Source organism: Pedobacter sp. UYP24, from assembly GCF_054057295.1.
This window is the reverse complement of sequence record NZ_JBSRZD010000006.1, coordinates 115344-173014: the sequence shown is the minus strand read 5'-3', so window position 1 is coordinate 173014 and position 57671 is coordinate 115344. Positions and strand designations below refer to the sequence as shown.

Sequence of the window (57671 nt, the reverse complement as noted above, 5' to 3'; positions counted from 1 at the left end):
CTTTAATATGGTCTGTGTGTTCGTGTGAAATAAATATTGCTTTGACCTTTTGAATGGAAAGACCTATACGTTGCATGCGGCGCTCCGTTTCCCTACAGGATAGACCAGCGTCTACAAGTATAGCTTCTTCATTGTTGCCAACATAGTAGCAATTTCCATTGCTGCCAGAATTAAGGGAAGCAATATGCAGATTGCTACAAGCCATTTGCTCTTGCTGTAATTTCTGCGATATCCAATACCTCTACGTTCTTTTCCTGATCTTTTAACTTAATTCCATCGCTCAGCATTGTCATGCAAAATGGACATCCCGCTGCAATGATTTGCGGCTGGGTTTCAAGCGCTTCTTCAATGCGCTCTATGTTGATGTCTTTATCCCCTTTTTCAGGCTCTTTAAACATTTGGGCCCCTCCGGCACCGCAGCACAGGCCATTGGATTTGCAGCGCTTCATCTCTACAAGTTGGGCATCAAGTATCTCAAGAGCAGCTCTTGGTGCTTCGTAAATGCCGTTACCGCGACCAAGATAGCAAGGGTCGTGGTAAGTTATTTTTTTTCCTTTAAAACTTTCACCGCCTTCTGCTTTCAACTTTCCTTCATCTATTAGTTGCTGTATCAGCTGTGTGTGGTGAATTACTTCGTATGTTCCGCCTAAGCCAGGATATTCGTTTTTAATGGTATTGAAGCAATGTGGGCATCCAGTAACTATTTTCTTTACATTATACCCATTTAGAACCTCTATGTTGGTCATGGCCTGCATCTGAAAAAGAAATTCATTCCCTGCACGCTTTGCAGGATCTCCGGTACAACTTTCTTCGGTTCCCAATACTGCATATTTTATACCTACATGATGCAGGATCTTGCAGATATCGCGCGTAGTTTTTTGTGCCCTTTCATCATAGCTTCCTGCGCAGCCTACCCAGAATAAAATTTCAGGTTCTTCGCCTTTGGCTATCAGTTCTGCCATTGTTGGCACTTCAAAATTTAATTGCTCGCTCATCTTAACGCTTACTTACGCTCTGAATTTATAGTTGTTGAATTAATTTTTTTCTTTAGCCCAGTTTAACCTGTCTGCCGGAGAATATTTCCATGGGGCCCCGTTGTTCTCAATATTCCCTAACATTGCGCTAATGCTGGCGGGGGATTGTGATTCTTCCATCACAGCGTATCTCCTAAGCTCAGTAATAATTCCCAGGGGATCTATGTTGATAGGGCAGGCCTCTGTGCAGGCATTGCAGCTGGTACAAGCCCAGATCTCTTCTCTGCTGATATACGTGTCGATTAAAGATTTGCCATCGTCAAAGCCATTGCCTGTTTTGTCGATGTTCTTGCCTACCTCTTCCAATCTATCCCTGGTATCCATCATGATCTTTCTGGGCGATAGCAGCTTTCCTGTAATGTTTGCCGGACAAACGGAAGTACACCTTCCACACTCTGTACAAGTATAAGCATTCATTAAATTTACCCATGTCAGGTCATTTACATCTTTTGCTCCAAATCTACCAACTTCGGCCTCCACTGGTGTAAAAGAGGGATCAAGCATTGCTTTTACCTCATTGGTAACACTTGCCATGTTTGTAAACTCCCCTTTAGGCTCCAAGTTGGAAAAATAGGTGTTAGGAAAGGCAAATAGTATATGGAAGTGTTTCGAGTAGGGCAGGTAGTTAAGAAAGGTAAATATCCCGATGATGTGGAACCACCAGCAACTACGCTCTATTTCGATTAAAGATGCCTCTGTATTTGGCAATAAATTATGCAGGTACTGGCTAACAGGAAAAGCACCGGCGGTTATGTAGTGACCGGAAGCTAATGCCTGGAGCTTCGCATCTGCGGCATTCATCAGCAAAAAGGCTGTCATCAGTAGTATTTCTGTAATCAGGATATAGTTTGCATCTGACTTGGGCCAGTTGGTCATTTCTACTCCCGTAAACCTCTTTAACTTAATAATATTTCTTCTAATCAGGAATATAGCACAGGCCAGCCATACGCCGAGGGCAAGGATTTCAAATGAGCCGATAAGCACATTATAAAGGCTGCCAAGGCCACCAAAAACCCTATGGGTGCCAAAAGCCCCATCAATCATGATCTCTAGTACTTCCAGGTTGATGATTACGAAGCCAGCATAAACGACAAGATGGAGCCCTGCGGGAATAGGACGGAAGAACATTTTTGTTTGTCCGAATGCTACTTTAAGCATGGTCATAAACCTTTTTTGGGGTTGGTCAGTTCTATCCGCTTTTTTTCCAATCCGGATATTCCTGATTATTTTTTTGAGGTTATAACTGAACAAGGCTATTGCCAATATCGTTATTGCTATAAATATGATTTGTGACACCATTCTTTAAATATCTCTATAGTGTTGCTAAGTTAAAATAAATACAGCAATTCAAATTATTATGCATGCATATAGTTTAAATTTATATGCGTTTTAAATAAAATAGCCCGATATGTAATTATTTTCAAAAAAGATTTTGCCATTCAAAAAAAGACACTACATTTGCAATCCCAAACGGGAAGTAGGTACGGTAGCTCAGTCGGTAGAGCAATGGACTGAAAATCCATGTGTCGCCGGTTCGATCCCGGCCCATACCACTTCAAAAAGCTTCAGAGAAATCTGGAGCTTTTTTGTTTTACGGTCTTTAAAGGCACTCTTAGTTGATCCATCTCGCGAATTTTGGCTTACGCTCTTACCTTCAAAATATTCAGTATTCTCAGAATTTATTGTAATTGAGGTGTGGTTAACTGAGGCACGCAAACGGCTTTAAACCTTTCTAATTTTAACTGGATTTTCAAAAAACTATATCATAAAAGTCCAACGGAGTAGAAGGGATGCCTAACGTGATAAAATCCTTTATCTTTCAAATGCGCCACGGTCGGGGCCGCCCTTTGGACGTTTTGCTCCGGTGATATCAGTGGCCTGACTGATTTCCAGAGAGCCGCTTCCTAGAGCCTTGCTTTCCTTTCCGGGGATAAAACTACCAATGCCTAATGCAGGATCAATTTTTAAAAACAAAGGATCAGCAATGATCTCGTTAGCCGATTTAAATACTTCCTGTTTAACCGGATACATGTTGTAATCCCAACGGATGTCATTGCCTTTATTGTTATTAGAAGTAACCTTGCCTGCCGGACGCGGAACGATAATGTTGTTCAGGAAAACCACGTCATGGCAAACGTTGGCAAACATTTCAGGATAACCAACAATCTGACCATTCCAGTAGGTAGTGTTGTTTATCACATCAACATGGCTCGTCTTGAACGTATGAATGCCAGAACCGCCATTGAAAGCACTGATATTGTTTGCTACCAACGCCCTTCCAGTCCAGATTGGTCTTGCCGGTTTAGTGGTTACCGAAGCTGCTATAGACTGCTTATCCCCGTCAGGATTTACGGCGACATCTCCATTGGGGTTTTTCGGACCGTCCTCCTGATCGGTAACGTCAAGAATTATCCCATTACCATCGCTCAACCTTCCAATCACATTCCAAGGCACCAGGGTTTTGTTATTCCATACATAATTGCGCTGAATGATCATATGGTAACCTGGCTTGTCATCATAAGCCCAGTTATCGAGTGTTGAAATCCCAGAACCTCCATAGCGCATAAACCAGGCATTCTCCGAGATGCGGCAATCTTCAACCGTGACGTAATCGGCTTCAATAATAGCAATTCCGCCGCCTGGGCATTTATTGACTTCACAGTTCCTAATGATAATGTGATGGGGTTTTGCATCTGACTTCTTATCCCTGCCATTAATGAAAATCCCATTTGAATTAAAATACGGATCCGGCTTTGGCTTTTTGCCATCATTAATTGCTTCCAGTAAAAAGATGGAGTCGTTATACCCGGTTACTGTTAGTCCGTCCAGGATCTGATAGGATCCAGAAATCGATATCCCAGCCCAACCAGTTGGTCTGATTACCGGATGTTGCCCTTTTAAAGCTTTCCAGGTTATCCATGCGTTTGGTGTTCCGGAGCGCGCAATCCATAAAACATGACCACTTTCTGGTGTTCTAGGTGATGTATAAACGCCGTTTCCGATCCATACGATATCTCCGGGCTGAACCAAATCTGCTGCCTTTTGTAACGTAAGAAACGCAAGTTGTAATGAATGTCCATCATTGGAATCGCTTCCACTGCCTGTAACATACCAAGCTTGCTTGCTATAACCGTAGCAATAAAAAACAATAAAAATAAATGTGCAAAATATTCTCTTCATAATCAATTAGCTAGGGTATAAAACAAGTTGTTATTGAAAGGGCGCACTCAAAGTTATAGTTTCCAGTGTATTGCTGCACATGTTATTCTATATTTATAACACTGATCAGGACAATAAGGCACATTATGTAGCGATTATTTTTTAATGGCTGTACGTATGCCCATTTTTACATGACTCGTTTCAGGATATGCTGCTGCTCATCTGAATATGAAATATCCCAGACCTTGCGCACACGATGTTTAAGGGCTTTCTTTATAATTGCTTAGATACATTATCTCCTTTAACCGGAGAATAATCGGTTTTAAGAACTCCATTTACCTTTAGTTTGTCAAAATAACATTTCACTCCAACTGCCTTGTTAAAATCTTCTGCATCCTGGATATGAAAATGTAAGTGTGGCTCTGAAGAATTTCCAGAATTACCGCAAAGACCCAATACCTGACCGATTTTTACCAGATCTCCCTGTTTCACTTTTATAGAGTGCTGTTTAAAGTGTGCAAAAAGAATGTATTCATCGTTTTTAGTTTTAAGGAGAACCGAGTTGCCCGACAAATACATGGGGTTCAATACACCCGGTATATTGTCTTTTACCCCATCCACCGCCAGTACTACTTCTGCATCACATGGTGCTAGCAATTCCTTTCCAAAGGCGTAGTAGTCTTCATTTGTTTTTCCAGTGGTTTTGAAACTCTTGCCTTCTGCATTTTTGATTACAATGTCGAATGCGTTCTTTTGAAATTTAGCCACCACATGGTAATTGACTTCTTTGGTATCGCCACCCCAAAATATGTCCCATTCTCCTTTAAACGGTAAGCTCATCTTGGTAATGTTTCTTTTCAATAATGCTTCTGCAATCTCTTCATAAGGCTTGGCATATAGTCCGGTTATCTCCTCGCTGCTATTAATAGAAATGCTAATTGTTAGCACATCATTTTGGAAGTCCGATTTATACACTCCAAAGCCATTCTCGTACTTCTGAAAAGTCATTTTAGTGATGTTGCCATATTTTCCTTTAAGCTGATTCAGAAAGCTTCTTGTCTTATCATTCGGCAAATTGACTTTGGTACCAGCGGAGAACATCGAAAAAATGCTATCGGGCTGATTGTTGTTGTAATTTTGCTTAAAAGCTGTTATTACATTTTTACTTGCAGGACTTTCATTTTGGCTGTAAGAGATAATGGTGGTTAAGATGAACAGGATAGTTATTAGCAGGATTTTCATAATCAGCGTTTTACATATTAGTAGGGCAAACCTATAAAAACTTACAGTTGTGGTGCAAAATAAAGATCGAGCAATTTTATAACCTGATGCAGATCTTCCGTAATGATGTAAACAGCAGGCGGAGGGATTGAAGGTACTGGCAAAAGCAGCCAATAATTCTTTATACTTCAGCCTTGGCCCAATTAAAGGATGTCAATGAGATAAAGTATGATCTATTGGTACTGGCAAACCTTTCCAGAGTTTTTTCTGTGTCCAATCCGAATTTGGATTAGTCCAAAAAGTATCTTCCGAAGGCAAACCCAAAATCAGGAAAACTTGAGCGCATAGGTACAGGCTGCCGGTAGAAATATATTGCTCACCCAAACCTGGCTGATGACCGTACATACCAATAGTAAGCCAGCCATTTTTATCAAAAGTTCCCGGTGCTTCAATCTGATTTTTTACCATCGTATATAAAGCGCAGCGGACCTGCTCGGGTAAGACACCTTTCGGTAATGCTTTTTGCAAAGCGACTTGTGATAAAAGCTGAAAAGCACCAAAACGATAGCATAATGAACGCCCGATTGGCGGGTAGGTGCCTTCAGGAGAAATAAGTCTTTCCTGAATTTCTGCATATCTGGTAGCTCGGATTAAAAATTTATCATGTAATTCTTGATTAACAAAAGCGATCCGGGAAATATCAAGTAACATAGGTTGGATTACAAAACTATTATAATAGTCCCAATGAAGATCAGGGCCATCGCCATAAGTACCATCACCCAGGTACCAATTCTCATGTGATTTTATGGCATAATCAATCCGCATAAAATCTGCTTCATGATCAAATTTGTAAATAGCAGTTTCTATCATCGCACTAAACAAAAGCCAGTTACTGTAGTAAGGTGTAATTATCCGAGAAGATTTCAACTGATGAATAACGTTAGCTTTTGTTGCTGCATCCAAAGGTTCCCATAATTGTTTGGGTGCTCTTAATAGGGCATGAGCAAAAAAAGCGGCATCTACTACAGGTTGTCCGCCCTTTGAGAAGTTCATGTAATCTAAGGCTGAAGAATCAGTTGCATTGCGGATACATTTACGGACCAGTAAAATATATTTCTGACGTAGTTTTCCTTCTTGAGTTTCATCAGGGCCCAGCTCCAGCCAGGGTGCCATTCCTCCAATTAACCTTCCGAAGGCTTCCAGATAAGTCACCTCACGTCTCCCGACTTCTTGTCCGGGTTGTGCCTCAACAGGCATCCTTACTTTCAATTGATTTTGACTTAAAGCCACTAGTACAGGATTGGCAATTTTCAACATAGTTTCTATTAAAAACTTACGCTGTTCCGGACCTTGTACTTCTTTTTCTTTATCAGATGCGTTGGTGCTAAGACCCATAGCCAGAAATACAGTAAGCGATAACAAGTTTTTCATTTTTTATTCTTTATAGGTTCTTTTTTTCTACTCTTACTACCGCATTTAATGTGTTGACTAGCAGAGCGATTATCGATCAGAATAAATGTAAGATTTTTTTAGATGTTCATTTAACCTGTCTAAGGTATACTATCTCAACATTCCAGAAAAAATGTAATAATAACTTTTATAATTAACAAGTATTTATTTAAGAGCTTGGAAAGATATCAAGACAATAGCTTTCCACGTTAACATAACTTATTAAAAGGTTAACTAGATAGCCAAACTTCATTAAATACTTCATTCCTTTATTGTGCCAAATAATTGTGATTAAACGCTAGATATAGAGAATTTTCAAATATTCAAAATAATCCGCTTTGGCGGCAAAAACGTTTAGCCCTGTAAAAGGACGCTATATTAAACTCCGTACTATGCACAATACGCAGAATAACGATATAGTAGGATATGTTGAAATAGATCTGATGACACGATGAAAATAATAGCCCCCCTTATCTTAATAACATTCCTCACCACAGTGGTGTTTGCCCAACAAAAGCCGGAAGAAAGAGGTCTGAAGGATTACTATAAGAATTATTTCCCAATTGGAGTAGCAGTTACACCAGGGCAACTTAAGGATTCTGCGCAACGTGCCCTTATCTTGAAGAACTTCAATAGTATTACTGCAGAAAATGCCATGAAAATGGGACCTATTCATCCTGAGGAAGACCGCTATAATTGGCGTGATGCAGATTCTATTGTAGCATTTGCAGTGAAAAATGGCCTGAAAGTAAGGGGACACAATTTATGCTGGCATACGCAGGCTCCACGATGGATGTTTAAAGACCAGGCTGGCAATACGGTTACTAAGGAGGTTTTGCTGGAACGCCTAAAAGCACACATATTTGCCGTAGTTGGACGTTATAAGGGTAAAATTTATGCCTGGGATGTAGTTAATGAGGCCATTTCTGACAATCCGAGAGAGCTACTTCGAAACTCACTCTGGTACCAGATCTGCGGAGAGGATTACATTGCCAAAGCATTCGAGTACGCACATCAGGCAGATCCTAATGCCGTGCTGTTTTATAATGATTATAATACGGAATCGCCTGAAAAAAGAGAAAGGGTATTCCAATTGTTAAAAAAGTTGAAATATGCAGGCGTTCCGGTACATGCGGTAGGGCTGCAAGGGCATTGGTCGATTAATAATCCCAGCGAAGCCTCTTTGAATGCAACCATTGAGCGTTTCGCTTCACTAGGAATTAAAGTGCAGGTTACCGAACTTGACATGTCCATTTACACTGATGGCAATATTGCTGAGCAGGCTGGAGATACCGAAACCAGAGGCTTTACACTTGATCGCGAAAATAGGCAGCAAGTGCAGTATGCCAGCGTGTTCCGTATATTAAGAGCTCAAAAAGGATTGATTACCGGAGTCACTTTCTGGAACCTGTCAGACAGGTATAGTTGGCTGGATAATTTCCCTGTGCGTGGTCGCAAAAACTTTCCGCTTTTATTTGATGAGCATTTAATGCCTAAAAAAGCCTATTGGGGCGTAATAAATTTTTAAGTTATGAGACAATCGATGCCAATAGAAACAAAAATGAAGTTTAAATTTTGTTTATCAACCCTACTTTTACTTTGCTACGGCTTGGCTTGCTTGGCTCAGCAGTCAGCCGGCACTGCACCTTCAGGATTTGATACATACATTGATGGTATTCCCCACGGCCGGATCGACACCATCAGCTATGCTTCTAAAACTGTTGGTGCCAACCGAAAAGTGGTCGTGTATTTACCCCCTGGATATAATGTGAAAAAGAAATATCCGGTGCTTTACCTGCTGCACGGAATAGGCGGAGATGAATACGAATGGCTTAACAACGGCAAACCTCAAAATATTCTGGACCAGTTGTATAATCAGAAAAAATTGAAACCTATGATCGTAGTGCTCCCTAATGGAAGGGCAATGAGCGATGACCGAGCCACAGGGAACATCATGGCTGCAGACAAGATTGAAGCATTCAGTCGTTTTGAGCATGACCTGCTGGATGACCTTATCCCATTTGTGGAGCAGAAGTATAGCGCCCTAACCAGTCGTGAAAATAGGGCCATCGCAGGATTATCAATGGGTGGCGGACAGGCATTAAATTTTGGACTTGGCAACCTGGATAAATTTGCATGGATCGGAGGGTTTTCTTCTGCACCGAATACCCACTCACCAGACGGCACATTTTTTACATAGAACCTGGACAGCATGATTTTAAGGTCTGGAAAAATGACCTATATCAATTCGCCCCATTGCTATTTAAATGACAAAAGCAAGCGTTCAAAGCTATCTTCTTTTTGACCGCAAATCCTATAAATATTTCAAAGAACTTCTTCACATGCATCACTGCTTGCTAACTTCGCGTTGTGTACTACAAATTTACCCAAATGCAGTGTACTGAAAAAGGTCATATGACATAAGTTGGTACATCATTTGACCGTTTTTGGTACCTCATTTGACATAAAAAAGGTACAAAGCAAAGATTAACAGTGCCTTGAAAATGTCGCCATTAAAACTCCCATTATAAAGAGATAACTAAACGCAGTTAAACAACTCTAGACGTGACAAACACTAGACAGGTTAGGAACTGCTTCGATACTTCTTCGATACAAAGACTATACTTCTACACTAAAAGTACTTGTTTTGTGTACAAATATGGTACAAGTATGGTCTTTGTATGGTTTTAGTGTAAAGGCTCGTCAAACTGATGAGCTGCCACGAATGGCTTTGAGTCTACAGACAAGCCCGTATCATCATTAATTTTGATTCTTGTACAATTCTTCCAGCTCTTTTAGCCTTTGAATCTGCAAGGGACGCGGATTGATAAAGGTACGTACTTTTTTAACCAGCATAAAAGCATCCTCATAGGTAAGGCCTGTTTTGAGTAGGTATGCAATAGTCATGGTTGGGCCGCGCCCAAGACCCTGTCTACAATGGATATAGACCTTGCCGCCTTTTTTTATTTCTTGGTCTGCAAAATCTGCACCCCGCATCAATACCTTAATGTCAGGGGGAGTGTTATCTACTGTAGGCAAATGCAGGTAATTGAAACCGGCGTACTGGGCTTCGCTGTAGACCGAGTGCTCCCGCATATTAATTATGGCCGTGATGCCCAAAGATTTCATTTTGCGCAAGCCGACCAAGTTGTACTGGCTGCCAAGAAAAAGGTTGGCCGTGATCTGACAGCGTTTTAGGGTAGGCATTCCCATTAGCACCCGGTAAAGATTATCGTATACTTTGTGAAAAAATATTGCGATTAGTGTGAGTATACTTTTAATTTGCGCTAACATATTAATAGACTGATTTGGTTGCCAGGATAAGAATTGAAGCGGGAACGATGGTAATGGTGATCTGGTCTGCGGTCTCTTCATGGTCATCACAAATCAGACTGTGCGCCTGATCCATGCGGATCACTATCTGCTTGCATTGCCAATGAATCAGCGCTTCGGTTTCATTTTGCAGCAATGTGCTTCCGGCTACTTTAAGTACAGACAGCAAGCTGGCATCTTTCATCAGGATAACGTCCAACAGACCATCGGTAATGCTTATTCCAGGTTGCAATGAAAAATCACCAATGCCTACATGACCTGAATTGGTCACGGTTAATGAAACCCCGGTTTCCTCATACACTACTCCATCTATCTCCAAGTGATACTCCACTGGTTCAGCCAGGGCAATAGTTTTGATTGCGGTAATTCCATAAGCAAGCTGGCCAACACTGTTCTTTAGGTTGCGATCGGCGTGCAGCACCATGTCTGCCATAATGCCGATATTCACCCTCAGTAAAAAGGGCTGACCATTAAACAGACCCATGTCAATGGAATGCACTTCTTGGTCATCAGCTATAAGAAGTGCTATTGCATTTTCGGTTTCTAGTGGAATTCCCAACTCTCTGGCCATTATGTTAGCCGTACCCCCGGGAATAATTGCAAGAGGTGTCTTGCTGCCATGGAGTGCGGTTGCAACTTCAGTAACACATCCATCTCCGCCATATACGGCTATCAAGTCCGTCGTTCCGAGGAGTTCAGTAGCAATTTCACCAGCCCCCCTGTTCTTTTTGGTAACGTAAATATCCCAGTCAATACCTGTGCCCTCAAGTGCCTGGTTGATTAGTGAAAGTATAGGTGTCGGTTTGCCCGATGCCGGGTTAACAATAAAACAAATGTGTTTAAACTTCATGATGATTAACAAGTGTTGCTTAGGAGTGTCCGGGTGTATCAACAAGTTTAAGTGTGATAGGTTTATGCTAGAGGGTTAAGCTTTTGTTAAATAATCCGCTAAAGAGAAAGTCGCCTCAAAATTAATTGCGGCGACTTTCATCATCATTTTTTAGTATTTAAAATCCGTATCTCAATCCAAATTGAAATTGATAAGGATTTCCGGAAGGAACAACTATACCGGCATTGTTAACGCGATAATTGAAACTTTTTGCAACTGTATCATAGTTGTCAACTGCTGGAATTGCAGGAGTTGTAGAGGTTGCCTTTACCGCTGCTTTACCATTCAAGGCATATAATGCCTGAGTTCCTAAACTTTCATTCACTCCCCATTTTTTGTTTAGTAAGTTTGCGAAGTTGAAGATATCTCCGGAAAACTCTAACGTGTGAGATTTATACAGTTTGAACTTCTTAGCTACCCTGATATCAACGATTCCAAAAAAATTGTTTATACCACCATTACGCTGTGCAATCTGACCAGAATATTTAGTGATGTAATCTTTCAAACTTTGGCTTGCAGCAGGATTATCAAGAATAGTTTGCAATCCTGTACGCACATTTTGAGGGACACTAGCATTATTTTTATCAAAGATATATGCCAGGTCATTGGTTGCTACAAAATCACCATTGTTATTGGTTCCTGAAATTAAACTATAACGGGTTCCTCCAATTCCTGAGTAACGTACGCCGATGGTAACACCGTAGTACGTAGGAAGTGTACCATAGATTACCACTTTATTTCTGAATTGGTTATCAGAATAGGTCATATGGCTAAGGTCTCTCGGATCATCTCTTACTGGCAGCGACAAGGTAGCAGAGTTGGCTACGTTACCGTTGAAAGAAGTATTGTCCTTCGCATCATTCAAGGTGTAACTTGCAAAAATCTGCCCGTCTTTAAAATAGTTCCACGTTGCATCCAACACTACCGCAAACTGGTTCACTCTACCTTTGCTGTTTAGCTCAAGAACCCTTCCAAAGCTATTGCTGATGCGACCTGTCTTCCAATCTGCAGAACCATTGGCTGGGATCACAGGTACAAAAACGCCACGATTGTCTTCGTTTGGTAAGGTGAAAAATGGATTTGCCGCCATATTCCTGTCTACGTACATGTAGTTATTACGACCTAATGATACGTAACCAGTTATCCCCACTTTAAGCCTGTCTGTCAGGAATTTACTATAGGATAAATTTGCTTTATATACTACCGGAATCTTTGCATCTTCTGCATAGGTGTTGATTGTTGGTAATTGCGAAGCAGCTAATGTAGGAGTTGCCACTGTACCATTTCGGTAACCAGGAAAGTTAGGTGTAGGAACAGTAGCGCCGAAAACGTCTACCGTAGCCAAGTGCTTACCATCGAAAGTTAAGTTGTTAATCGTGACATAATTATTAACATCAGATCCAAATATGCCTGCTCCGAAACGGACAAAATCAGTTCTGTTCTCATTAATATCCCAGTCGAACTGAATTCTTGGCTGGATCAGCAATTGTTTCAAACTATGATCCGTTCTTACTCCCAGCTCATCTACTAGTTTTTGATTAAGTGGTGACTTTGGATATGCACTGTAGTCCAAACGAAGACCTCCTACAAAATCTAAACCCCTACCTAGCTTGGTTTGCATCTGACCATATACTGCTGTATTCCAGATCCCAGCGTTAACTGTCAAATCGTCTACCAACGGTACTTCACGATAGAACCTATTGGCAATAAGGTTGTTGAAATTGGCTAACGATGATCCAGCTGCAGAGTTTGTATATTCAAATCTTCCGTTTACCTCACTGCCGTATAATGATTTGGCATGTGTATACATTACATCCAAGCCAAATGTATACCTGATTTTATCTGTATTGTAATATAAGTTGTCAACCAATTGGAACACATTGTTGGTAAAACCTTCCTGTGCAAAGCGGTGACCACCAATTTGTATCGCAGTTGCTGCCGATGAACCATCTGACAAGATAGATTGAACGTTACCAACAATAGCTCTTGGAATTGAAAAACCAAGTTGGTCATTTTGCGTACTTGCCTGGAAGGTATACAAATGTTGAACTTTTAGCTCATTGGTAACTTTACTGTTAATTGTAGAACGCAAACTTGCAAGCAAGCTATTGTCAACGTTTTTATCATTACCGTAACTTTCATAAAAGTTTATGGCAGTGTTGTCCGCTAAACCAAGCGGATTTCTATCATTCGTATAGTTATCACGAATGGTCAACAAGTGCATGTTGTTAATCTGCCAGTCGATACGTGCGAAGGCTGCATCACTGCCGCGTTTTTTATTAAAGCTGCCATATTGCGGCGTATTGGCTACACCATATTTTGCTCTAGCGATGTTCAGGAATTTCGCTAAGGTGTCATTGGTAATTCTAAACCTGGCTTCATCAGCTGCACCATTAATATCGGCAATGATGAGCGGGCGTGAGTCTTTCTGATGATCGATTCCAACGAAGTAATGGAGCTTATCTTTAATGATCGGGCCGCCTAACGTAAACCCATACTGATAGGTTGAGAAATCGTTATTGCGCTTAATTCCTCTAATGTCATAAGGACTGGCCAACCAGTTGGCTCTGCCATACATGAAAGCGCTACCACTAACTGTATTTGTTCCAGATTTGGTTACTGCTGTGACTGAACCGCCACCAGATCTTCCAAATGTCACATCGTATTGGTTGGTTACAACTTTGAATTCCCGAACAGCCTCAATTGAGATGGAGTAGGGGGCACCACTGCGACTTGTTGTACTTCCTGATGATGTGGGGTTTTTAGCATTCATTCCGTCAATGGTATAATTTGTTGAGGAAGCTAACTGACCTGAGATGCCACTGCCACGGCTCAATGGAGAAAGATCCATTAGATTGGTAAAGTTCCGGCCGTTTACAGGCAACTGGTTCATGGTCTTGGCGCTGATCTCTGTAGAGGCTCCAAAATTTTTAACTTTGTTTTTTAAGCCTGATGCATTGACTTCAACTGCTTCGAGATTTTGAGATGCTTCCTGCATATCAACAGTAACTTTCAACACGTCGCCAAAATTTAGCGTATAGCCATTTCTGGTCTGATCACCATATCCCACAAATGCCACCTTTATTGAATAGGGGCCACCTAATGGAAGTTCTTTAAACAAAAATGTCCCTTTGGAATCTGTTGATGTTCTGGTAGTGAAACCAGTAGAGTTGTTTCTTACCACAACGGAGGCTCCGGGAATAGGTTTCTTTGTTCCATCGGAAACGACTCCAACAATTGATGCTTGTGTAGTCTGTGCGCGCACAGGATTTTTTACACAAAGGCATAATAACATAAATGCGAATAGTAGATTTTTAAGCATAGTATAAGTTTAATTTTATTTTACGAAGGTGTCGTTTTGGTATTAACTGAAATCTATTTGTTCGTTAAGAAACTATTGTTTAAAATGTTTAATTAGCGCCAAATGTTAAGGCAATATGACGGTGGCAGGAGGCGTTTGCCGCGAAATAATTAGATCTGAGAATTAAATTTAATATTGCTTTAACTTTTAGAACAAGCAGGATTGTGTACTTTGTGCTGTGAAAAAGAAACTTATACTGACACTCGTTAACGGAGGACTACTATTACTAAATGTTGCTTACGGGCAACAAAAAATAGATATACAAGGTCACCGCGGTGGCATGGCGCTTATGCCAGAAAATACGATTGCTTCCATGCTTAATGGCGTCAAGCTAGGGGTAAAAACGCTAGAGTTGGACGTAGTTATTTCTGGTGATGGAAAAGTGGTTGTGTCCCATGATGCCTATATGTCTTCAGATTTTATGCGTAAGCCTGATCATACAGATGTTACCAAAGAGGAAGAGCGTGGTTTAGTTTTGTATAAAATGACTTATGATAGTATTAGTCGTTTTGATGCAGGCAGTAAACCACATCCGCGTTTCCCTGATCAGGTAAAGATGAAAATACACAAGCCCCTGCTTAGCGATTTAATTGACAGCGTTGAAGCATACGTAAAGGCAAATAAACTCAATCCTGTTTACTATAATATTGAAACAAAAATATCCCCTGCTGGTGATGGAATTTACAACCCGGCTCCAGATGTATTTGTGAAAATGCTGATGAAAGTAATAAACAGTAAGTCTATTAAGAGTCGTATAATTATTCAGTCATTCGATGTTCGAACGCTTCAAATTCTGCACAAAATTGAACCTAAAATTAAGCTTTCCTTGTTGGCTTTTGGTAAGGAGGAAGTGCTAACTAAATTAAAGACACAGGGGCTAACGGCAGAAGATGAAAAGAAACTAAAACAGTCGCCGCTTTTCAATGGGAAAGGTGGGTTAGATGGCGACTTGCAGAAATTAGGTTTCGTGCCTGATATTTATAGCCCTAATTATATGTCAGTTGATTCAGGCATGGTAGCTAAAGTACACAAGCTTAAAATGCTGATTATGCCATGGACGGTAGATGAGGAAAAAGACATGGATGCACTAGGAAAATTGGGAGTAGATGGTCTTATCACTAATTATCCTGATAAATTAGTGAAAATGTATGGTAGTTTTCAGACCAAGTAAACATTAATTCTTCCATTTTTTCATTCAACAAGAAAACCTGAATCCAAATTTCTTTAATCTTTGTACGTATCACGTAAGTCTGTATGTCGTACAGCATATTGGAATCAATTGAGTGCCCATATTGTTAAGCGTTTGCCATCGTCAAGATTTTTCTCCAACGAAGCTTTAAATGTTTTAAAAAGTGTTTTTTCTAGGTAAAGTGAGATAGGGAAATTGTATCGGCCACTGGGTTAGACGTGCCCTATATCTATTCATATTGTTTATAACAATAATGTGAATGTTTAGTTTCTGAAATTTCTCTACGCTATTTAGACTAATTATTGTTAATTTTACCACTTCAATTTGCATCTGTTTGTTTAATACTACAAAATAGAATAATCCTACATTATGAAAAAACTACTTTTAGCTGTCATATTGTGTTGCTCGGTATCTGCATTTTCGCAAAAGAATATCTTGTTGGATCAAACTTTCTGGCAAACTAAACCCGATACAGAGGCTATAAAAGCTGAAGTAGTAAAAGGAGCAAATCCTTCACAATTGAATGGCTCAAGCTTTGATCCAGTGGTGTTGGCAATTAATGGGGAGGCACCTTTCGATGCCATTATATACCTTATTACCCAACCGGGAAATGATGTGAATAAATTAACGCACGACGGTAGAACTTACTTGCACTGGGCCGCCAGCAAGGGTAATACAGCTTTTGTTGCATATTTAATAAAAAAAGGAGCCAAGGTTGCATTAAAGGATAGCCATGGGTTTAGTCCGATGGGCTTTGCTGCCAATGCTGGTCAGCAAGATACCCGCCTGTACGATCTTTTTCTTGCTAATGGGGTTAATATTAAAACGGATTTGAGCGGTAACGGTGCAAATGCGCTATTGCTGGCTGTTGCTTCAGATAAGGAGCTAAAACTAACCGATTACTTTGTTTCCAAAGGTTTGGATTTGAATAGTAAAGATGAGGATGGGTATAATGCATTTGGTTACGCTGCCCGTTCAGGAAATGTGGAGGCATTAAAAGCATTGCTAAAGAAAGGCGTTATTGTAGATCAAAATGCAATTATTATGGCAGGTGAAGGATCTCGGAAAGGTGGCAATTCGATAGAAGTATTCCAGTACTTGGAAAGCCTTAAAATACAACCTGCTCAAATTAATAAAGAAAAGAAAAACGTGTTACACGCTTTGGTTCGCAGGCCTAAACAAGATGAAGTTATACAGCATTTTTTATCTGAGGGGGTGGATGTAAATCAGGCAGATGTGGATGGCAATACCGTATTTATGTATGCGGCTATGGCTAACCGGGATACTTCAGTATTGGGTTTGCTCTTGCCTAAAGTAAAGAACATTAATCAGGCCAATGAAAAGGGTATAACAGCTTTAGCAATGGCGGTAAACAGCAATTCTTCTGAGGTTGTTCGTTATCTGCTATCAAAAGGAGCAGATGTAAAGGCTACGGATAAGAATGGAAACAGCTTAAGTTTTTACCTTGGTCAGTCTTTTCCTGCTCAGGAAAGGCCGGGAGGCAACGGTCCTTCGGCTGCGGAAGAGTTTGATACAAAGCTAACGTTACTGCAAGAAAAAGGCCTTGATTTAAAAGTCCCACAAAAAGACGGTAGTACCTTATATCATTTGGCCGTAGTTAAAGGAAATATGATGCTATTAAAAAGACTGGAGATCTTAAATATTGATATTAACGCAAAAGACGCGGAAGGATTTACAGCTTTACACAAAGCAGCAATGGTTTCTAAAGACGATGCGATATTAAAATACCTTTTGTCTATGGGTGCCAAAAAAGACGTAAAGACTAATTTTGAGGAGACCGCTTATGATTTAGCGAGTGAAAATGAGTCTTTCACTAAATCCAATGTAAACACCACCTTTTTAAAATAATATGTACAAATTAATAAAGATCGCACTTCTTGTTCTAGTATTGCAAGTAGTTAAACAAGATGCTGTTGTAGCGCAAAGAGCTTCAAAATATAAATGCATGATTCAGATGACCAATTATATGGGCGAAGGAGCTTATATTGTGATATCACTGATTGATAGTAAGGGACAATATGAGAAAACGCTATACATATTGGGTTCGAATAAGAAGTGGTACAAGACATTGAAGGAATGGAATAAGTTGAATGCTAAGAAGCCGGCCAACATAAGTGCGGTTACAGGAGCTTCATTAACGGGTGGAGATAGAAGTGTTTCTGTAATTGAGATTGATAAGTCTAAGATAAATACGGGTTACAAACTTCGTTTTGAAACGGCTGTTGAGGATAAAGAGTATTATGTTAAAGATTTAGAAATCCCCCTCACTACGGATGCGCTTGCCACTAAGAATGAAGGAACAGGATTTATCAGGTATGTCCGTTTTAGTGCTAACTAGTCGATTCTTGTAATGATCAAATCGATATGGAGATATAGCCACCTTACCCTGGCCATATCTTCTTTTCTTTTTCTATTGCTGGCATCTGTTTCAGGGATTGTTCTTTCTTTTGAACCGGTTGTCGCACTTATAAAGCCTTATGCCGGAGCAAACCTTAATGAGCTGACGCTTGCTGAGTCTTTGCCGCTTCTTCATAAAAAATATCCGGATCTAACGGAGCTTTCCATCGAAAGAAACAAATTTGTAAGGATTAGAGGGAATGATTCTACGGGGAAAAAATTGGATGCTTACGTAGACCCAATAACAGGTGGCATATTAGGCAATGCTAAGGATCAGAATGATCTCTTTCGATGGGTAACGGCATTACATAGGTCTCTTTTTCTTCATGGATTGGGTAGGTGGTTTGTTGGCATAACCGCTTTATTACTGATCTTAATTGCGGTTTCCGGAATTGCGCTGACTATCAAGCGGCAGCGCGGGTTTAGGAGATTCTTCTCCAGGATAGCCAAAGATAGTGCTGCACAATATTACCATGTTGTTTTAGGGCGTATTTTGTTGCTGCCAATTTTCCTGGTAGCCATTACCGGTACTTATCTATCGTTGCGTACACTGGAAGTTATAAAGCCAGAAAAGAAGGAGCTCCATGTGGATTTTGATAAGATCAAAGAGATTCCTAAAAAGGATGTTCGAGATTTTAAAGTGTTGAAAGCGATAAAGCTGACTGAAGTGGAGTCTATTGAGTTCCCATTTTCTGAAGATGTAGAAGACTATTACATCATCAAACTTAAGGGCCGGCAATTCGCATTGAACCAGGTTACGGGTGATGTGTTAGCGGAGAACCGCTACCCTATGGCGCATTTGCTTGCCAATCTTAGTTTTGATCTTCACACCGGAAGGAATAGCATCCTTTTGTCTATTTTATTGGGTATTTCATCTTGTAGTATTCTATTCTTCATTTATTCTGGCTTTAACATTACCGTTAAGCGCCTATCTAATCGTGTAAAGAATAAATACAAATCGGCCGACTGTGAGTTTATTCTTTTAGTTGGATCTGAGAACGGGAGTACTCATGCGTACGTAACTGCTGTACATCAGCAACTCTTAAAGCAGGGTCGTAAATCGTACGTAACGAGCTTAAATAACTATACCCTTTTTCCAAAGGCAGAACACTTGTTGGTTTTTACTTCCACCTATGGTTTGGGCGATCCTCCTGCAAATGGAATGAAATTTTTATCGCTCCTGCAACAAAAGCCACAAGTGAAAGAGATCAATTACTCAGTTATAGGTTTTGGTTCTCATGCCTATCCTGATTTTTGCAGATTTGCATTTGATGTTAACAATTACCTGTCACAGCAGAAATGGACTACCCCTTTGGTGGATATTCATACAGTGAATGATCGCTCGCCGGCTGATTTTAAGCTGTGGACAGAAGCCTGGTCTCAGCAAAGTCATGTGCAGATCAATCCATTATCAGTTTTAGCCATTAAAAAGCCAAAGGGACTAAAGAAATTTACTGTTTTGCAGAAGACTGACTCCGGTAGGCCAGATGGTACTTTTCAGCTTACCCTAAAATCATTAGGTAAGCAGTCGATTAGATCTGGAGATCTTTTGGCAATTTATCCTGAAAATGATCACAGGGAAAGGCTTTATTCTATTGGTGTAGTTAACGGTGCAATTCAATTGAGTGTTAGACTTCATCCTGAGGGGCTTGGGTCAACTTATCTTCATCAACTTCAGCCAAATGGGTTACTAAAGGCAAAAGTGGTAGCCAACCCGCACTTTTATTTCCCTCAAAAGGCAGCTAAGGTAATTATGATTTCTAACGGAACAGGTATTGCGCCTTTTCTTGGAATGATTGATCAAAATATTAACCACACTTCTTGTCATTTATATTGTGGATTTAGAGAAGCCGCGTCTTATTTGCCATTTGAACAATTGTTGAATGACAGTCTCCGCACAGATAAAGTAAGTACATTAAACATAGCCTATTCAAGAGAAGGCGAAAAGCAATATGTGAGCGACCTGATAAAAAGAGATGCAGATCTAATTTTTAATACGCTAAAAGAGGGAGGAGTGATCATGATATGTGGCTCACTATCTATGCAAAAGGATGTTTCTATACTACTGGAAGAGATCTGCGATAAAGAAGGTGGGGAGAATTTATCCTTTTACCAGTCCCACGGGCAGGTACTGCTGGATTGTTATTAAACCTTACATACGTTTAATACGGTGTTTCTTCAAATTAATATCCTCACTTGAAGAGATTACACCTTGGTCAGTAATCATAATATAGCTATAGTTAGGGTATTTTTTTAACAGGTTTATTCCGTCTGTTTTTCCCAGTACCATTGTTGATGTGCTAAGCCCATTGGCTACTTCGGCACTGGGGCCAATAACCGTAACGCTGCATAATCCTGTAGCTGGGTATCCCGTGATGGGATTGATAATGTGCGAATAGCGCTTTCCATTAAAGGTTACAAATTTTCTATAACTACCTGAGGTAACCACTGCGCTTTTAGTTAAGGGGATAACTGCAAAAATTTGATCTTCTTTAAGTGGATTTGTTATTCCAATGGTCCAGTATTTTCCATTTGGTTGTTTACCCCATGTACTCATATCTCCCGATGCATTCACGATACCAGCATTAATCCCCTTTGCCAACATCATTTCCCGGCACTTGTCTGCTGCATAGCCCTCGCCCAGCGCACCAAAGCCAAGCTTCATTCCTTTCAATTTTAAGAAAATAGTGGAGGCAGCACTGTCCAGAATGATGTTTTTGTAACCCACTTTTTCAACAGATCTTTTAACAGCTTCCTCGGTTGGCATTGCCGTCATAGACCCATCAAACTTCCAAATCTTATCCATTGCCGCAAAGCTGATGTCAAATGCTCCATTTGTAATCTTAGACAATTGAAGTGCCCGCTTTGTTAATGTAAAAAGCTCTTTATCAACCTTAAACGGGGCGATGCCCGCATTTCTATTCACGTTAGATACCTGTGAATTGGCTTTCCAGTCGGAGATAAGGTTTTCTATCCTGCTGATTTCTTTAATTACAGAATCTATGTTGCTTTCTGCCAAAAGGCTATCTTTTGCCACAATGGTAATGTCAAACCTGCCGCCCATAAGCAAGGTAGTACGCTTGCGCAATACCTGTGCATTTACATGCAAAGCCGACAAGATAAGTATCAGACAAAAAAATCCTTTCATTGGGGGTAAATGATAATATAATAGCTGGCTAAGATACGATCAAATTCAGTAGAAGGACACCAATCAGGCCAATTACTGCGACCAGGGTTTCCATTACAGACCAGGATAAGATGGTTTGTTTAATGGTTAAGTTGAAATATTCTTTAAACATCCAAAAGCCGGGGTCATTTACATGGGAGAACATCAGACTACCTGCTCCAATTGATAGCACCATTAGGCTTGGGTTGCTATGCGATTGCAGAAGTACTGGCGCCATAATTCCTGCTGCTGTAAGGCCGGCAACTGTGGCCGAGCCTACGCTCACTCTAATGAGTGCGGCAATTAACCAGCCCAAAAATAAAGGATCTACGTTTAATGTGTTCAACGATGCTGCAATTTGATTGCTTACCCCACTATCAATAAGGACTTGTTTTAAACCCCCAGATCCTGCAATAATTAATAGGATCATAGCGATATCTTTGACTGCTACACCGTAAATAACCATGATGTCTTTGACGCTTTTACCCATATTAACCCCCAAAGTATACGTAGTAACCAGAAGTGTGATCAGCATTACAATGGTAGGCTCAGAGAGAAAGCCAATTATATCTTTTAAATTTTGATTGGGCTTTGCTAGTCCGTATAGTGTTGCTCCGCCAAGAAGTATAACCGGTAATAATGCAGAAAGAAAACTATTGGTCGCCCCGGGTAATTGGTTGTCCGGTAGGTCTTCTGATTGAAATGCTTTTAAAGGAACGGATACCATATTTTTTAATGTTCTGGCATATATTGGGCCTGCCAATACAATTGCAGGTATCGCTAAAGCTATCCCATAAAATAAGGTGAGGCCCATATTAGCATGAAATTGCAAGACCAATGCAGATGGAGACGGGTGGGGTGGAAGAAATCCATGGGTAACAGATAGTGCCGCCAGCATGGGTAATCCGATATAAACTGCTGGTAATTTATATTTGTAAACCACAGAGAATATCAAGGGCACCATCAATACAAAACCAACATTATAGAATAGAGGTATGCCCACAATAAACCCTGTAAATACCATTCCCCATACGATGTATTTTGTGCCAAAGAGGTTCATCATTACCGCAGCAATCTTTTGGGCCGCACCGCTTTCTGCCACCAACTTACCTAACATGGCACCAAAAACGATGATAGATACCAACGACCCCATGATATCGCCCATGCCTTTCTGTACAGAAGCGGTAACTTCTTTTATTGGAATGCCAAGCAGCAAGCCACAGGTTAAGGAAACAATTAGGAATGCAATAAAAGGATTAAACCGCGCCCAACTTATAAGTAATACCAATAGAATGATGCAGGTTACAATAATTAGTATGGTCATTACACACTATTTTATCATAATTTTCTTTCCTTCTTTAGCAGATAGTCTGGCGGCCTCCAGTATTTTAACCACAATCAAGTTGTTTTCAAGTGACGATAAATCATTTTCCGGCTTAATTTCATTTCTTAAAACTGCGGCCAGATAGTCAAGGTGACTGCTGTAAGATTTTGCTAAGGGCTTCGCTTTTATTAAACTATAGTCAGCACTGTTGGTTGACTTAATCCGAAGTGTGTTTGAGTTTACCGCTTGTATATACCCCGTTTGGCCAAATAGTTCCATGTCCTTTATGTTAAAAGGCCAATTCCAGGAGGCTTCAATTATTCCAGTGGCATTTGCATACTCTACTAAAATAGTAGCATCATCATCTACCTTTGGATAAACTTTTGGCTTAATTCTTTTTGTAATAGCAGTAACAGAAATTGGTGTTGCACCATCCATTAACCATGTCATGAGGTTTGCTCCATAGCAACCAAAATCAACAATTGCACCCCCACCATTTTTTACAGGATCAGTTAGCCAGCTCAAAAATTCTTTACTTACCCCAATCTCCTTTGGTCCTTGGTGGCCGTCATGAAAAATCATTTTTCTTAATTCGCCAATTGCCTTGTCCTGCTTAACCCGGGTATAGGCTTCCTGGTTGCTATCGTACCAGGTGGTTTCATAGTTGGTAAGCAATTTGATTTTGTATTGTTTTGCCAATGCTGCCATTCTTAATGCATGTTTTACAGATACGGCTAAAGGTTTTTCAACCATTACCGATATCCCAAGTGGGGCAGCTACTTCAACAACAGCCAGGTGGTCTTCAATGGCATTAAATGCCAGTACTACATCAGGTTTTTTAACTTTTAGTAAGTCAGTTAAATTATTGAAGAATATAGAGTCAGGCAGCTTTGCCCGATCTTTAAAACGTTTGATCAGGTCTTTGTTGTCTTCTGCAATCCCAATGATGTTCACTTCGCCTTTCACGTAGCTATTCATAATTAGGTTAACATGATCGTGACTCAAACCTGCCAGTGCAACATTTAATTTAGTTTGGGCTGTTGCATTTTCATAAATTCCATGGCTAAGGAACATAAAGATAAATACAGCAGCAATATTTTTAAAGTTGAAGGTTTTAGTCATTTTTTGTATAGTTATATATTTTTGCAAAAGCAATTTAGTGATTAACAGCGACAAAACAAGCTGCTGCATAAATATGTTCTGCCCACTAGCCTAAAGAAAAACATCTTCTGCACCGGGGTTCATAACTGTCTTTTTCGCCCAATAATATCTTAGCTTCACTGGCTACTTTCCGGAAAGAATAAGTTGCAGGAGATCCACATTTAACACAAACAGCATTCACTTTTGTAACTAGTTCTGCTATAGCCATTAATGCGGGTACCGGGCCGAATGGCTTTCCTGAAAAATCCATATCCAGACCGGCAACAATAACACGAATCCCTTTCTGCGCCAACTTGTTACATACATCGGGCAGATCTTCGTCAAAAAATTGAGCCTCATCAATACCAACTACCTGGGTGTCTGCCTTTAACAATAAGATCTCAGACGACGTTTCTACAGGCATGGACTGAATGGAGTTAAAGTCGTGAGACACTACAGCCTTCTCGTCATACCTGGTATCTGTTTTTGGCTTAAAGATCTCTACTTTCAACTTTGCTATTTCAGCGCGCTTTATTCTTCTTAAGAGTTCTTCCGTTTTACCAGAAAACATAGAGCCGCAAATTACTTCTATGCTACCGCAAAACTCTCCTCGCCTATAAATTTGTTCACTGAATAACATGTTTGTTGCCTGGTTATAGGCTGCTAATATCGAAATTTTGTGTTATTTTTGAGAGGCAAGTTACCAACATAAAAGATCAATTTTTTCGTTATAAAGCTATGGTTAACCAAAGTAACATCTTCAAAAAAATAGGGTATATATTAAATGAACTACAGGATCAGTACGAATTTTTGTCGGAAAACCCTGATCAGCTGAGTGAATTGGAGTTAGAGTTGTTTCTGGCAAATGCTAACTTTCTGTCGGATCATGTTCAAATTGTAAAAAAGCTGAATAGTAATCAACCATTAAAGGAACTTCCCCCGCCTGTGGAGCAGAAAATAGCTGCAAAACCTGTAGAAGAAGTTTTTGCAATGCCTTCAGCAACAGTACCAACTCCTGTTGAAGTATTCCCGACACCTGTTGAACCAGTTCCAATACATGTTGAAGCTGTTAAGCCATTTCAAATAGCCTTTTCAGAAGAAACTCATAGCCTGGCTGAAGAAACTCCTGCGGTAGTGGAAGAAGTTCCTGAAATTACGGAACAAGCTAATGAAGAGGCGAAAGAAGCCAATATGGAAAGGGTTAGACCTTCATCAGTAAACGACGACATCTTTAAATTTGATGATACGCCTGCTACCTTTGAATTTATTATAGAAGCTAATAAATTCAAAGCGCCCGTTGAACTGGAAGAAGTTTTAGCGGATAACCACCATGAAGGGGTGGTTGATTACTTTAAGGATAATGAGCAGGAAGCTGATAAGCTTGACGATATCGATATCAACACTGCTGAAGAAATAGTTAGCCCAACTGCAGTGCCTAAAGGCATTATAGAAGATGAAGTAGGACCAGAGCCATTCCTGGTGTCGCCTGCTACGCCTAAACCAACAATAAACGAACTGCTGGCAGGTCATAAGACTGCAAATATTAATGAAGACAATAGTAGTCCGGTGATCACCGATCTTAAAAAAGCTGTAAACTTAAATGAGAAGCTGCTTTATATAAAAGATCTATTCAATGGCTACAACCTGGCTTATTCAGAAGCAATTGACATCCTGAACAAACTTCCTGATTTTAAAGCGGCAGATGCCTTCCTTAAAAATAATTATGCGGTTAAAAACAATTGGGATGCGAAACAGGTAACCGTAGAAAAGTTTTATGATCTTCTAAAACAACGTTTCCCGGGCGATTAAATAAAGCCCATCCGGTTTGAATCAAGCTTCAGAAAGATAAACAGCAACACGGTAAAGCTCCACAAAGAGGAGCCCCCGTAACTGATAAACGGTAGGGGTATGCCAATTACCGGCACTATTCCAATTGCCATTCCTATATTGATAAATACGTGGAAGAATAAAATACAGGCCACACAATAACCGTATACACGGGAAAAAGTGGATCGCTGTCGCTCAGCGAGATTTATCAACCGGATCAAGAGAAAAACATAGAGGCCAATCACTACAAAACAGCCAATAAATCCCCATTCCTCTCCAATCGTTGAAAATATAAAATCAGTACTTTGAGCCGGTACATATCCATATTTTGTCTGCGTACCTTGTAAAAACCCCCTACCTGTAATCTGGCCAGAACCGATTGCTATCTTAGACTGGATCACATTATATCCTTGCCCCTGTGGGTCTATCTTTAAACCCAGAATTAATTCTATACGGTTTCGCTGATGTGGCTTAAGTATCTTTTCGTAAGTGAGTTTAACAAGGAATAAATAAGCGATCGCAATGATCGTAACCAGAATAGCAGAGAACATGATCTTTTGTTTTCTCCTGTTTTGGTAGACAAACAATGAGCCGATTGCCAGAATTACCGGAATGAGTATTTGTATCGGAACCAAAAAATCGGCAATAAAGAGCACGATCATTCCTAGAAAGATGAGCAGAAAGTAGCCAGATAATCCCTCTCTATACATTGGAAACATAAAGGCAAGAAATACAAGCGCTGAGCCAGTGTCTGGTTGCAGCTGTATGAGTAAGAGTGGAAAACCAATGATCAGCCCAGCAAAAAGAATTGATTTAAAATCTCTGAATTTAGGATTGAAAGTACTGACGTACCTCGCCAGCAAAAGCGATGTGCCAAATTTGGCGAATTCTGATGGCTGAAGTTTAAATCCACCGCCAATGGAAATCCAGGCTTGATTTCCGGCGACACTTTTACCTACAATAAGTACCACAACCAGCAGTAAAGCGGTAATGCCATAAATAATAGGGGAGAACACACTGAAGAACTTTGCATCAAGCAACAGGATAGAAAAGCCAATTACCAAAGCGGCAATAATATACAGGAGTTGCTTGCCATAGCTACTGCCAAAATTAAAGGCGGCAGATTCTGATGTATTGAAAACAGAAGCGTAGATGTTAACAAATCCTACCCCGCACAGCGCTATAAAAATCAAGATGCTAATCCAGTCTACGTTAAAAAAGAACCTGCTATTTTGTTGATTGTTCATTTTTTAATATGGGTAATTTGATGGAATCAATTGGCTTAGGTTTTAGCTTTATTTTTGGCTTAATTGGAGGAGGGAGAACTGACTCGTTTTTCATCAGTTCCACTTTTGCCAGCTTATTGGTAGCTATACTGTCTTTTAAATATTTTTCCGTAATATAACTGGCAATAGGTGCGGCATAAGCACTACCATAGCCGGCATTTTCTACAATAACAGCAATGGCTATTTTCGGGTTATCTCTTGGCGCAAATCCAATAAATACAGAGTGATTCTTGCCACGCGGGTTTTGTACAGTACCTGTTTTTCCGCACATGATGATGTTCGCTATTCTTGATTCAACAGCAGTACCCCAGGATGCATTTACGGCATCCTGCATTCCATCAATCACAGGTTCAAAATGCCGTGCATCAATTCCAACGTAATTCTTTTTTACATATTCATTCCTGATTACCCTATCCTTGCCTATTGCTTTTACCAGGTGCGGCTTAATGTAATAACCCCTGTTTGCAATTACAGACATGATATTGGCCATTTGAAGTGGTGTTGCATCCATTTCACCTTGTCCAATAGCCAATGATATCACTGTAGTGTAGCCCCAATATTTACTGTATTTCTTTGAATAATAAGATTCATCATAAAGCCTTCCTGTTCTTTCACCCGGAAGATCTACACCTAAAGTATCACCCAAGCCCCATAGCTTTACCTTTTTCTGCCAATCAGCATAAGCCGCTTGCTGATTCTTATACTTTTTCTGAGTCAGCAATTTCTGAAATACATAACAGGCATAAGTATTACAGGATCTGGCCAGGCCCCTTCTAAGTGCAACATCACCGTCAATATGCTCACATTTTACCCAATGATTACCTGCCCTGAAACCACCGGGACAATTAAAAGTAGTGTTTGGATCAATTACGCCTTCCTGTAAACCAATTAATGCATCCAACGGTTTAAAAGCAGATCCAGGAGAATAGTATCCCTGAATAGGCCTGATGTTAAATGGACGGTATGGCTCCGCTAAAATCTTCATGTAGTTATTGCCAGATTGCCGGCCTACCATGTCATTTGGATTATAACCCGGACTACTCACAAAAGCTAAAATCTCTCCGGTAGCAGGTTCTATGGCTACAATACTGCCTATTTTATTGTGCATTAGTTGCTCGCCCAATTTCTGTAGCCTGATGTCCAGTGAAGAGATCAGCTGCTCGCCTGAAACAGCCGAAGTATCAAATTTTCCTTCAGCATAACTCCCTTTAGGTACGTTATGTGCATCATACAGCATGTTTACCACACCTCTTTCGCCCCGCAATACCTTTTCGTAAGAACGCTCTACACCAGATTTGCCAATATAATCTCCTGATCTGTAATACCCTTCAGATTTCTCTATATCGGTCGGTGTTACTTCCTTTATATAGCCTAAAAACTGACTGGCAATGCTATCCGGGTATTGTCTTATCGTTCTGCTCTGTACAAAAAAGCCTGGAAACTGCGCAAGCTGCTCAGACAAACTCTGGTAAATCTCTATAGAAAGTTGCTTTTCAATCGGCCCTGGCTGATATCGGGAGAGTCGCCTGGCTTTTCTCATGTTCTTGCCAAACTTAGCAGTATCAACCTCTATAATCTTACAAAGGGCAACGGTATCAAATGGTTTAACATCATTAGGGATAGCCATCAAGTCATATACCAATTCGTTTTGAACCAATACATTGTCGTTTCTATCCCTAATAACCCCGCGTGCTGGGTACGTGTAAATCCTTTTTAGCACATTACTTTTTGCAGATATAAAATACTTGTCGCTAAAAACCTGAATGTAAAACAGTGTTCCAAGCAAGATCAATGCAACTACAAGGAAGAGGCCTTGTATAATATACTTTCGGTTAAACAGACTATCCATTACCTCGCCTTCCTGTTGTAAAAGATAAATTCAATTAACAACACAATGAAGAGGGTAAAGACGCTGCTCAATAAACTTCTAACAATGGTATAAGTAATTTCAGTTAGTCTGAATGTTTCTAAAAGGAATAGTATGATGTGATGTGAAAATATACATAGAGATGCATACAGCAGAAACCATTTAAAGCCCATGTTCCCCAAGGTAGGTTCTGGCTCGTCAAAGTTATCTCGATTGACAGAAACTGATATAAAAAGAATCCTTACAAATACCAAAACTACACATGCTGCGGTATGAACGCCATAGGTGTCATAAAAAGCATCAATAGTTAGTCCGGTAATAAAGGCAATAAGGTAAAGTAAGAGATTGGGAGTGCTAAACGGCAGTAATAAAAGAAACAGTACGTAAATAAAAGGATTGGCTAAATTATAGAAGCTCATATTCCTCAACAGAAGAATCTGAAATAAAAGAAGGATAAACCACCTTATCATGTTTATAATTACCAGTCTACTGTTCATCAGGCACTTTAGCTTCTAATACTTGTTTTTCTTTTGCAAACTTATCTTTAATTATATACACATACTGTAATGCACTAAAATCGTTAAATAGGATTACTTCAATCAGTTTAAAGTTGTCTCCTTTAGATATTCCTGTATTGCTAACTTTTCCAACCGGTATGCCAGTAGGGAAAGAAGAGAAATTGGAGGTAATCACGGTATCACCCAGGCTTAGCTTAAAGTGGTTGGGGATATCCTTGATGTAGGCCTTCCTATAATCAAAGTTCCCATCGCCCCAAATTAATGATCCAACTGCCTTATTCTTCTTAATGTTTACACTGATGTAGGTGTCTTTATGAAGCAACGACCTGATGGTAGCAAAGTGTTCTGACACATCTCTTATGTATCCAACTATACCTTTTCCTGGAGAAATGACAGGCATACCGCTCGTAATTCCATCCACCGTACCACGGTTAATGGTTATAATATTGTTGCGTAAGACAATAGAATTCTTAACTACCCTTGCAGATAGGTAAGTATATTGAGGAACACCAGAGGTATCTCTTAAGGTAATGTCTTTAGCCGTATCAATATTCTGTAAAGCGAGTACCTGGGTTTTAAGCAGGGCGTTCTCCCTGGCCAAACTGTCGTTAACAGTACCGAGGTTCAAATACCGATTAACTACGTTTAAATTGGTATAGGCATCGCCAACTATTTTATTGGTGCTGTTTACAGTAACGCTGTGCTGGTAAGCATTGTTCTTAATCGTCAGTACAATACCTATTGTAAAAAAGATGATAAAGAAAAAGAATGCGTTGTATCTGTTTAAAAAAATCCAAAGGTTACGCATCCCGGCTTACAGATTAAGGTGAAATGTTACGATTTGAATACTTTCATGCCTGATGCAAATAGTTACTGCATTAGGAATTTAAAAGTGCCTATGTTTTTTAATGCGATACCAGTTCCACGAACTACAGCACGAAGTGGATCTTCAGCTACATGTACAGGAAGCTTAGTTTTTGCAGCCACACGTTTATCCAATCCTCTTAATAATGCACCACCTCCAGTTAAATAAATGCCAGTTTGATAAATATCTGCAGAAAGTTCTGGTGGAGTGATCTCCAATGCTTTTAAAATAGCTTCTTCAATTTTAGAAATAGACTTATCAAGACAATGCGCTATTTCGGTATAAGAAACAGTAATTTGCTTTGGAACACCTGTCATCAAATCTCTTCCCTGTACTGCAAAATCAGCAGGAGGATCAGCCAGTTCAGGCAAAGCAGCACCCACTTCAATTTTAATCTTTTCAGCGGTACGGTCGCCAATCATAATGTTGTGTTGCCTGCGGATGTAATTCACAATATCAGAATCAAAGTTATCTCCTGCTACGCGAATAGATTGATCGCAAACGATACCAGATAAAGCAATAACAGCAATTTCTGTTGTTCCTCCACCAATATCAATGATCATGTTACCCATCGGCTCTTCTACGTCAATTCCGATACCTACAGCAGCTGCCATAGGCTCATGAATCAAGTACACTTCTTTAGCTCCGGCTATCTCTGCAGAATCCCTAACCGCACGTTTTTCTACCTCTGTAATGCCAGAAGGGATACAAATGACCATTCTAAGTGAAGGGAACATCCATCCTTTACCACCGTTTAGCATGCGTATCATACCTTTTATCATTGCTTCTGCGGCGTTGAAATCAGCAATAACACCATCCTTTAGCGGCCTTACCGTTCGTATATTGTCGTGGGTTTTACCCTCCATTTGCATGGCCTGTCTGCCAATTGCTATAATTTTGTTGGTTTGCCTGTCGAACGCAACAATAGACGGCTCATCAACAACTACTTTATCATTATGTATGATCAGGGTGTTTGCGGTACCTAAGTCAATCGCAACTTCCTGTGTGAACCAATTAAATAAACCCATTTATAGGTGATAATTAAATTTTAAAAATTCTATATACTATAGTAATGTAAAACTACGGCTTTTTATTGTATTTGACTGTAAATAATTAGTGTTTAAAATGTCTGATACCTGTAGTTACCATAGCAATTCCCTTTTCATTTGCCATATTTATAGAATCAGCATCTTTAATAGAGCCACCCGGCTGTAAAACAGCCGTAATACCTGCTTCAGCAGCTATTTCTACACAATCAGGGAATGGGAAAAAAGCATCAGAAGCCATTACTGAACCTTTTAAATCAAATTTAAAAGCATCTGCCTTAACAATTGCCTGCTTTAAAGCATCAACCCTTGAAGTTTGGCCAACCCCACTTGATAAAAGCTGATTGTTTTTCACAAAAACAATGGTGTTGGACTTGGTATGTTTTACAATTTTGTTAGCAAAGTGCAGGTCTTTCAGTTCTTGTGCGGTAGGTGTTTTGGTGGTAACGGCTGTCATTTGATCCGGACCTTCAATAATCAAATCCTTATCCTGTTCTATTACGCCGTTTAACAACGTTTTAAATTGCTTTGTGCTTAGCGCTACCTCATTTCTTTGTAAGATGACCCTGTTCTTTTTACCTCGGAAAAGCTCAACAGCCTCTGCCTGGTAGGATGGAGCAATAAGCACTTCAAAAAACAGTTTATTGATCTCTGTTGCAGTAGCAAGGTCAACTTCCCTGTTCGCAATTAATACTCCGCCAAAAGCAGATACCGGATCGCAGGCAAGGGCAATGTTCCATGCTTCAAGAATCCTTGGGTTAGAGGCTACACCGCAAGCATTGGTATGCTTTAATATCGCAAATGTAGGTTCTTCAAATTCATCAATCAGCGCTACAGCTGCATCTACATCTACCAGGTTGTTGTAAGACAGTTCTTTGCCGTTAAGCTTGGTAAACATTTGATCAAGATCACCATAGAATACGCCTTTTTGATGAGGGTTTTCTCCATATCTTAAAGTTTGAGATTTGCTAATGCTTTGTTTAAATACGGTTAAAGGTTCTTCCGTGTTGAAGTAATTAAAGATAGCCGTATCATAATTGGATGAAGTATGGAAAGCTGTTTTTGCATAAGCTTTACGCTGTTGTAAAGTAGTTTCTCCATTTTGGTTAGCCAGTTGCTCAGCTAAATTCGCGTAATCATCTTTAGAAGCGATAATTACTACGTCATTAAAGTTTTTTGCAGCAGCCCTGATCAGGGATATACCACCAATATCAATCTTTTCTATGATTTCTACTTCAGAACCGCCTGCTCTCAATGTTTCTTCAAAAGGGTATAAATCCACAATAACCAGGTCAATTTCAGGGATTTCGTATTCGGCAATCTGACTTTGATCAGAAGATAATCCTCTGCGGTTTAAAATGCCGCCAAATACTTTAGGGTGTAATGTTTTTACTCTGCCGCCCAATATTGAAGGATATCCGGTAAGGTCTTCCACCGCCGTTACAGGCAAACCCAGGTCTTTGATAAACTGTTCCGTACCTCCGGTAGAGAAAAGCTGCACACCTTGCTGAGCAAGTAAACGAACTAGTGGCTCAAGGCCATCCTTGTAATAAACTGAAATTAAAGCGTTTTTGATCTTAATTGATTGGCTCATCAGAGAAAAATTTTGAGCCGCAAAAGTAGTTATTTTTTTATCTTTTTTATAATGGATTCTACAACACGGGGATAATGAAGATGCTCCAGTTGCTGACCTTTAAATTTAATCATTTCCAGGTTGTCTCCCTTATCAATTTTATATTTAGCCTGATATATAAATTCACCTTCATCATAATTTGCATCCACATAATGAATGGTTATTCCACCTTCGGGTTCATTGGCAGCCATTACTGCTTTGTGGACAAAATCTCCGTACATTCCCTTGCCGCCAAATTTAGGCAATATGGCAGGATGGATGTTGATGATCCGCCCCGGGTATTCATCAATCAGATTTTTTGGGATAAGCCATAAAAATCCAGCAAGAATGATTAGGTCTATATCCAGGTTTTTCAGCAGGTCAATAATATGATCAGTATGATAGAATTCATTCCGGTCGAATATATGTGAAGGAATCTCAAAGTTATCTGCGCGTTGTAATACGTATGCATCAGGATTATTGGTTAACACAAGAGCAACCTCAGCCTCTTTGTCGTGTTTAAAGTGTTCCATCAATTTTTGGGCATTGGAGCCAGAACCCGAAGCAAAAATAGCAATGTGTTTTTTCATATAGTGGTTTTTAACCGTTAAGCTTGTTACCTTTCGGGTATACACTCCTTTGTTAGATGTGGTTCAAAAATAACATTTTAAGCTTTTAAAGAAAGAGTTTGTCTGAAATTTCTCCTCAGCAAGTTACCTGCTTGTCCCTTTTAATGTTTAGTTTTGTGGAGAATTATTGGGTAAAGGCGTCTTAAAGGCAGATCACATGTTACCGCAGGGATAAGTTGATGACCTTATTGCGCTTAATTAAAAAATATTTATTAATGCTTTTGTATTTTAAAAACATTAATTCTATATTTGCAGTCCGAAAAAACAAGAAGCTAATTGGGCTTAGTCCTAACTATAAAATATTATAATAACAAAAAATGGCAAATCATAAATCTTCACTAAAGAGAATTAGAGCAAACGCAACTAAACGTTTACGTAATAGATACCAGGCAAAAACTACTCGTACGTTTATTAAAAGATTGCGTGCGTCAGAAGATAAAAAAACTGGTCTTGAATTACTTCCAAAAGTAATTTCAATGTTAGATCGTTTAGCTAAAAAGAGTGTTATTCACAAAAATAAAGCTGCAAACAATAAATCTAAGCTAACTAAGTTTGTTAATAATTTAAAATAAGTAGAGCTTAGCAAAATATTTAAACGTGATGTGCATTGCACATCACGTTTTTTTATGTCTTAGATTTTCTGTTCAATCTTAAGCCATGGAAAAATATGAACAGAAACTTGGCATTAAGTTCTGGGCGGAAGCAGACAGGCCCCGGGAGAAAATGATGATTAACGGTAGGCGACAGCTTACCGATGCTGAACTGGTTGCTATTTTAATAGGATCAGGCAATAAAGATGAATCAGCCGTAGAGCTGAGTAAAAGAATCCTTGCACATTTTAAGAATGACCTGGATAGCCTCGGCAAAGCTTCAATTAACGACCTTTCCAAATTTAAAGGGATAGGGGAGGCAAAAGCAATCTCAGTTGTCGCCGCACTAGAGCTGGGCAGAAGAAGGAAAGATGTAGTTACGGGAGAATTGCCTAAAGTAAGCTCCTCTAAAGATGCTTACCAAATACTTTTCCCTGTTTTCTCTGATCTAAATCATGAGGAGTTCTGGATACTGCTCTTAAACCGTGCAAATTTTGTACTGGGCAGGCACCTGATCAGCAAAGGCGGGATGGCCGGTACTGTGGCAGATCCAAAGATTATTTTTAAAGCAGCGCTGGATCAGAATGCCGCCAACATTATTCTGGCACACAATCATCCTTCAGGAAATTTAAAACCCAGTCAGGAAGATTTAAGCCTTACAAAGAGAATGGTAGAGTCGGGCAAAATGCTGGATCTTCATGTGTTAGATCATTTGATTTTAGCCAACAATAAATACCTTAGTTTTGGTGATGAAGGACTAATTTAAAGGTTTATTACGCTAGCTTTATTTTATATCTTTGCATTTTATTTTGAAGACACTACATGAAAATTTCTTATAACTGGTTAAAGCAATTCATTAAAACAGATAAAACACCTCAGGAACTCTCTTTAATACTTACTGATATAGGTTTAGAGGTAGAAAGCCTGGAAACTGTTCAGCCTGTTGTTGGTGGCTTAGCAGGATTGATAACCGGCGAAGTATTAACCTGTGTGCAACACCCAAATGCAGATCGATTAAGGGTAACTACTGTAAATGCAGGAACGGGAGCCGTATTGCAAATTGTTTGTGGTGCACCAAATGTTGCGGCAGGACAAAAAGTAATTGTTGCTACTGTTGGTACTACGGTTTTTCCAAATGAAGGGGAACCATTTAAGATCAGTAAATCTAAAATAAGAGGAGAAGAATCTGAAGGGATGATCTGTGCTGAGGATGAAATAGGTCTTGGAAATTCTCATGATGGCATATTGGTGCTTCCGGCAGAAACACCAATCGGCCTATCTGCAAAGGAACACTTTAAGCTGGAAGAAGATTATTTGTACGAGATCGGGTTAACGCCAAATAGAGCCGATGCAGCTTCACATCTTGGGGTTGCAAGGGATTTGGCAGCATACTTCCGCTCGGATATTCAAATGCCCGCCCTAACTCCATTTGTAGCTTCAGAAAAGAATGATGCGCTAACGGTAAATGTTGAGGATACAGCGGCATGCCCAAGATATAGCAGCGTGTCAATAACAGGGGTTTCAGTCAAGCCTTCGCCAGAGTGGCTTCAGGATAAATTGAAAGTAATTGGCATCAGACCAATTAATAATATTGTAGACATTACCAATTATGTATTGCATGATCTTGGTCAGCCTTTGCATGCTTTTGATGCAGATCAGATTAGTGGTGGAAAAATTCTGGTTAAGAAATGTGCAGAGGGAACTCCTTTTATCACACTTGATGATGTTGCCCGTAAACTATCGGCAGATGATCTGATGATTTGCGATGCAGAAAAGCCGCTATGTATAGCTGGTGTTTTTGGTGGTAAAGATTCTGGTGTAACGGAGACGACCACCAAGGTGTTTTTAGAAAGCGCCTACTTTAATGCGGTATCAGTTAGGAAAACAGCTAAACGTCATGGATTAAAGACAGATGCCTCTTTTAGATTTGAAAGGGGGACTGATCCTGAAATGACTGTTTTTGCCCTAAAACGTGCTGCCTTGCTGATACAGGAAGTTGCAGGCGGACAAATTGCTTCGGTTATTTCTGACATTTATCCGCAACCGATAAAGCCTTTTGATGTTACAGTAAGCTATAGTAATATCAATAAGTTAATTGGCGCTGAAATTCCTGATGCAGAAATTAAATACATCATATCTGCCTTAGGTATAGCCGTAGTTAGCGAAACTACTGATGGATTAGAATTGCAGGTGCCTAGTTTTAAGGTAGATGTTACGCGGGAGTGTGACATTACCGAAGAAGTGCTTAGGATATACGGCTACAACAATATTGCGATACCCAATAAAGTAAATGCATCGTTGTCTTATAGTCCTAAACCAAGCAGGGAGCAAACGCAACATGTGGTTGCAGATATGTTAACGGCGAATGGATTTTTAGAGATCTGGTGTAATTCACTGACAAAAGGATCCTATTCAAAAACGCCCGAAGAAGCAGTTCAAATCTTAAACCCCCTAAGCTCTGACCTTAATGTAATGCGCCAGGAGTTGCTGATGCCGGCACTTGAAAGTGTTGCCTATAATTTGAACAGAAAAATTACTGATATTAAGTTCTATGAGTTTGGTAAAACCTACCACCTCATAGCTGAGAAATATATAGAAAGACCAAGGTTGTTGTTGTTAATGTCTGGTGCCAGACAAACTGAACAATGGAACCAAAAGCCTGTTGCCATCAGCTTTTATCATTTAAAGGCTGCTGTTGATTCAGTTATGGGAAGACTGGGGATTAGCAATTACCAATCTGAAGAAATAAGCAATGCGCACTTCGCCTATGGTCTTAAATATTTTAGAGGCGATAAAACCATGGTAAGCTTTGGTGCAGTTACCGATGCAGATAAGAAGACAAGTGATATTGATAATGATGTCTATTATGCAGATTTCGACTGGGCGATGTTGCTTTATGTAGTGAAGAAGAATAAGATCATCAATAAAGAGATTGCTAAATATCCGGCAGTGAGGAGAGATTTATCTATGTTGGTTGATGCGAATGTAACTTTTGATGACCTGAAGACCATTGCTTTTAAAGCGGATAAGAAGTTAATAAAGAATATTCAGGTGTTTGACGTGTATGTTGGGGATAAACTTCCGGAAGGCAAAAAATCTTATGCGTTAAATTTAACCCTTCAGGATGAGGAACAAACGTTGACCGACAAGCAAATTGATGCGGTTATGCAAAAGATTATTTATAACTTAGCACAAACAGCTAAAGCTGAAATAAGAAAATAAATTTATAGCTTAGAGAATAAGTATTTAAAATAAAAATTAACGCATAAAATGTCTTCCGTTTCCGGTCAGTTAGATTCAATCCTCAGTAAAACAGCTCGTTTAATAGAGCTCTGTAATGCATTGCAGGAAGAAAATGACTTGTTGAAGCTTGAAAATGACGCTGTAAAAGTTGCCGTAAATGCAGCAAAGAACAAGACTCAGGATCTGGAAGAAAAGCTAAGGGTGTTAAAACTTGCTAAAAGTATTGACGGGACAAGTGAAAAGTCTCTTGATATAAAGCAAAAAATTAACGAATTTGTGCGTGAAATTGATAAGTGTGTTGTATTACTTAAGAAATAAGGAATACGGTAAAGTGAAACAAAGCTAAGAAATGGGAGAAATCTCGATAAAAATAACTATTTCAGACCGCATCTACCCGTTAAAGGTAAATACGGAAGAAGAAGAAATTGTAAGGCGAGCAGCCAAGATTATTAATGAACGCATAAAGGACTATCAGGAAAACTATGCGGTTAGAGATAAACAGGATTTGCTTTCAATGGCAGTACTGCATTATGCAACTGCTGTCCTTAGGGTTGAAAACAAGGTTCAGAACCAGGATACTGAGGTTTCAGATAAGGTAGAAGAATTGGATAGTTTATTAAGCGATTTTTTCTCCAAATAGGAGCGTTCTTTATATTAGTAACAAAATAAACAAAGATATAGCCGTAGCTAGTTTTTGAGTTTCACTATTTTTAAAACTTAACACTTCAATATTTATAGGATTGAGTGAGTGTATTTCATCTGTATTTATACACCTGAAAATGACTGAAATCCTAATTATAACTAGTTGAGGTTTTTAAAACGTGGGGCTTTTAAAGTTAGTTGCGGCTTTTTTTAATTGAATTTTTTTAAAATAGTGCATATTGCACGAATAGTTTTTACATAAAATAGAAATGGAAATAATAGGAATAATAGGTTCTTTACTGCTCGGTATAGCTATCGGAGTAGTAATCGGCAGATTCTTACTGCGCACCTTGCTAAAAAAGCAGGAGGTAGCAGTGCAGAATAAGGTTAAGAAAATACTTAAGGAGGCAGAAAGTAACGCCGAGATAATGAAGAAAGATCGGATGCTTGAAGCAAAAGAAAAGTTCCTTCAAATGAAATCTGATCATGAGCAAGAGGTAAATTCAAAAAATAACCTGATTAACCAGCGCGAGAACTCTTTGAAACAAAAGGAGCAATCACTCAGCTCAAAGTTAGAGAATGCAACCCGTAAAGATCAGGAACTGGACAATCAACGTAAAAACCTGGAAAAGCAGACAGAGATTGCTTTGAATAAACAGCAAGAGGTGGAACTGATCAAAAGTCAGCATGTGAAACAATTGGAAACTATTGCCGGCCTGAGTGCTGATGAAGCAAAAAACCAATTGATAGAAAACATGAAGCAGGAAGCGCGTACGCAGGCAATGATTCAGGTAAAAGATATTGTTGATGAAGCCAAGCTAACTGCAACCAAGGAGGCTAAAAAAGTAGTTATTCAAACCATTCAACGTACCGCTGTTGAAGCTGCGATTGAAAATACAGTTTCTATATTTCACATTGAAAGTGATGAGATTAAAGGTAGGGTAATTGGTAGGGAAGGCCGTAATATTCGTGCCCTTGAAGCAGCTACTGGTATTGAAATTATTGTTGATGATACCCCTGAGGCGATCATTCTATCTGGTTTTGATCCCGTAAGGAGAGAAATTGCACGTTTGGCTTTACACCGTTTGGTTACAGATGGCAGGATCCACCCGGCACGTATTGAAGAGGTAGTTGCTAAAACTAAAAAGCAGATTGAAGATGAGATCGTTGAGATCGGTGAGCGAACCGTAATTGATCTTGGAATCCATGGCTTACACCCGGAGTTGATTAGAATGGTTGGACGTATGCGGTACCGTTCATCGTACGGACAGAATCTGTTGCACCACTCTCGTGAGGTAGCTAATTTTTGTGCTACAATGGCTGCAGAGCTTGGTCTAAATGCTAAAATGGCTAAGCGTGCAGGTTTATTACATGATATAGGTAAGGTGCCTGATGATAATCCGGAATTGCCTCACGCAATTTTAGGTATGCAGCTGGCCGAAAAATATAAGGAGCATCCAGAAATCTGTAATGCCATTGGTGCCCACCATGATGAAATAGAGATGACTTCAATGATTTCTCCAATAATTCAGGCTTGCGATGCCATATCAGGCGCGCGTCCGGGTGCTAGACGTGAAGTAGTAGAAAGCTACATCAAACGTTTAAAAGAATTGGAAGAACTGGCAATGTCTTACCCTGGGGTAGAGAAAACATTTGCGATTCAGGCAGGTAGGGAGCTTAGGGTAATTGTTGAGAGTGAAAGAATCACTGATCAGCAGGCAGAGCTATTGGCAGCTGATATCTCTAATAGGATTCAAACTGAAATGACTTATCCTGGTCAGATCAAGGTTACAGTAATCAGGGAAACCAGATCAGTGGCATTTGCTAAATAGAATTTTAAAACTAATTGTAGAAAAAGTGACAGAGAACCTGTCGCTTTTTCTATTTAGGGTCAGAATTATTATATTGCAATAATGTAATAAACTCAGACGGGTAAGCGGGAAGACTTATTGGGTTAAGATAAGGTTTAGTATAGGAAAGGTTCGTATTAACTCCAGGTAAAGTCCAGATATAGCCCAGGGTAAGTCCAGGTATTTCAGCAATTAGCTGGAGTAGGCCTAGATTTTAACTGGTAAGTTAGTGGATTTACCATGAGCAAGTCTCAAATGAACACCTATCGTTAACAGAATACAAATTTATTTATATCACAGTAATAAATGGCAAAATTTTCAGGAAATTTTTGGAGAGGTGTAGCAGGCCCTGTTATTTTTAAAGAGCACCGTGGACAACAGATTGTTACGAGTGCCTCAACTTTGACGAAAGACCAAATGACAGTGGCTAGCCTTAAGTCGGCAAATACTTTTGGTGCGGCAAGTTCTTTGAATAGGTACATCAGATCGGCTTTTGATTTTAAATCAGATGGTGATGTGAGTGGCCGGTTAAATGGAGCAGTCAATAGCTGTTTAGATCGGATTAAGAACAAAAAGCTGGATATCTATGAATTTGAAACGGGGAGTTTTAATTCCTTAGCAGGATTTGAGTTTAACCTCATTACGCCTTTTAAGAAGCATTTTTTAGCACAGCCAAAGGTTACTGTCGCCGGTTTGAACCTGCAGGTGGAAATGCCTGAAATTAAAACGGATAAGGAAATTAAATTTCACCCTGATGCTCACCAAGCCAAACTGGCCATTTGTTTAGGGATGTTCGATATTATAAATGGACAATATGACGATGTTTTGGTTCAAAGTTTTGACACACCCATTAAAGGTGATATGGAGGTGATCCCAGCTGCGAGTTTTGATTTCGAGTTAAGTCCGGGTTGTTTATGTATAGTTGCCTTCTCCCTTATTTACATGGAAACTACTTTTGTAGGACAATCTTTTCTGAACAATAAGAATTTTAGTCCTTCGGCTATATTTACTGCGTTTATTGCGGAAGGGGAACCATTGAAAAAGGAGGAATGGCATGATATGAACATTCGGTTCATTACTGAAGTTCCGGCAGAAGAGACGGAACAATCGTAAAGCAGTAGTATATTTTCAATAAATAGATAACTTTGGGCGGATTACATTTAAACATAACCTGATATGGAAGCGATTGAGAAGAAGCAAGTAGATGTGCTTTTTGATAAGTATGCAGAGAGTCACAAAAATCATACTAATGAGACTATCCATTGGATATGCGTTCCACTGATCGTATTTAGTTTGCTAGGGTTGGTTTGGGCTACCCCTTTCCCGCATTTGGAGTTTTTAGGAAAGTACAATGGTTTTTTAAACTGGGCTTCATTTTTAATTGCATTTTCATTGTATTATTATTTTACACTATCTCCGGTGCTTTCTTTTTTAATGCTTTGGATTATTGGATTGATGAGCTATGGCATTGTACAATTGGAATATTGGCACAATGCAGGCGGACCTTCAGTGTGGTTAGTATGCCTAATAATTTTTGTTTTGGCATGGGCTGGGCAATTTATTGGTCATAAAATAGAAGGTAAGAAGCCATCATTTCTGGATGATGTTAAGTTCTTGTTAATTGGTCCGATCTGGTTATTGCACTTTGTATGCAAGCGGGTGGGTTTAAAATATTAGAACAGAAAAGTGTTAACGTTTAGTTAACACTGAGATAAACAAATGGTAATTTACACCTAACATATTCCTAACATTGTGGTAATAGCTTTGCTGAAAATTAAAATACAGCAAATTGAAATCACAATCGAATCTTAAGAAAGCCATAATTACGTTACTATTTGTAATTATCGGTGCGGTATCATTCGCACAAACAGGAAGAATTTCTGGTAAAGTATCTGATAAAAAGAGTGGCGAAACACTAATTGGTGTTACCGTTAGGGTTAAAGGCACAACTAAAGGAATTGCTACCGATGTAGATGGTAAATATTCATTACCAGGATTGTTAGCAGGAAAATATATCCTGGTATTCCAATATGTAGGTTATAACACCAAAGAAATTAGTGATGTTGAAGTAGCTGCTGGAAAAAGCACTGCTTTTGATATTGTTTTGGATGAAGCCGGTGGCGAAAATTTGAATGAAGTAGTTATCCAGGGAAGCTTTAAAAAGGAAAGTGTAAATGCGTTATATGCACAACAAAAGAATAGCGCAGTTATTTCTGATGGAGTTTCATCAGAATCAATCAAGCGTTCACCAGATAGAAATACTTCTGATGTTTTAAAGCGAGTTAGTGGTGCAACTGTTCAGGATAATAAATTTGTTGTTATCCGCGGACTAAGCGATCGTTATAACACGGCTTTGCTTGATGGTGCATCTCTTCCAAGTACAGAGCCTAATAGGAAGGCATTCTCTTTCGATATTGTTCCTTCAAATCTTGTCGATAATATAATTATTAGCAAAACGGCAACTCCAGATTTGCCGGGAGATTTTACTGGTGGAGCGATTCAAATCATTACTAAGGATATCCCTGAGCAGAATTTCATTTCGTTCGGAATTGGTGCTGGTTATAATACCGCATCAACATTCAAAGATTTTAAAAGTGGCGCAAGAAATGCGACAGATTATTTTGCATTTGACAATGGTGATAAAGCATTAGCTGCTAATTTTCCATCACGTAATAAAATTATAGGAGGAACATTAACTCCAGAGCAAGGTATTACTGCAATAAGAAGCCTATCTAGTGATTGGAATGTATATAACAATACTGCTTTGCCAACCCAGAATTATCAATTTACTTTAGGTAGGGTTAAAGATTTAAAGGATAACAAAAGGTTCGGCGCTTTATTTTCAGTAACCTATAGAAATGCGCAGAGTATTAATAATGATGTAATACGTGATTATGTGAACTATGATTATCATGATAATATTTACAAATTCTCTACTAATTTAGGCGCACTTGCCAATTTTGCCTATACCTACGGAAAAAGTAAAATTACTTTTAAAAATATCTACAATAGGACTTATGATGATCAATATTTGAATAGATATGGATATAATACAGATAGAAACCGTGATATTAAATTTTATGCATTCGATTTAATGCAGAAAGCATTAATTAAATCTACTATAGAAGGTACTCATCCATTAGGAGTGAATAATTCAAAAATCAACTGGTCGTTGAGTTATGCTAATGTATTAAATGATCAGCCAGATCAGAAGAAGATCAGTTATCAAAGAGATCCAACAAACAAAGGGAATGCTGACTATGTATACGTTGCTCAAACAGATAATATAAATAAGGAAAATTCAAGGTTGTTTTCTAAATTAAATGAAGATGATTTTAGCGGGGGGTTAAATTATACACTACCAGTAAAGATGTTTAAACAGACTTCAACATTTAAAGCTGGTTTGAATTCAATTTATCGCACCCGTACATTTGACGCAAGGTTTATTGGTTTACAGGCAAATCAGTCTGCGCCAAATGCAAATGAAATAAACAAGAGACCATTAAGCAGTTTGTATGCAAAAGATGCCATCAATAGCGGAGCTTATTTTTTAAATGACATATCCTTAGATGCAGATAGTTATAAAGCACATTCATTAACTAATGCAGGTTATTTAATGTTGGATAATAAGCTCGGCGAGAAATCCAGACTGGTATGGGGAGTAAGGGTTGAACAATTTAATGTAGTGTTAGATGCTAAAGTGCCAACTCCACAAACTTCTGTTAATGATAATTATGTTGACGTTTTGCCTTCAGCAAACTACACCTATAGCTTAACACCTAAAATTAACTTAAGGGCTTCTTACTATCGCACTTTGGCAAGACCAGAGTTTAGGGAATTGTCTTCAGCTTCGATCTATGATTATGAATTGTTGGCTTTACAACAAGGAAGTCCGAATTTAAAGGAAGCTAAAATAGACAATGCAGATATTCGTTTTGAATTTTATCCACAGGCTGGTCAGATCATTTCAGTATCAGGATTCTATAAGAAATTCCATAATGCCATTGAATCGTTTAATAGTGATGGGGGTTCTTCCAGAATAATTACCTTTATCAATTCTGATAAAGTTGATGTATATGGAGTGGAATTGGAATTCCGTAAAACTTTAGATTTTATTTCAGAAACTGAATTCTTAAAGAAAACTACATTCTATACCAATCTATCGTTAATTAAATCAAATGTTGAAACGAAAAACACAGGTATTAATCTGATAGATACCAAGAGGCCAATGGTGGGACAAGCTCCGTATATCATTAACGCAGGTTTACAACATAGCTTCCTGAATGATAAATTAAGTTTCAATGCACTCTATAATACAGTTGGTAGAAGACTAAATGTAGCGGGAGGCGCTTTATTCCCTGCTATTTGGGAAGCACCTAGAAATGTTGTGGATTTGCAACTGGCGGTAAAAGTGATCAAAAACAAGGGCGAGTTAAAGTTTAATGCCGGTGATATTTTAAACAACCGCATTACTCAGTACTACGACAACGATAAAGACAAAAAATATGACAGATCAAAAGGTGATGCAACAATAAGTAGCTACAAACCTGGTAGTAATTACTCGTTGTCATTCTCTTATAATTTCTAATGTTAATTTACCTTCCTAAATTTCGGTTAATTCTTAATAATAAATTAATGGTGTGTTAATCTACGAATTACATCAAGATAACACCTTTGTAGAAAGTAAAAACAAAAAAAACAAAATGAAAAAACAAATATTATTTGGCGCAATGAGCGTATTAGTTTTCCTGGCGAGTTGTTCAAAGAAAACTGTTGATGAAGAGATTAATCCACCTGTACCTTCCAATACGGTTGAGATTACTGGAGATGTAGCTGCAAACGCAACATGGAGTGCAGATAAGATTTATTTATTAAAAGGTAACATTTTTGTAACTGCAAATGCTACATTAACTATTCAGGCTGGAACAATTATTAAAGGTGATAAGGCAACTAAAGGAGCCTTAATTATTACCAGAGGTGCAAAGATTAATGCAGTTGGTACTGCTGATAAACCAATTGTATTTACTTCAAGTATCGCAGCTGGTGCCCGTAAAGAAGGTGACTGGGGTGGTGTAATTTTATTGGGTAAAGCACAAAACAACATTGGTACTTCAGTGCCAATTGAAGGTATTTCTGATGCAACTGATAAAGGAAAACATGGTGGTACTGATAACGCAGATAACTCTGGTATTATGAAATATGTGCGTATTGAATATGCTGGTATCGCTTTGAGTCCTGATAACGAAATCAACGGGTTAACTTTTGGTTCTGTAGGTTCTGGTACTACAATCGATTATATTGAAGTGTATCGTTCTGGTGATGATGCTTTTGAATGGTTTGGTGGTTCTGTTAACTGTACTCACCTAATAACAGTTGATACTTGGGATGATGATTTTGATACAGATAATGGTTTCTCTGGTAAAGTTCAATTTGGTTTGGCTCAACGTTTAGCTGTAACTGCTGACGTTTCTGGATCAAATGGTTTTGAGTCTGATAATGATGGTGCAGGTAGTAACAATACTCCTCAGACATCTGCTGTGTTTTCAAACATGACTATTTTAGGTCCAGTAGGTTCTAATGGTAGCAGTATCAATGCTAACTTTCAACATGGAGCACAAATACGCCGTAACTCAGCAATCAGTATATTTAATTCTGTGATTGTTGGTTATACAGAAGGTATTTATATTGATGACGAAAAACCTGCTGGCGGAACAGCAAATGTTTCTGCAAACTTGGTGGCTGGCAGATCAGTTTTTGCTAACAACTTAGTGTACAATAGTAATGGTAAAGGCAATCAAATCAAAGCATCTAATGCAACAGCTTTGGGTATAGTTACTCCATTATTAACGGCTACTGCTGCGGCAAATATATTTGATCCAGCAATCTTAGCCGGTGCTGTATTTGCTGATCCATATAAATATTCAGCAGATTTAGTTGCTAGTACAAGAGTTGGTACACCTAACTTTACATTGGCTGCAGCTTCGCCAGCAGCTACTGGTGCAGCATTTACAAATGCTAAACTTGCATCTGGCTTCACAAGTGTTGCTTACAAAGGTGCTTTTGGTACTGATAACTGGGCTTCTGGATGGGCTAGCTTTGATCCACAATCGTTGCCATACACAACTCCAGGTGCAGTAAAATAGTAGTCTATATATTTGTTTAACCTCTGAAGCCCTGGTCTATGACCAGGGCTTTTTTTATAAAAGTTAACATAACATTAATACACTTCCTGTAGCAGATTTTCAGGTTATCCCGTTTTAGCAAGAAAGAAAAGATATGAAAAGAGTTGTTACTAGTTTGTTATTCGTTATTACAGTGTTAATAGGGTTCTTATCCTGTAGTAAAGACGAAGGTTACGTTGAAAATCCTAATGAGAAAGGTTTGACGGATTGTCCGCAGGGCGGAAATTGTACTTACTCTTATTCTAATAATTCAGTTTTTGATGATGCTACGTTTTCGATTAAGAAGGGCGGCTACCGATTATTCTGGAGTGAGGTTAAGACTCCGGGTGTTACAGCCATTGTTTATTTGTCCGCCCCGGCTAAAGGCAGTACTTTCAATTTAGGTGAGCAGGAAATCGCAGAAGGAAGGTTAAAGTTGTTTACCGTCTGTCCTGCTTGTTTTTCTATACCTATACAAGTAGCAAGCGGCACCAGCAAGGGAGTACAACTTAATACTTATGATGCCAATGGCAACAGAAAATGGCTGGTTGAAACTACGCTATACATCAAATCAACTGAGCCTATGGTACCGTATGCTGATACGCTTCACATCAAGCAGTATTATTATTTGAATCAAAAGTAGGCTAAGGCTTTTTTGGATCGTAGCTATATACAACCTGATAAGATGCAAGTTGTAGTTTGGCCGACATTTGGCCGATGCCTAGATCTTCCTTTTGTGGTGTAGGTTCGCAAAGTGAGTAAGACTTACCTTCGTATATGATGGGCTTGCCTATGGGCTTGTTAAATTGCACAGCCATGGTAATGTGGGTAGGGTACAACATGGCTATCATTGGCAGGTTGTATATTTCCTTTACCAAATAGAAGAAAAGTGCTACACGGTCGTCACAATCGCTATATTTTGAGAACAAAGTTTCCTCTGGTGAAAGACGTTTCTCTTTGCCAAAGTTTTCTTCATCGTTTTCGTAAAGAAAGCTATAGCGCGTGAACTTCATCAGGTAATCTACACCTTTCTTTTCCCCCATTCCTAAAACATTCTTTTTTAATAAGGGTATCAGCGAGCTATAGGTTTGCCTGGTTAACGGGATGTTAAAATAGGATTCAAAATCAACACCCGGATAATTTGTAAAGATGGCATCAACCTTGGGGTTAACCTTAACATTAAAGTGATAAACCCTGTGTTTGTAGCTAAATTCTATTTTCTTGTCTTCATAGTCCGTCGGTTTAAAATCGGGCATACGGGTAACTTTATAAGAGAAGGCCTGGATAGACTCAGGAATACCTATCATATCAGTTGGAGGAACATCATTGAGGTTTGCATGGTTGTAGTCATGGTAATTCAAACACATGTATTTCTTGCCTTTAAACATTAGAAATGGGATGTCTGAGATGTCTTCGTTATTGTATACGTAAAAAATAATCCTGTTTGCAGCGATAGTTAACCGGGCATCGTAACCTGATTTAACCATTAAGAACCACTTGTAAAAAGTGTAGAGCGCATAATTTTCTTTTTTAGCAGCAATGCTTTCTGCGGTCTTTCTAATCAGTTGATAGTACAGCCAGTCGTTAAGCTGATGCTTGTGTTTATACGCGCTTAGTGAGTCTATTATTGGTTTATAGTTTTCGTGGTCTAGCTGTTTATAGCTGGAATTGATAAACTCTTCTGTTATGGTAGTGGGCGCAGCTATGATGGTGGTTGAATCAGCATAGACGTTAAAGGTGTCGTTGTACATCTCAAAATTTACCGCACGCCCGTTGTGCTGCGCACTTGCTGTTATGGTTAGGGCAGATAATGTAATTAGAGAAACAAAAAACCTAAGCGAGCTGTGCATAGCCTATGTGTTTATATAATGGTTACATTAAATATATGATTAATTAACATACTGATAACATTAAGTTTGAGGGTTGCTTATTCCATTTGGTAATAAATACTTAACAGCAGCTTAATATGCCAAATCTACTTTTGTGACATAGGTACTTGGTTGGTATTTATACTTTCGGTTTAGTTGATAAGAAAAGCCTTGGTGGATGTCAGGGCTTTTTGTTTTTTCTAATGTTAACTAGGGAATATATTCTTAACATAATAATAATATTAAACGAATGTTAATTTAATATAGCTTTGAAATTATGAATAAAAAGAAGCAAAAACTAAAAAAGGCGATCAAGAAATCAACCATATCTGCTATTGAAGATCAGTTAATCAAGGCTTTAATCTCTATAACTACAGAGTTAGGCCAGCATGATAAGAAATTAAATAAAGAGATCAAAAAGAGATCTGGGCAATTGGCAAAAAAACTCTCCAAGAAAATTAAACTCGCAAATCCTGCTGTTGAAGTTAAAATTGAAGAAATCAGTCCAGTAACAGCTTAAAGATTTTTACCGATTTTCTCCAGCATCTCTGGCGGAATATCTTGAGTATCTACCAATAAGAAGCCATCCAGGCAATCTGAAAATTTTGGATCTATGTTAAAACAAATGATCTTAGCATTCAGATTCATATACTGCCTTAGTAAGACAGGTATTTTTATATGCGTATTTTCTATATCTGATATTAAACTGTCAAGATCTTTTAAAGACTCACTGCTTTCGATGAGGAGATCCTTATCGATTGCAGATAGATCTGCTTTAAATTTGTTTTTAGGCTTTACGTAGTGAGCAAGTTCATAATCAAAGTGGTTTTTGGTAATGTAATTCACTATAAGCGATTTGGAGAACTTAGAAAAGTTATTACTTATACTTACAGGGCCAAACATGTACCTGTATTGCGGGTTGTCCAAAAGATATTTTAGAATTCCCTTCCAAAGCAGGAATAAAGGAAGTGGTTTTAACTGGTACTCTTTCCGTATCCATGATCTTCCCAGCTCAATTCCTTTTCTTAGGATAGGGTAAAAAGGCTCTTTCATTTTAAAGAGTTCTGATAAATAGAAACCGCGCCTACCCATAGTATTGAGGATTTCGTCTCCTTTTCCAATGCGGTACGCTCCAACAATATTCTGAAGTTCTTTATCCCAAATGAACAAATGATTGTAATAAATATCGTAGTTGTCTAGGTCTATCTTTTTATTGGTTCCTTCTCCTACTTCCCTAAAGGTGATTTCGCGCAAGCGTCCTATTTCTCTTAAAATGTTGGGGATATTTGCTGTGGGTGTAATGTACACCTCATAGTTTTTCTCTACCCAAACCCTAAAGCTTTCCAGTTGAGTTACCTCTTCAACAATCTTAGTGCGTTCGGTTTCCTCTATAATTGCTTCCGGCTTTTTCTTTATTTTAAAAAGATTAATGGGATTAAACAGTTTCTTTTCTTCATCTAAGCCTGTGCCTAATGCATATGTTCTTGCTCTAAGGAAATCCAGTAGTTTATTGGTGTTGTTCCTGTAAGAGATATCTTCAATATTTATTGGCTTGCCAATTCTCACCTTTATCTTTAAACCTTGTTTGTTTAAAAACTCTGATGGCAACTTAGCGGTTCTTAATGTAGGGTGAATAAAACTTAGAATATTGAAAAGCACACCGTTATTGCCATGGAAATATATTGGCACAACAGGTACTTTGGCTCTCGCAATTAGTTTACCTACAACCGGATGCCACAACCTGTCTGTGATTTCCTGCTTGTCCAGACTAAAGGTAGAAACCTCTCCAGCTGGGAAAATACCTATTGGAGTACCACTTTGTAGCAGATCAAATGTAGCTTTTAAACCACTGATGCTGGAAGAATGTTGCACATTTTCAAATGGATTTACAGCCACAAAGAACTCACTTAGGTTGGGTATTTTTTTAAGTATAAAGTTAACCATCACTTTAGCTTCAGGTCTTACAGTACAGAGCAGTTTTACCAGTGCTAGCCCTTCTATGCCACCATAAGGATGGTTGGCTATGGCAATAAATCCACCTGTTTTTGGTATGTTCTTAAGGTCATCTTCATCAAAATCTATACTTACACCAATGGTTTCCAGTATCTTATCAACAAATTCAAGCCCATTAAAATGTACATTTTGGGAGAACACTTTGTTAATATCATTCAGTTTCATCATCTCCATGAGTAATGCGGCAAGGCCCGGTACGCCTAGCTTGTCTATTTTAGTAGCCTTTGCAAACTCTTGGGTAGTTATGATCTTCATGTATGGTTAGTTATTGACTAATGGTACAATTTCAAAAATAAGATTTATATTTTTAAATAACAGTAGTACATTAGCCACTCAATGAGAAAATGGCTAAATAACTACTTTGACTTTACTAAAAGTGAGTTTAATGGGCTTCTGGCCTTGATTGTTGCTATAGTGTTAATAACCTTTGCACCAAGCGCTTATTCTTTTTTTGCTACTGAAGACCATAATGATGATGATCAATTTGTAATAAAAAGGTTGATTTTGAGTGAAAATTCTGAATCAAACAAAGTGGTAAGGTTGAAGAATAGTGCTGCCGGGCAAACCAATATTAAATTTTATAAGCACGATAAGCTTTTCCTGTTCGATCCAAATACCATTGGTATTACTGAATGGATCTCATTGGGGCTGTCTCCAAAACAGGCAGCAGGAGTACTAAAATATACGAGCAAAGGTGGTAGGTTTAAAATGCCAGCTGACATAAGGAAAATGTATACGATTAGTCCAGCAATGGCCGATAAGCTTTTGCCTTTTGTATCTATCAAACAAGCCGATTTGCCTGATGCAAATATAGATCAAGCACAGCATAAAACTTTTGATAATAAGAACATAGCGATTGTAAAGCCGGTGCGTAGGATAATAGAATTAAATTTTGCGGACAGTGCCGATTTGGATGAGATTAAAGGCGTGGGACCAGCATTTGCGACTAGAATCTTGAAATATCGGGAGCGGATAGGTGGCTTTTATAGAAAGGAACAGTTGCTGGAAGTTTTCGGTCTGGATTCTGCAAAATATTTAGAGATCAAAGATCAGGTTCACGTGGATGAGTCTGCAATAAGAAAAATAAATGTAAATACTGCTCAAATGGAGGACTTTAAAAATAATCCATACATAAGGTACAAGCAGGTTAATGCAATTTTACAATATAGGAAGCAGCATGGAAATTTTAACAATACAGCAGATTTGTTAAAAATTGCTATTCTTACACCCGAAGTGGTTTCTCATATATCACCCTATTTAACCTTTTAACTATAATGATTTCTACTAAAATAAAAAATGTTGTAAGAGATGTAAATGACTTCCCTAAACCTGGAATTGTATTTAAGGATATTACACCAATTCTAAAAGACCCTCAATTGTGTGCTGCTATTGTTAAAGCGCTCGGTTTGCAGGTTAAAGATCTTCAGATTGATTTGGTTGCGGGCATTGAAAGTCGTGGTTTTTTATTCGGTCCGCAGTTGGCGCAACTATTAAACGTTCCTTTTGTTCCAATTAGAAAAGAGGGGAAATTGCCATATAAGACGATTAAGCAATCTTATGATCTTGAGTACGGTAGTGCTGTGATTGAGTGTCATGAAGATGCGCTTATTAGCGGTCAGCGGGTACTTATCCACGATGATCTGCTAGCCACTGGTGGAACTGTGGTAGCGGCTACAAAGCTTATTCAGCAGCTGGGAGGAGCAGTTTCAGGTTATTCATTTATCATCTCTCTGGATTTCCTGAATGGCAAAAGCAGGTTGGTACCATATTCAGATCAGGTATTTGCGCTGGCTAATTATTAGCTAAATACCGGATTGATATAAACACAATGCCAAGAGCGCCACAGCAGCTAGCTTTAGAATAAATATTGAAAAATGGGCGGTAATTGTTTTAGTTTGTTTTGTATACATGACGGTATGATCAATAATTTTTAATATCTTGTTTGCAAATCTAGCATGCAGTACCGTTCGAATCAACTGAGAAAATACGCAGCTTTTATATTTATAGGTTCTTACTTTTAAGTGATGTCAAAAAAGAATTTTGGTGATTATACCAGAAATTTTATAACAGCTGTTCCAGCTGATCGAGATAGTGAACAATGGGGTTATTTTAATCAAACTATACCAAAGTTTCCAGAGGAAGCCATCTATGTTTATTCTTTTAAAGAAAACAGGATGATTTTTGCAAGCGGATGGGAAGAAGTTGTTGGCTATCCTGATGACGAAATAAATATGCTGGCGATAGTAAACATGTCTGCGCCAGAATATGCACCATTTTCTCACGATCTTAATGATAAGGCACTTCAGTTTATACACAACAAAACGAAAGACCTGGATAAATATAGTTTCACTATAGAGCTGAAAAAAATCCATAAGAATGGAAGTTTGGTTCCTATAATTGCCCGGGTGGGTGTTTTTAGTTCTGAGAACGAAAGGATAGAATCTATAATTGGTCGTTTTCAGATAAACAGAAGCCTTATTTTTGGTAAGATAATGCGTTATGCAGCTTATGGTCCTGAAAAGGAGAAGTTTGAAGAGGAGCTAAACAAAGTATTATTTAGTCATTTGGCCATCTCCAATAAAGAAAAAGAGGCGCTTTCTCTTGTAGCTAAGGGGTATTCATTCAAGGAAATAGCCCATGAATTTAAGGTTTCGCATTCTGCTATTGAAAAGAGAATAATTCCATTATATAAAAGGTTTGATGTGAAAAGTTTAACCCATTTGGTGAGCTTTGCATACGACAATTATATTTTACCTTAATTTACGTCTAGGTCTATAACTTTTATGTTTTTCTGATCTACTCCGATATTTGTTAAGAGCAACTTCCATTTTTCTTCTAGCATATTGGTAGGATCGTCGCTCCCCATTACCCATATAATATTTTTGTTTCTGATGTGCTTAATGTTGTGTGGCCCGTTATCTACATTGTTTAGAATTTCGTAGAATAAATTTGTGGTTATGATGTCGCTTTTAACTGGTCTGCCGGGATTGATGTCGTCAATGACTAATAGTCCGCAACTTCTCCATGACCATAAATACCTGTCGTACTTCTGGTCTTGCGGATCGTAGAACATACTTAACAATTTAACTGCCGTGACGTAACTGCAACAGTTGTTTTTTATGGAGGCCTCAGTTGCGATTGCGACTGCGAGTGTAGTTTTTCCACTTCCTTTGGACCCAAAAACCAGTATGTGCTTCCCTTCGTTCTTGTTTTTGATGAAATCTAAAATGTAACCTTTGTTGAGTTCCTGTATGTTTTGGCTCCATTGACTTAACCTCAATTGAAAAGGATATTCGGCGTTTTGAATAAACATTTTAGTCGTGTACCAATAGTAGGCAGGATAGGATAACAGTACCAACAATACCAATAACAGTATGAGCATTACAGGCTGATAGTTACATAGCAAACTTGCCGCAACTGCCCCCATACCAAAATATAGCAGATCTGTAACTGTATCAAAAGCAACATTGAACCATGCAGGCTGAAAGGTGTATTGTCCGTTTCCAAGAGCTTTTCGTTTGGACGTTTTGTTGAATAATAAGGGCTTAAGAAAGTTATAGGTTTCAAATAAAACCCAGAAACTCCATACTCCAAATGCGGCCCAGTATTCGGCATTGCTTACTGGTAAAGTAATCCTTAGATAAGAGAAAAATTTGATTACAGCTTGGTTAGTTGATATGAGTAAGTGATGAATTGCTATTGCCGGTATAAACCCCAGAGAAAAGTGACCAAACTGATTGGCTAGCCAGGAGTAGGTAAGGGTTACGCCGCGGTAAGAATCTTTTCCAATTAAATCTTTGTTTAACTGTTCACGAATGTGGTGCCAGGTTATTGGTCGCATAAAGATAATATTATGTGGTGTTTGGAACTTTAAAACTAAAAAAATAAAAATACTTTTTGTGCTTTTTAATTTATCTCAAATACGGAAAGATAGAATATAGACTAAATACCATTTCGTTCTACTTTATACAATGGTTTTGACTATGACAGCAAAGCTATAAAATGATTATAATTGCATGAATTCAATCTATTAAAATGTTAGACAAGATAAGTAATTCAGAAGGATACAGTTTTAGTATTTCAGAAGATCAGCAGATGATTAGGGGAGTGGTTAGTGACTTTGCAGAGCGAAATATTCGTGCGAATGTAATGGCATGGGATGAAGAACAATATTTTCCTGTTGAAGTATTTAAGCAAATGGGAGAGCTGGGTTTGATGGGGGTACTTGTGCCTCAGGAATACGGAGGTTCGGGACTTGGTTATCAGGAATATGTTGATGTAATAGTAGGTATCGCAAAGGTATGCGGATCAATTGGGCTTTCGCTGGCTGCGCACAATTCATTGTGTACAGGACATATTCTTGCCTTTGCCAATACTGAGCAAAAACAGAGATGGTTATCAAAACTGGCAACAGCAGAATGGATTGGAGCTTGGGGATTGACCGAGGCCAATACTGGTTCTGATGCGTTGAGGATGTCTACCACTGCTGTTTTGGATGGTGATGAGTATGTGATAAATGGGTCAAAGAATTGGATTACCCATGGTAAGAGTGGTGACGTGGCCGTAGTTATGGTACGCACTGGCGAACAGGGTAGTTCAAAAGGAATCTCTGCAATAGTTGTGGAAAGAGGGACGCCAGGATTTTCTGCTGGTAAGAAAGAGAATAAACTGGGGATGAGGGCATCTGAAACCACAGAAATGATTTTTGATAACTGCAGGGTACCAAAAGAGAATCTGCTTGGAGTAGAAGGAGAAGGCTTTAAACAAGCCATGAAGGTGTTGGACGGCGGCCGGATTTCTATTGCGGCCTTATCTTTAGGGATAGCGAAAGGGGCTTATGAAGCGGCCTTAGTTTATGCTAAACAAAGGCATCAGTTTGGACAGCCTATTGCCAGTTTCCAAGGTATAAGTTTTAAGCTAGCGGATATGGCAACAGAAATTGAAGCTGCTGAGTTATTAATAAGACAGGCAGCGGATCTAAAAAACCGTGGGCTTGCAATGACCAAGGAATCTGCAATGGCAAAGTATTTCGCATCTGAGGTTGCTGTTAGGACATCTACAGAAGCGGTACAAATATTTGGTGGATATGGTTACACAAAAGATTTTCCTGTTGAGAAATTTTACCGCGATAGCAAGCTTTGTACGATAGGAGAAGGAACGTCTGAAATACAAAAGATCGTTATTGCCAGAGAATTACTTAATGCTGTTTAACTATTTTTTATATTAATGTTTTGATAACCAAAACAAACCCTTATCTTTGCAATCCTAAAAACAACGAGAGGAGGTATTTTAACGTTATGATCATCATTAATATTAAAGACGGCGAATCACTTGATAAAGCCCTAAAACGTTTCAAAAAGAAATTTGAAAAAACGGGTGTATTAAGAGAACTACGTAGTCGCCAGGCATATGAGAAAAAATCTGTCGCTCGTCGTACGCAAGTTAAACATGCGATCTACATTCAAAATATGCAATTAGAAGGAACTATTTAGTACTTTTAATTTATATCATATAATTGGGCCCAGAAGAATTTATTCTTCTGGGCCTTTTTTATGAGTTGGATTTGGAGTTGTTTTTTTTTGTTTTATTTTGATTTGGAGTACAATTGGAATTTAGATGAAGGTAGTTCCGCTGGGGCTATATGGGAAAAATTTTTAAAACTGAGGGGTAATTTTTCAAATTAATAATGGTTTAAATTTAGTTGATCAATTAAATTTTTGTAGATTCACTTTAAGAGCAACCAAATTCCTTCTATGGCAATTGAACAGTTTTTGATCTATATTCATCATGAGAAACGCTACTCTTCCCATACTGTACAATCCTATCAAGCAGATTTACTTCAATTCAATGATTTCATTGCTGAAAGGTTTGAGTTGGAGCTTAATGCAGTAACTTATCAAATGGTAAGGGAGTTTATGGTTTATTTGCTTGAAGAGCTTAAAATGACAGAAAGTTCAATTTCAAGGAAGCTTTCCACTTTAAGAAGTTTTTATAAGTATGAGGTAAAATCAGGTCTGGTTTTAGATAATCCAATGCCATTAATTCGTGCTCCTAGATTGCCGAAGCGATTGCCGGTATTTGTTGGTGATGAAAAGTTGGATGAGTTACTTGATTCAGGTATTTTTTTTGATGGTAGTTTTTCCTCTGTGAGAGACAAAGCAATAATAGAAACATTATTTGGCTGTGGTCTCAGGCTTTCCGAATTGTTGTCTTTGAAAGATAATGATGTTGATTTTTACCAGGGAACACTAAAGGTGCTGGGTAAAAGAAATAAAGAAAGAATTATGCCAATAAGTAATGTGCTTGTGAATCAGCTCAAAACGTATATTGACTTAAAATTGGTGCAAAATTTTAATAACAAAACGGTGCACTTATTCGTTACAGATAAAGGTGCGGATGCATATCCTAAATTAATTTACAGAATTGTGCAGCGGTATTTGAAGATTATTTCAACGCAGGAAAAATTGAGTCCGCATGTATTGCGACATTCCTATGCCACAAGTTTATTAAATAGAGGAGCAGATTTGAATGCGATAAAGGAGTTGCTCGGGCATTCTAGCTTGGCCGCAACCCAGGTTTATACGCATAATTCAATAGAAAGGTTAAAATCAATATATAAACAAGCCCATCCAAAGGCATAAAACAAGGAGGTAAATATGAAAATTACAGTTCAATCGATCCATTTCACTGCGGACCACAAGTTATTAGATTTTATACAAAAGAAAGTTGATAAGTTAGATCAGTTTTATGATCAGATTATTAGTGGTGAGGTGTACCTTAAACTAGAGAATGTAGACGATGAGGCGAATAAGATCAGTGAAATTAAGCTGAACGTTCCGGGCATGACTATGTTTGCAAAAGAGCAATGTAAATCTTTTGAAGAGGCAACAGATTTGGCAATAGAGTCTTTAAGGAAGCAGATTACCAAACATAAAGATAAAACCAGAGCAAAGTTGAGTGAGCATAAAGAATTACTAAATGCTGATGAAGTGTCTGATTATTAGAGATATATTTTAGCCTCGTTTTGATATTAAATTGGCAGCGTAACACCTGTCAATTTTTTTTAAAAATAATTTTGCGCAGAACTTTAATTTTTGTAGATTTGCATTCCATTTCAGAGAGGGCATTGCTCCATAAGGAATGGAATGTTCTGTGAATGATTAATATTATAAACTACCTTTCTGGCTTTTCAGGAATGTAAGATATAAGCCTCCTTAGCTCAGCTGGTAGAGCAACTGACTTGTAATCAGTAGGTCATTGGTTCGATCCCGATAGGAGGCTCTTTTTTTTAGGGGAGATACCAGAGTGGCCAAATGGAACAGACTGTAACTCTGTTGTCGCAAGACTTCGAAGGTTCGAATCCTTCTCTCCCCACAAAAAAAGAAGCGGAAGTAGCTCAGTTGGTAGAGCGATAGCCTTCCAAGCTATAGGTCGCGAGTTCGAACCTCGTCTTCCGCTCAATTGGAAAAAGGTGGGCAGTCGGCAAGGAGCTTGATTGTAAGCTGAGATAAGCCGAAGTAGCTCAGCGGTAGAGCACTTCCTTGGTAAGGAAGAGGTCGTGGGTTCAAGTCCCATCTTTGGCTCATAAAAAAAATGAAATGCTTTGTTAAACCTGTTAAGCTGGGTAGGACAAGGTTTTTCGCATTGAAAGTTGTATCAAAACAATAAATAAATAAAAAGTTAACCTACTAATAAGTATAAAAACATGGCAAAAGAAAAGTTTGACCGCAGCAAGCCGCACTTAAACATCGGCACTATCGGTCACGTTGACCACGGTAAAACAACCTTAACAGCAGCTATCACTAAAGTGTTAGCTGATGCTGGTTTCTCTGAGGCGCGTTCATTTGATTCGATTGACTCTGCTCCAGAGGAAAAAGAAAGAGGTATCACGATTAACACAGCACACGTTGAGTATTCAACAGCTAACCGTCACTATGCACACGTTGACTGTCCAGGTCACGCGGATTACGT

General features: G+C 38.8%; 50 protein-coding genes and 5 tRNA genes (2 of these 55 cut by a window edge). 32 read left to right on the top strand and 23 right to left on the bottom strand.

The genetic code is table 11. The features are described from left to right. The 3 genes in view from ACVWYN_RS12660 to ACVWYN_RS12650 are tightly spaced (at most 39 nt apart) and all read right to left on the bottom strand, a layout consistent with a single transcriptional unit that may run on beyond the window. Positions 1 to 205 carry the 5' end (the start) of an MBL fold metallo-hydrolase gene (locus ACVWYN_RS12660; RefSeq protein ID WP_457289230.1) on the bottom strand. It extends 596 nt beyond the left edge of the window, so only the first 205 of its 801 coding nucleotides appear in the window; it begins with the start codon at positions 203 to 205; the stop codon falls past the left edge of the window. Beyond that, positions 195 to 995 carry a (Fe-S)-binding protein gene (locus ACVWYN_RS12655; protein ID WP_457289229.1) on the bottom strand — a complete coding sequence of 267 codons (801 nt, stop codon included), beginning with the start codon at positions 993 to 995 and terminating at the stop codon, positions 195 to 197. The genes ACVWYN_RS12660 and ACVWYN_RS12655 overlap by 11 nt, the downstream gene beginning before the upstream one ends. A 39-nt stretch (positions 996 to 1034) precedes the next feature. Next, positions 1035 to 2333 (bottom strand): 4Fe-4S dicluster domain-containing protein, encoded by a 1299-nt coding sequence (locus tag ACVWYN_RS12650; protein WP_457289228.1) that lies wholly within the window; start codon positions 2331 to 2333, stop codon positions 1035 to 1037. Positions 2334 to 2514: 181 nt separating this feature from the next. On the opposite strand from ACVWYN_RS12650, the gene ACVWYN_RS12645 reads away from it, so the two are divergent. Then, positions 2515 to 2587, top strand: a tRNA-Phe gene (locus tag ACVWYN_RS12645). A 259-nt stretch (positions 2588 to 2846) separates the two neighbouring features. Here the strand turns inward: ACVWYN_RS12645 and ACVWYN_RS12640 are convergent. The 3 genes from ACVWYN_RS12640 to ACVWYN_RS12630 all read right to left on the bottom strand — a co-directional run bounded on the left by ACVWYN_RS12640 (position 2847) and on the right by ACVWYN_RS12630 (position 6845). Next, positions 2847 to 4214: a right-handed parallel beta-helix repeat-containing protein gene (locus tag ACVWYN_RS12640; RefSeq protein WP_457289227.1), complete on the bottom strand. Its 1368-nt coding sequence runs from the start codon at positions 4212 to 4214 to the stop codon at positions 2847 to 2849. Positions 4215 to 4466: 252 nt separating this feature from the next. Then, a complete protein-coding gene (locus tag ACVWYN_RS12635) occupies positions 4467 to 5435 on the bottom strand; it encodes a peptidoglycan DD-metalloendopeptidase family protein (protein WP_457289226.1) in 969 nt (322 codons plus the stop codon). A 192-nt stretch (positions 5436 to 5627) separates the two neighbouring features. Then, positions 5628 to 6845 (bottom strand): DUF2264 domain-containing protein, encoded by a 1218-nt coding sequence (locus ACVWYN_RS12630; protein ID WP_457289225.1) that lies wholly within the window; start codon positions 6843 to 6845, stop codon positions 5628 to 5630. A 469-nt stretch (positions 6846 to 7314) separates the two neighbouring features. Here ACVWYN_RS12630 and ACVWYN_RS12625 point away from each other — a divergent pair, with 469 nt between their 5' ends. After that, positions 7315 to 8391, top strand: a complete 1077-nt coding sequence (locus ACVWYN_RS12625) for an endo-1,4-beta-xylanase (RefSeq protein ID WP_457289224.1) — start codon at positions 7315 to 7317, stop codon at positions 8389 to 8391. Between the two features lie 33 nt (positions 8392 to 8424). Further along, positions 8425 to 9063, top strand: a complete 639-nt coding sequence (locus tag ACVWYN_RS12620) for an alpha/beta hydrolase (RefSeq protein WP_457289223.1) — start codon at positions 8425 to 8427, stop codon at positions 9061 to 9063. A gap of 560 nt (positions 9064 to 9623) precedes the next feature. Here ACVWYN_RS12620 and ACVWYN_RS12615 read toward each other — a convergent pair. The 3 genes from ACVWYN_RS12615 to ACVWYN_RS12605 form a co-directional block, all read right to left on the bottom strand. Further along, positions 9624 to 10157, bottom strand: coding sequence for a protein-tyrosine phosphatase family protein (locus tag ACVWYN_RS12615; RefSeq protein WP_457289222.1), 534 nt, complete (start codon positions 10155 to 10157; stop codon positions 9624 to 9626). A gap of 1 nt (position 10158) precedes the next feature. Continuing rightward, positions 10159 to 11046, bottom strand: a complete 888-nt coding sequence (locus ACVWYN_RS12610) for a diacylglycerol/lipid kinase family protein (protein WP_457289221.1) — start codon at positions 11044 to 11046, stop codon at positions 10159 to 10161. 157 nt (positions 11047 to 11203) lie between these two features. Then, the gene (locus tag ACVWYN_RS12605; protein ID WP_457289220.1) at positions 11204 to 14407 is read right to left on the bottom strand and encodes an outer membrane beta-barrel protein; all 3204 of its coding nucleotides are present in this window, start codon (positions 14405 to 14407) and stop codon (positions 11204 to 11206) included. A 217-nt stretch (positions 14408 to 14624) separates the two neighbouring features. On the opposite strand from ACVWYN_RS12605, the gene ACVWYN_RS12600 reads away from it, so the two are divergent. From ACVWYN_RS12600 to ACVWYN_RS12585, 4 genes are all read left to right on the top strand, one after another. Further along, positions 14625 to 15617, top strand: a complete 993-nt coding sequence (locus ACVWYN_RS12600; RefSeq protein ID WP_457289219.1) for a glycerophosphodiester phosphodiesterase family protein — start codon at positions 14625 to 14627, stop codon at positions 15615 to 15617. 387 nt (positions 15618 to 16004) lie between these two features. Beyond that, entirely contained in the window at positions 16005 to 17504 is a 1500-nt protein-coding gene (locus ACVWYN_RS12595) for an ankyrin repeat domain-containing protein (protein ID WP_457289218.1), read from the top strand. A gap of 1 nt (position 17505) precedes the next feature. After that, positions 17506 to 17994 carry a DUF2271 domain-containing protein gene (locus tag ACVWYN_RS12590; RefSeq protein WP_457289217.1) on the top strand — a complete coding sequence of 163 codons (489 nt, stop codon included), beginning with the start codon at positions 17506 to 17508 and terminating at the stop codon, positions 17992 to 17994. A 12-nt stretch (positions 17995 to 18006) separates the two neighbouring features. After that, positions 18007 to 20202: a PepSY domain-containing protein gene (locus tag ACVWYN_RS12585; RefSeq protein WP_457289216.1), complete on the top strand. Its 2196-nt coding sequence runs from the start codon at positions 18007 to 18009 to the stop codon at positions 20200 to 20202. Between the two features lie 3 nt (positions 20203 to 20205). Here the strand turns inward: ACVWYN_RS12585 and ACVWYN_RS12580 are convergent, their stop codons facing one another. The 4 genes from ACVWYN_RS12580 to ACVWYN_RS12565 form a co-directional block, all read right to left on the bottom strand. Continuing rightward, the gene (locus ACVWYN_RS12580) at positions 20206 to 21201 is read right to left on the bottom strand and encodes an FAD:protein FMN transferase (protein WP_457289215.1); all 996 of its coding nucleotides are present in this window, start codon (positions 21199 to 21201) and stop codon (positions 20206 to 20208) included. Positions 21202 to 21229: 28 nt separating this feature from the next. Further along, a complete protein-coding gene (locus ACVWYN_RS12575; protein ID WP_457289214.1) occupies positions 21230 to 22543 on the bottom strand; it encodes a gluconate:H+ symporter in 1314 nt (437 codons plus the stop codon). Positions 22544 to 22549: 6 nt separating this feature from the next. Then, a complete protein-coding gene (locus tag ACVWYN_RS12570) occupies positions 22550 to 23665 on the bottom strand; it encodes a Gfo/Idh/MocA family protein (protein ID WP_457289213.1) in 1116 nt (371 codons plus the stop codon). An 85-nt stretch (positions 23666 to 23750) separates the two neighbouring features. Next, entirely contained in the window at positions 23751 to 24323 is a 573-nt protein-coding gene (locus tag ACVWYN_RS12565; protein WP_457289212.1) for a thymidine kinase, read from the bottom strand. 98 nt (positions 24324 to 24421) lie between these two features. On the opposite strand from ACVWYN_RS12565, the gene ACVWYN_RS12560 reads away from it, so the two are divergent. Then, positions 24422 to 25492, top strand: coding sequence for a hypothetical protein (locus tag ACVWYN_RS12560; RefSeq protein ID WP_457289211.1), 1071 nt, complete (start codon positions 24422 to 24424; stop codon positions 25490 to 25492). Here the strand turns inward: ACVWYN_RS12560 and rodA are convergent. The 7 genes from rodA to purN form a co-directional block, all read right to left on the bottom strand. Beyond that, positions 25489 to 26757: a rod shape-determining protein RodA gene (gene rodA / locus ACVWYN_RS12555; protein WP_457289210.1), complete on the bottom strand. Its 1269-nt coding sequence runs from the start codon at positions 26755 to 26757 to the stop codon at positions 25489 to 25491. The two genes, ACVWYN_RS12560 and rodA, sit on opposite strands and share 4 nt — an antisense overlap. Next, positions 26738 to 28645, bottom strand: a complete 1908-nt coding sequence (gene mrdA / locus ACVWYN_RS12550; protein ID WP_457289209.1) for a penicillin-binding protein 2 — start codon at positions 28643 to 28645, stop codon at positions 26738 to 26740. The genes rodA and mrdA overlap by 20 nt, the downstream gene beginning before the upstream one ends. Continuing rightward, positions 28645 to 29082, bottom strand: coding sequence for a rod shape-determining protein MreD (locus ACVWYN_RS12545; RefSeq protein WP_457289208.1), 438 nt, complete (start codon positions 29080 to 29082; stop codon positions 28645 to 28647). The genes mrdA and ACVWYN_RS12545 overlap by 1 nt, the downstream gene beginning before the upstream one ends. A gap of 67 nt (positions 29083 to 29149) precedes the next feature. Continuing rightward, complete coding sequence (gene mreC / locus ACVWYN_RS12540) at positions 29150 to 29989, bottom strand: rod shape-determining protein MreC (RefSeq protein WP_457289207.1); 840 nt, start codon at positions 29987 to 29989, stop codon at positions 29150 to 29152. A 62-nt stretch (positions 29990 to 30051) separates the two neighbouring features. Then, positions 30052 to 31074, bottom strand: a complete 1023-nt coding sequence (locus ACVWYN_RS12535; RefSeq protein WP_457289206.1) for a rod shape-determining protein — start codon at positions 31072 to 31074, stop codon at positions 30052 to 30054. Positions 31075 to 31159: 85 nt separating this feature from the next. After that, positions 31160 to 32686: a bifunctional phosphoribosylaminoimidazolecarboxamide formyltransferase/IMP cyclohydrolase gene (gene purH / locus ACVWYN_RS12530; protein ID WP_457289205.1), complete on the bottom strand. Its 1527-nt coding sequence runs from the start codon at positions 32684 to 32686 to the stop codon at positions 31160 to 31162. Between the two features lie 29 nt (positions 32687 to 32715). Beyond that, the gene (purN, locus tag ACVWYN_RS12525; protein WP_457289204.1) at positions 32716 to 33294 is read right to left on the bottom strand and encodes a phosphoribosylglycinamide formyltransferase; all 579 of its coding nucleotides are present in this window, start codon (positions 33292 to 33294) and stop codon (positions 32716 to 32718) included. Between the two features lie 356 nt (positions 33295 to 33650). On the opposite strand from purN, the gene rpsT reads away from it, so the two are divergent. The 11 genes from rpsT (at position 33651) to ACVWYN_RS12470 (ending at position 46462) form a co-directional block, all read left to right on the top strand. Then, positions 33651 to 33905: a 30S ribosomal protein S20 gene (gene rpsT, locus ACVWYN_RS12520; protein ID WP_457289203.1), complete on the top strand. Its 255-nt coding sequence runs from the start codon at positions 33651 to 33653 to the stop codon at positions 33903 to 33905. Positions 33906 to 33990: 85 nt separating this feature from the next. Further along, entirely contained in the window at positions 33991 to 34689 is a 699-nt protein-coding gene (gene radC, locus ACVWYN_RS12515) for a RadC family protein (RefSeq protein WP_457289202.1), read from the top strand. Between the two features lie 56 nt (positions 34690 to 34745). Continuing rightward, complete coding sequence (gene pheT, locus ACVWYN_RS12510; protein ID WP_457289201.1) at positions 34746 to 37145, top strand: phenylalanine--tRNA ligase subunit beta; 2400 nt, start codon at positions 34746 to 34748, stop codon at positions 37143 to 37145. A 48-nt stretch (positions 37146 to 37193) separates the two neighbouring features. Beyond that, positions 37194 to 37484 carry a hypothetical protein gene (locus ACVWYN_RS12505; protein WP_457289200.1) on the top strand — a complete coding sequence of 97 codons (291 nt, stop codon included), beginning with the start codon at positions 37194 to 37196 and terminating at the stop codon, positions 37482 to 37484. A gap of 31 nt (positions 37485 to 37515) precedes the next feature. Beyond that, positions 37516 to 37806 (top strand): cell division protein ZapA, encoded by a 291-nt coding sequence (locus ACVWYN_RS12500; protein ID WP_457289199.1) that lies wholly within the window; start codon positions 37516 to 37518, stop codon positions 37804 to 37806. Positions 37807 to 38077: 271 nt separating this feature from the next. Continuing rightward, the gene (rny, locus tag ACVWYN_RS12495; protein ID WP_457289198.1) at positions 38078 to 39640 is read left to right on the top strand and encodes a ribonuclease Y; all 1563 of its coding nucleotides are present in this window, start codon (positions 38078 to 38080) and stop codon (positions 39638 to 39640) included. 324 nt (positions 39641 to 39964) lie between these two features. Beyond that, positions 39965 to 40771, top strand: a complete 807-nt coding sequence (locus ACVWYN_RS12490) for a hypothetical protein (protein ID WP_457289197.1) — start codon at positions 39965 to 39967, stop codon at positions 40769 to 40771. 63 nt (positions 40772 to 40834) lie between these two features. After that, positions 40835 to 41335: an Mpo1 family 2-hydroxy fatty acid dioxygenase gene (locus ACVWYN_RS12485; protein ID WP_457289196.1), complete on the top strand. Its 501-nt coding sequence runs from the start codon at positions 40835 to 40837 to the stop codon at positions 41333 to 41335. 112 nt (positions 41336 to 41447) lie between these two features. Beyond that, positions 41448 to 44246 (top strand): TonB-dependent receptor domain-containing protein, encoded by a 2799-nt coding sequence (locus ACVWYN_RS12480; RefSeq protein WP_457289195.1) that lies wholly within the window; start codon positions 41448 to 41450, stop codon positions 44244 to 44246. Between the two features lie 115 nt (positions 44247 to 44361). Beyond that, positions 44362 to 45801: a hypothetical protein gene (locus ACVWYN_RS12475; RefSeq protein ID WP_457289194.1), complete on the top strand. Its 1440-nt coding sequence runs from the start codon at positions 44362 to 44364 to the stop codon at positions 45799 to 45801. A gap of 133 nt (positions 45802 to 45934) precedes the next feature. After that, positions 45935 to 46462, top strand: a complete 528-nt coding sequence (locus ACVWYN_RS12470) for a hypothetical protein (RefSeq protein WP_457289193.1) — start codon at positions 45935 to 45937, stop codon at positions 46460 to 46462. Position 46463: 1 nt separating this feature from the next. On the opposite strand, the gene ACVWYN_RS12465 is transcribed toward ACVWYN_RS12470, so the two are convergent. Next, positions 46464 to 47669 (bottom strand): hypothetical protein, encoded by a 1206-nt coding sequence (locus tag ACVWYN_RS12465; protein WP_457289192.1) that lies wholly within the window; start codon positions 47667 to 47669, stop codon positions 46464 to 46466. A 295-nt stretch (positions 47670 to 47964) separates the two neighbouring features. On the opposite strand from ACVWYN_RS12465, the gene ACVWYN_RS12460 reads away from it, so the two are divergent. Beyond that, positions 47965 to 48207 (top strand): hypothetical protein, encoded by a 243-nt coding sequence (locus tag ACVWYN_RS12460; protein WP_457289191.1) that lies wholly within the window; start codon positions 47965 to 47967, stop codon positions 48205 to 48207. Here the strand turns inward: ACVWYN_RS12460 and ACVWYN_RS12455 are convergent. Then, positions 48204 to 49955, bottom strand: coding sequence for a lysophospholipid acyltransferase family protein (locus tag ACVWYN_RS12455; RefSeq protein WP_457289190.1), 1752 nt, complete (start codon positions 49953 to 49955; stop codon positions 48204 to 48206). The genes ACVWYN_RS12460 and ACVWYN_RS12455 overlap by 4 nt on opposite strands. Before the next feature lie 81 nt (positions 49956 to 50036). On the opposite strand from ACVWYN_RS12455, the gene ACVWYN_RS12450 reads away from it, so the two are divergent. The 3 genes from ACVWYN_RS12450 to ACVWYN_RS12440 all read left to right on the top strand — a co-directional run bounded on the left by ACVWYN_RS12450 (position 50037) and on the right by ACVWYN_RS12440 (position 52459). After that, the gene (locus ACVWYN_RS12450; RefSeq protein ID WP_457289189.1) at positions 50037 to 50969 is read left to right on the top strand and encodes a helix-hairpin-helix domain-containing protein; all 933 of its coding nucleotides are present in this window, start codon (positions 50037 to 50039) and stop codon (positions 50967 to 50969) included. Positions 50970 to 50974: 5 nt separating this feature from the next. After that, entirely contained in the window at positions 50975 to 51502 is a 528-nt protein-coding gene (locus tag ACVWYN_RS12445; RefSeq protein ID WP_457289188.1) for an adenine phosphoribosyltransferase, read from the top strand. 222 nt (positions 51503 to 51724) lie between these two features. Beyond that, positions 51725 to 52459: a LuxR C-terminal-related transcriptional regulator gene (locus ACVWYN_RS12440; RefSeq protein ID WP_457289187.1), complete on the top strand. Its 735-nt coding sequence runs from the start codon at positions 51725 to 51727 to the stop codon at positions 52457 to 52459. Here ACVWYN_RS12440 and ACVWYN_RS12435 read toward each other — a convergent pair. Next, positions 52456 to 53541 (bottom strand): ATP-binding protein, encoded by a 1086-nt coding sequence (locus tag ACVWYN_RS12435; RefSeq protein ID WP_457289186.1) that lies wholly within the window; start codon positions 53539 to 53541, stop codon positions 52456 to 52458. The two genes, ACVWYN_RS12440 and ACVWYN_RS12435, sit on opposite strands and share 4 nt — an antisense overlap. 194 nt (positions 53542 to 53735) lie before the next feature. Between ACVWYN_RS12435 and ACVWYN_RS12430 the strand changes: the two genes are divergently transcribed. The 9 genes from ACVWYN_RS12430 to tuf all read left to right on the top strand — a co-directional run. Then, the gene (locus ACVWYN_RS12430) at positions 53736 to 54911 is read left to right on the top strand and encodes an acyl-CoA dehydrogenase family protein (protein ID WP_457289185.1); all 1176 of its coding nucleotides are present in this window, start codon (positions 53736 to 53738) and stop codon (positions 54909 to 54911) included. An 86-nt stretch (positions 54912 to 54997) separates the two neighbouring features. Beyond that, positions 54998 to 55192 (top strand): 30S ribosomal protein S21, encoded by a 195-nt coding sequence (rpsU, locus tag ACVWYN_RS12425; RefSeq protein ID WP_457289184.1) that lies wholly within the window; start codon positions 54998 to 55000, stop codon positions 55190 to 55192. Between the two features lie 261 nt (positions 55193 to 55453). Continuing rightward, positions 55454 to 56341: a tyrosine-type recombinase/integrase gene (locus tag ACVWYN_RS12420; protein ID WP_457289183.1), complete on the top strand. Its 888-nt coding sequence runs from the start codon at positions 55454 to 55456 to the stop codon at positions 56339 to 56341. Positions 56342 to 56356: 15 nt separating this feature from the next. After that, positions 56357 to 56704: a ribosome hibernation-promoting factor, HPF/YfiA family gene (gene hpf / locus ACVWYN_RS12415; RefSeq protein ID WP_457289182.1), complete on the top strand. Its 348-nt coding sequence runs from the start codon at positions 56357 to 56359 to the stop codon at positions 56702 to 56704. Positions 56705 to 56908: 204 nt separating this feature from the next. After that, a tRNA-Thr gene (locus ACVWYN_RS12410) sits at positions 56909 to 56981 on the top strand. A gap of 10 nt (positions 56982 to 56991) precedes the next feature. Then, a tRNA-Tyr gene (locus tag ACVWYN_RS12405) sits at positions 56992 to 57074 on the top strand. An 11-nt stretch (positions 57075 to 57085) separates the two neighbouring features. Beyond that, positions 57086 to 57158: transfer RNA gene (locus ACVWYN_RS12400), tRNA-Gly, on the top strand. A gap of 53 nt (positions 57159 to 57211) precedes the next feature. Beyond that, positions 57212 to 57283, top strand: a tRNA-Thr gene (locus ACVWYN_RS12395). 122 nt (positions 57284 to 57405) lie between these two features. Further along, positions 57406 to 57671, top strand: partial view of an elongation factor Tu gene (gene tuf / locus ACVWYN_RS12390; RefSeq protein WP_457289181.1) — the 5' end (the start) only. 922 nt of this gene lie beyond the right edge of the window; only the first 266 of its 1188 coding nucleotides appear in the window; its start codon is at positions 57406 to 57408; the stop codon falls past the right edge of the window.

What these genes read in the sequence shown, in the direction of transcription:
- ACVWYN_RS12655 (WP_457289229.1), bottom strand. Translation starts at nt 995, where the DNA reads ATGAGCGAGCAATTAAATTTTGAAGTGCCAACAATGGCAGAACTGATA.
- ACVWYN_RS12650 (WP_457289228.1), bottom strand. Translation starts at nt 2,333, where the DNA reads ATGGTGTCACAAATCATATTTATAGCAATAACGATATTGGCAATAGCC.
- ACVWYN_RS12640 (WP_457289227.1), bottom strand. Translation starts at nt 4,214, where the DNA reads ATGAAGAGAATATTTTGCACATTTATTTTTATTGTTTTTTATTGCTAC.
- ACVWYN_RS12635 (WP_457289226.1), bottom strand. Translation starts at nt 5,435, where the DNA reads ATGAAAATCCTGCTAATAACTATCCTGTTCATCTTAACCACCATTATC.
- ACVWYN_RS12630 (WP_457289225.1), bottom strand. Translation starts at nt 6,845, where the DNA reads ATGAAAAACTTGTTATCGCTTACTGTATTTCTGGCTATGGGTCTTAGC.
- ACVWYN_RS12625 (WP_457289224.1), top strand. Translation starts at nt 7,315, where the DNA reads ATGAAAATAATAGCCCCCCTTATCTTAATAACATTCCTCACCACAGTG.
- ACVWYN_RS12620 (WP_457289223.1), top strand. Translation starts at nt 8,425, where the DNA reads ATGAAGTTTAAATTTTGTTTATCAACCCTACTTTTACTTTGCTACGGC.
- ACVWYN_RS12615 (WP_457289222.1), bottom strand. Translation starts at nt 10,157, where the DNA reads ATGTTAGCGCAAATTAAAAGTATACTCACACTAATCGCAATATTTTTT.
- ACVWYN_RS12610 (WP_457289221.1), bottom strand. Translation starts at nt 11,046, where the DNA reads ATGAAGTTTAAACACATTTGTTTTATTGTTAACCCGGCATCGGGCAAA.
- ACVWYN_RS12605 (WP_457289220.1), bottom strand. Translation starts at nt 14,407, where the DNA reads ATGCTTAAAAATCTACTATTCGCATTTATGTTATTATGCCTTTGTGTA.
- ACVWYN_RS12595 (WP_457289218.1), top strand. Translation starts at nt 16,005, where the DNA reads ATGAAAAAACTACTTTTAGCTGTCATATTGTGTTGCTCGGTATCTGCA.
- ACVWYN_RS12590 (WP_457289217.1), top strand. Translation starts at nt 17,506, where the DNA reads ATGTACAAATTAATAAAGATCGCACTTCTTGTTCTAGTATTGCAAGTA.
- ACVWYN_RS12585 (WP_457289216.1), top strand. Translation starts at nt 18,007, where the DNA reads ATGATCAAATCGATATGGAGATATAGCCACCTTACCCTGGCCATATCT.
- ACVWYN_RS12580 (WP_457289215.1), bottom strand. Translation starts at nt 21,201, where the DNA reads ATGAAAGGATTTTTTTGTCTGATACTTATCTTGTCGGCTTTGCATGTA.
- ACVWYN_RS12575 (WP_457289214.1), bottom strand. Translation starts at nt 22,543, where the DNA reads ATGACCATACTAATTATTGTAACCTGCATCATTCTATTGGTATTACTT.
- ACVWYN_RS12570 (WP_457289213.1), bottom strand. Translation starts at nt 23,665, where the DNA reads ATGACTAAAACCTTCAACTTTAAAAATATTGCTGCTGTATTTATCTTT.
- ACVWYN_RS12565 (WP_457289212.1), bottom strand. Translation starts at nt 24,323, where the DNA reads ATGTTATTCAGTGAACAAATTTATAGGCGAGGAGAGTTTTGCGGTAGC.
- ACVWYN_RS12560 (WP_457289211.1), top strand. Translation starts at nt 24,422, where the DNA reads ATGGTTAACCAAAGTAACATCTTCAAAAAAATAGGGTATATATTAAAT.
- rodA (WP_457289210.1), bottom strand. Translation starts at nt 26,757, where the DNA reads ATGAACAATCAACAAAATAGCAGGTTCTTTTTTAACGTAGACTGGATT.
- mrdA (WP_457289209.1), bottom strand. Translation starts at nt 28,645, where the DNA reads ATGGATAGTCTGTTTAACCGAAAGTATATTATACAAGGCCTCTTCCTT.
- ACVWYN_RS12545 (WP_457289208.1), bottom strand. Translation starts at nt 29,082, where the DNA reads ATGAGCTTCTATAATTTAGCCAATCCTTTTATTTACGTACTGTTTCTT.
- mreC (WP_457289207.1), bottom strand. Translation starts at nt 29,989, where the DNA reads ATGCGTAACCTTTGGATTTTTTTAAACAGATACAACGCATTCTTTTTC.
- ACVWYN_RS12535 (WP_457289206.1), bottom strand. Translation starts at nt 31,074, where the DNA reads ATGGGTTTATTTAATTGGTTCACACAGGAAGTTGCGATTGACTTAGGT.
- purH (WP_457289205.1), bottom strand. Translation starts at nt 32,686, where the DNA reads ATGAGCCAATCAATTAAGATCAAAAACGCTTTAATTTCAGTTTATTAC.
- purN (WP_457289204.1), bottom strand. Translation starts at nt 33,294, where the DNA reads ATGAAAAAACACATTGCTATTTTTGCTTCGGGTTCTGGCTCCAATGCC.
- rpsT (WP_457289203.1), top strand. Translation starts at nt 33,651, where the DNA reads ATGGCAAATCATAAATCTTCACTAAAGAGAATTAGAGCAAACGCAACT.
- radC (WP_457289202.1), top strand. Translation starts at nt 33,991, where the DNA reads ATGGAAAAATATGAACAGAAACTTGGCATTAAGTTCTGGGCGGAAGCA.
- pheT (WP_457289201.1), top strand. Translation starts at nt 34,746, where the DNA reads ATGAAAATTTCTTATAACTGGTTAAAGCAATTCATTAAAACAGATAAA.
- ACVWYN_RS12505 (WP_457289200.1), top strand. Translation starts at nt 37,194, where the DNA reads ATGTCTTCCGTTTCCGGTCAGTTAGATTCAATCCTCAGTAAAACAGCT.
- ACVWYN_RS12500 (WP_457289199.1), top strand. Translation starts at nt 37,516, where the DNA reads ATGGGAGAAATCTCGATAAAAATAACTATTTCAGACCGCATCTACCCG.
- rny (WP_457289198.1), top strand. Translation starts at nt 38,078, where the DNA reads ATGGAAATAATAGGAATAATAGGTTCTTTACTGCTCGGTATAGCTATC.
- ACVWYN_RS12490 (WP_457289197.1), top strand. Translation starts at nt 39,965, where the DNA reads ATGGCAAAATTTTCAGGAAATTTTTGGAGAGGTGTAGCAGGCCCTGTT.
- ACVWYN_RS12485 (WP_457289196.1), top strand. Translation starts at nt 40,835, where the DNA reads ATGGAAGCGATTGAGAAGAAGCAAGTAGATGTGCTTTTTGATAAGTAT.
- ACVWYN_RS12475 (WP_457289194.1), top strand. Translation starts at nt 44,362, where the DNA reads ATGAAAAAACAAATATTATTTGGCGCAATGAGCGTATTAGTTTTCCTG.
- ACVWYN_RS12470 (WP_457289193.1), top strand. Translation starts at nt 45,935, where the DNA reads ATGAAAAGAGTTGTTACTAGTTTGTTATTCGTTATTACAGTGTTAATA.
- ACVWYN_RS12465 (WP_457289192.1), bottom strand. Translation starts at nt 47,669, where the DNA reads ATGCACAGCTCGCTTAGGTTTTTTGTTTCTCTAATTACATTATCTGCC.
- ACVWYN_RS12460 (WP_457289191.1), top strand. Translation starts at nt 47,965, where the DNA reads ATGAATAAAAAGAAGCAAAAACTAAAAAAGGCGATCAAGAAATCAACC.
- ACVWYN_RS12455 (WP_457289190.1), bottom strand. Translation starts at nt 49,955, where the DNA reads ATGAAGATCATAACTACCCAAGAGTTTGCAAAGGCTACTAAAATAGAC.
- ACVWYN_RS12450 (WP_457289189.1), top strand. Translation starts at nt 50,037, where the DNA reads ATGAGAAAATGGCTAAATAACTACTTTGACTTTACTAAAAGTGAGTTT.
- ACVWYN_RS12445 (WP_457289188.1), top strand. Translation starts at nt 50,975, where the DNA reads ATGATTTCTACTAAAATAAAAAATGTTGTAAGAGATGTAAATGACTTC.
- ACVWYN_RS12440 (WP_457289187.1), top strand. Translation starts at nt 51,725, where the DNA reads ATGTCAAAAAAGAATTTTGGTGATTATACCAGAAATTTTATAACAGCT.
- ACVWYN_RS12435 (WP_457289186.1), bottom strand. Translation starts at nt 53,541, where the DNA reads ATGCGACCAATAACCTGGCACCACATTCGTGAACAGTTAAACAAAGAT.
- ACVWYN_RS12430 (WP_457289185.1), top strand. Translation starts at nt 53,736, where the DNA reads ATGTTAGACAAGATAAGTAATTCAGAAGGATACAGTTTTAGTATTTCA.
- rpsU (WP_457289184.1), top strand. Translation starts at nt 54,998, where the DNA reads ATGATCATCATTAATATTAAAGACGGCGAATCACTTGATAAAGCCCTA.
- ACVWYN_RS12420 (WP_457289183.1), top strand. Translation starts at nt 55,454, where the DNA reads ATGGCAATTGAACAGTTTTTGATCTATATTCATCATGAGAAACGCTAC.
- hpf (WP_457289182.1), top strand. Translation starts at nt 56,357, where the DNA reads ATGAAAATTACAGTTCAATCGATCCATTTCACTGCGGACCACAAGTTA.